This is a genomic window from Sulfolobales archaeon (genome assembly GCA_038881635.1).
In the GTDB taxonomy this organism is placed as follows: Archaea; Thermoproteota; Thermoprotei_A; order Sulfolobales; family AG1; genus WYEN01.
Genome location: JAVZPJ010000004.1, coordinates 31,824 through 89,494, shown reverse-complemented (window position 1 = coordinate 89,494; position 57,671 = coordinate 31,824). Strand labels below are relative to the sequence as shown.

The 57,671-nt window shown below is 39.3% G+C and carries 64 protein-coding genes and 1 tRNA gene (1 of these 65 only partly in view); 28 read left to right on the top strand and 37 right to left on the bottom strand.

Going from position 1 to position 57,671, the window contains the following annotated elements:
* Nucleotides 1-111 carry the 5' portion of an ABC transporter ATP-binding protein gene (locus QXS89_04075; GenBank protein MEM3831351.1) on the bottom strand. The gene continues 615 nt to the left of window position 1, outside the view, so only the first 111 of its 726 coding nucleotides appear in the window; its start codon is at nt 109-111; the stop codon falls past the left edge of the window.
* A 178-nt stretch (nt 112-289) separates the two neighbouring features.
* Here QXS89_04075 and QXS89_04070 point away from each other — a divergent pair, with 178 nt between their 5' ends.
* From QXS89_04070 to QXS89_04060, 3 genes are read left to right on the top strand one after another with little or no spacing between them, the layout of a single operon-like run.
* Nucleotides 290-421, top strand: a complete 132-nt coding sequence (locus QXS89_04070) for a helix-turn-helix domain-containing protein (protein ID MEM3831350.1) — start codon at nt 290-292, stop codon at nt 419-421.
* A 25-nt stretch (nt 422-446) separates the two neighbouring features.
* Nucleotides 447-758: a recombinase family protein gene (locus QXS89_04065; protein MEM3831349.1), complete on the top strand. Its 312-nt coding sequence runs from the start codon at nt 447-449 to the stop codon at nt 756-758.
* Complete coding sequence (locus QXS89_04060) at nt 668-889, top strand: hypothetical protein (protein MEM3831348.1); 222 nt, start codon at nt 668-670, stop codon at nt 887-889. The genes QXS89_04065 and QXS89_04060 overlap by 91 nt, the downstream gene beginning before the upstream one ends.
* Nucleotides 890-1,086: 197 nt before the next feature.
* Here the strand turns inward: QXS89_04060 and ribH are convergent, their stop codons facing one another.
* The 5 genes from ribH to rpl7ae form a co-directional block, all read right to left on the bottom strand.
* Nucleotides 1,087-1,521, bottom strand: coding sequence for a 6,7-dimethyl-8-ribityllumazine synthase (ribH, locus tag QXS89_04055; GenBank protein ID MEM3831347.1), 435 nt, complete (start codon nt 1,519-1,521; stop codon nt 1,087-1,089).
* Between the two features lie 84 nt (nt 1,522-1,605).
* Nucleotides 1,606-2,658: a radical SAM protein gene (locus tag QXS89_04050; GenBank protein ID MEM3831346.1), complete on the bottom strand. Its 1,053-nt coding sequence runs from the start codon at nt 2,656-2,658 to the stop codon at nt 1,606-1,608.
* Between the two features lie 105 nt (nt 2,659-2,763).
* Nucleotides 2,764-3,561 (bottom strand): serine protein kinase RIO, encoded by a 798-nt coding sequence (locus tag QXS89_04045; GenBank protein ID MEM3831345.1) that lies wholly within the window; start codon nt 3,559-3,561, stop codon nt 2,764-2,766.
* A 5-nt stretch (nt 3,562-3,566) separates the two neighbouring features.
* On the bottom strand, nt 3,567-4,328 hold the full coding sequence (locus QXS89_04040; GenBank protein ID MEM3831344.1) for a DUF2208 family protein: 762 nt from the start codon (nt 4,326-4,328) through the stop codon (nt 3,567-3,569).
* Nucleotides 4,329-4,380: 52 nt separating this feature from the next.
* Nucleotides 4,381-4,761 (bottom strand): 50S ribosomal protein L7Ae, encoded by a 381-nt coding sequence (rpl7ae, locus tag QXS89_04035; GenBank protein MEM3831343.1) that lies wholly within the window; start codon nt 4,759-4,761, stop codon nt 4,381-4,383.
* 362 nt (nt 4,762-5,123) lie between these two features.
* On the opposite strand from rpl7ae, the gene QXS89_04030 reads away from it, so the two are divergent.
* Together QXS89_04030 and QXS89_04025 are read left to right on the top strand one after the other, a co-directional pair.
* Entirely contained in the window at nt 5,124-6,584 is a 1,461-nt protein-coding gene (locus QXS89_04030; GenBank protein MEM3831342.1) for an FAD-binding oxidoreductase, read from the top strand.
* The gene (locus tag QXS89_04025) at nt 6,574-6,870 is read left to right on the top strand and encodes a (Fe-S)-binding protein (protein MEM3831341.1); all 297 of its coding nucleotides are present in this window, start codon (nt 6,574-6,576) and stop codon (nt 6,868-6,870) included. Before QXS89_04030 ends, QXS89_04025 begins: the two co-directional genes overlap by 11 nt.
* Nucleotides 6,871-6,878: 8 nt before the next feature.
* Here QXS89_04025 and QXS89_04020 read toward each other — a convergent pair whose 3' ends face one another.
* The 5 genes from QXS89_04020 to QXS89_04000 all read right to left on the bottom strand — a co-directional run bounded on the left by QXS89_04020 (nt 6,879) and on the right by QXS89_04000 (nt 12,696).
* Nucleotides 6,879-8,090, bottom strand: a complete 1,212-nt coding sequence (locus QXS89_04020) for a lactate utilization protein B (GenBank protein ID MEM3831340.1) — start codon at nt 8,088-8,090, stop codon at nt 6,879-6,881.
* A 6-nt stretch (nt 8,091-8,096) separates the two neighbouring features.
* A complete protein-coding gene (locus QXS89_04015) occupies nt 8,097-9,065 on the bottom strand; it encodes a (Fe-S)-binding protein (protein MEM3831339.1) in 969 nt (322 codons plus the stop codon).
* 154 nt (nt 9,066-9,219) lie between these two features.
* A complete protein-coding gene (locus QXS89_04010) occupies nt 9,220-10,062 on the bottom strand; it encodes a hypothetical protein (GenBank protein ID MEM3831338.1) in 843 nt (280 codons plus the stop codon).
* Nucleotides 10,059-11,009, bottom strand: coding sequence for a hypothetical protein (locus QXS89_04005; protein ID MEM3831337.1), 951 nt, complete (start codon nt 11,007-11,009; stop codon nt 10,059-10,061). Before QXS89_04005 ends, QXS89_04010 begins: the two co-directional genes overlap by 4 nt.
* A gap of 67 nt (nt 11,010-11,076) precedes the next feature.
* On the bottom strand, nt 11,077-12,696 hold the full coding sequence (locus QXS89_04000) for an APC family permease (protein ID MEM3831336.1): 1,620 nt from the start codon (nt 12,694-12,696) through the stop codon (nt 11,077-11,079).
* 283 nt (nt 12,697-12,979) lie between these two features.
* On the opposite strand from QXS89_04000, the gene QXS89_03995 reads away from it, so the two are divergent.
* The 3 genes from QXS89_03995 (at nt 12,980) to QXS89_03985 (ending at nt 15,215) form a co-directional block, all read left to right on the top strand.
* Nucleotides 12,980-13,606: a LysE family translocator gene (locus QXS89_03995; GenBank protein ID MEM3831335.1), complete on the top strand. Its 627-nt coding sequence runs from the start codon at nt 12,980-12,982 to the stop codon at nt 13,604-13,606.
* An 88-nt stretch (nt 13,607-13,694) separates the two neighbouring features.
* On the top strand, nt 13,695-14,597 hold the full coding sequence (locus QXS89_03990; protein ID MEM3831334.1) for a hypothetical protein: 903 nt from the start codon (nt 13,695-13,697) through the stop codon (nt 14,595-14,597).
* A gap of 165 nt (nt 14,598-14,762) precedes the next feature.
* On the top strand, nt 14,763-15,215 hold the full coding sequence (locus QXS89_03985; GenBank protein ID MEM3831333.1) for a hypothetical protein: 453 nt from the start codon (nt 14,763-14,765) through the stop codon (nt 15,213-15,215).
* Between the two features lie 41 nt (nt 15,216-15,256).
* On the opposite strand, the gene QXS89_03980 is transcribed toward QXS89_03985, so the two are convergent.
* The 3 genes from QXS89_03980 to QXS89_03970 form a co-directional block, all read right to left on the bottom strand.
* Nucleotides 15,257-16,231, bottom strand: coding sequence for a hypothetical protein (locus QXS89_03980; protein ID MEM3831332.1), 975 nt, complete (start codon nt 16,229-16,231; stop codon nt 15,257-15,259).
* 4 nt (nt 16,232-16,235) lie between these two features.
* On the bottom strand, nt 16,236-17,249 hold the full coding sequence (locus QXS89_03975) for a methionine synthase (GenBank protein MEM3831331.1): 1,014 nt from the start codon (nt 17,247-17,249) through the stop codon (nt 16,236-16,238).
* Between the two features lie 238 nt (nt 17,250-17,487).
* A complete protein-coding gene (locus QXS89_03970; protein ID MEM3831330.1) occupies nt 17,488-19,482 on the bottom strand; it encodes a 3-hydroxyacyl-CoA dehydrogenase/enoyl-CoA hydratase family protein in 1,995 nt (664 codons plus the stop codon).
* Between the two features lie 93 nt (nt 19,483-19,575).
* Here QXS89_03970 and QXS89_03965 point away from each other — a divergent pair, with 93 nt between their 5' ends.
* Together QXS89_03965 and QXS89_03960 are read left to right on the top strand one after the other, a co-directional pair.
* Nucleotides 19,576-20,379, top strand: coding sequence for an electron transfer flavoprotein subunit beta/FixA family protein (locus QXS89_03965; protein MEM3831329.1), 804 nt, complete (start codon nt 19,576-19,578; stop codon nt 20,377-20,379).
* Complete coding sequence (locus QXS89_03960) at nt 20,376-21,335, top strand: electron transfer flavoprotein subunit alpha/FixB family protein (protein MEM3831328.1); 960 nt, start codon at nt 20,376-20,378, stop codon at nt 21,333-21,335. Before QXS89_03965 ends, QXS89_03960 begins: the two co-directional genes overlap by 4 nt.
* Here the strand turns inward: QXS89_03960 and QXS89_03955 are convergent.
* The 4 genes from QXS89_03955 to QXS89_03940 all read right to left on the bottom strand — a co-directional run bounded on the left by QXS89_03955 (nt 21,321) and on the right by QXS89_03940 (nt 23,360).
* Nucleotides 21,321-22,295: a GDP-mannose 4,6-dehydratase gene (locus tag QXS89_03955; GenBank protein MEM3831327.1), complete on the bottom strand. Its 975-nt coding sequence runs from the start codon at nt 22,293-22,295 to the stop codon at nt 21,321-21,323. The two genes, QXS89_03960 and QXS89_03955, sit on opposite strands and share 15 nt — an antisense overlap.
* Nucleotides 22,296-22,506: 211 nt before the next feature.
* Complete coding sequence (locus QXS89_03950; protein MEM3831326.1) at nt 22,507-22,776, bottom strand: PqqD family protein; 270 nt, start codon at nt 22,774-22,776, stop codon at nt 22,507-22,509.
* Complete coding sequence (locus QXS89_03945) at nt 22,773-23,171, bottom strand: OB-fold nucleic acid binding domain-containing protein (protein MEM3831325.1); 399 nt, start codon at nt 23,169-23,171, stop codon at nt 22,773-22,775. The genes QXS89_03950 and QXS89_03945 overlap by 4 nt, the downstream gene beginning before the upstream one ends.
* Nucleotides 23,172-23,286: 115 nt before the next feature.
* A tRNA-Ile gene (locus tag QXS89_03940) sits at nt 23,287-23,360 on the bottom strand.
* Nucleotides 23,361-23,473: 113 nt separating this feature from the next.
* On the opposite strand from QXS89_03940, the gene psmA reads away from it, so the two are divergent.
* From psmA to metG, 6 genes are all read left to right on the top strand, one after another.
* Nucleotides 23,474-24,205 (top strand): archaeal proteasome endopeptidase complex subunit alpha, encoded by a 732-nt coding sequence (gene psmA, locus QXS89_03935; protein ID MEM3831324.1) that lies wholly within the window; start codon nt 23,474-23,476, stop codon nt 24,203-24,205.
* Nucleotides 24,202-24,900 carry a ribosome assembly factor SBDS gene (locus QXS89_03930; GenBank protein ID MEM3831323.1) on the top strand — a complete coding sequence of 233 codons (699 nt, stop codon included), beginning with the start codon at nt 24,202-24,204 and terminating at the stop codon, nt 24,898-24,900. Before psmA ends, QXS89_03930 begins: the two co-directional genes overlap by 4 nt.
* Before the next feature lies 1 nt (nt 24,901).
* A complete protein-coding gene (rrp4, locus tag QXS89_03925; GenBank protein MEM3831322.1) occupies nt 24,902-25,678 on the top strand; it encodes an exosome complex RNA-binding protein Rrp4 in 777 nt (258 codons plus the stop codon).
* Nucleotides 25,641-26,378: an exosome complex exonuclease Rrp41 gene (gene rrp41 / locus QXS89_03920; GenBank protein MEM3831321.1), complete on the top strand. Its 738-nt coding sequence runs from the start codon at nt 25,641-25,643 to the stop codon at nt 26,376-26,378. Before rrp4 ends, rrp41 begins: the two co-directional genes overlap by 38 nt.
* Nucleotides 26,379-26,381: 3 nt before the next feature.
* The gene (gene rrp42, locus QXS89_03915) at nt 26,382-27,269 is read left to right on the top strand and encodes an exosome complex protein Rrp42 (GenBank protein MEM3831320.1); all 888 of its coding nucleotides are present in this window, start codon (nt 26,382-26,384) and stop codon (nt 27,267-27,269) included.
* A gap of 143 nt (nt 27,270-27,412) precedes the next feature.
* Nucleotides 27,413-27,760, top strand: a complete 348-nt coding sequence (gene metG, locus QXS89_03910; GenBank protein MEM3831319.1) for a methionine--tRNA ligase subunit beta — start codon at nt 27,413-27,415, stop codon at nt 27,758-27,760.
* Here metG and QXS89_03905 read toward each other — a convergent pair.
* From QXS89_03905 to thiM, 3 genes are read right to left on the bottom strand one after another with little or no spacing between them, the layout of a single operon-like run.
* On the bottom strand, nt 27,735-29,069 hold the full coding sequence (locus QXS89_03905; GenBank protein MEM3831318.1) for a hypothetical protein: 1,335 nt from the start codon (nt 29,067-29,069) through the stop codon (nt 27,735-27,737). The two genes, metG and QXS89_03905, sit on opposite strands and share 26 nt — an antisense overlap.
* 29 nt (nt 29,070-29,098) lie before the next feature.
* Nucleotides 29,099-30,418: a M20/M25/M40 family metallo-hydrolase gene (locus QXS89_03900; protein ID MEM3831317.1), complete on the bottom strand. Its 1,320-nt coding sequence runs from the start codon at nt 30,416-30,418 to the stop codon at nt 29,099-29,101.
* 43 nt (nt 30,419-30,461) lie between these two features.
* Nucleotides 30,462-31,271 carry a hydroxyethylthiazole kinase gene (thiM, locus tag QXS89_03895; protein MEM3831316.1) on the bottom strand — a complete coding sequence of 270 codons (810 nt, stop codon included), beginning with the start codon at nt 31,269-31,271 and terminating at the stop codon, nt 30,462-30,464.
* Nucleotides 31,272-31,464: 193 nt separating this feature from the next.
* On the opposite strand from thiM, the gene QXS89_03890 reads away from it, so the two are divergent.
* Nucleotides 31,465-32,022, top strand: coding sequence for a CoA pyrophosphatase (locus QXS89_03890; protein ID MEM3831315.1), 558 nt, complete (start codon nt 31,465-31,467; stop codon nt 32,020-32,022).
* 52 nt (nt 32,023-32,074) lie between these two features.
* Here the strand turns inward: QXS89_03890 and moaC are convergent, their stop codons facing one another.
* From moaC to QXS89_03860, 6 genes are all read right to left on the bottom strand, one after another.
* Nucleotides 32,075-32,518 (bottom strand): cyclic pyranopterin monophosphate synthase MoaC, encoded by a 444-nt coding sequence (gene moaC, locus QXS89_03885; GenBank protein ID MEM3831314.1) that lies wholly within the window; start codon nt 32,516-32,518, stop codon nt 32,075-32,077.
* The gene (locus QXS89_03880) at nt 32,515-32,796 is read right to left on the bottom strand and encodes a winged helix-turn-helix domain-containing protein (protein ID MEM3831313.1); all 282 of its coding nucleotides are present in this window, start codon (nt 32,794-32,796) and stop codon (nt 32,515-32,517) included. Before QXS89_03880 ends, moaC begins: the two co-directional genes overlap by 4 nt.
* A gap of 7 nt (nt 32,797-32,803) precedes the next feature.
* Nucleotides 32,804-34,066, bottom strand: coding sequence for an ORC1-type DNA replication protein (locus QXS89_03875; protein MEM3831312.1), 1,263 nt, complete (start codon nt 34,064-34,066; stop codon nt 32,804-32,806).
* Nucleotides 34,067-34,136: 70 nt separating this feature from the next.
* The gene (locus QXS89_03870; GenBank protein ID MEM3831311.1) at nt 34,137-34,697 is read right to left on the bottom strand and encodes a THUMP domain-containing protein; all 561 of its coding nucleotides are present in this window, start codon (nt 34,695-34,697) and stop codon (nt 34,137-34,139) included.
* Nucleotides 34,682-36,097 (bottom strand): replication factor C large subunit, encoded by a 1,416-nt coding sequence (locus QXS89_03865; GenBank protein MEM3831310.1) that lies wholly within the window; start codon nt 36,095-36,097, stop codon nt 34,682-34,684. The genes QXS89_03870 and QXS89_03865 overlap by 16 nt, the downstream gene beginning before the upstream one ends.
* The gene (locus tag QXS89_03860; protein ID MEM3831309.1) at nt 36,069-37,055 is read right to left on the bottom strand and encodes a replication factor C small subunit; all 987 of its coding nucleotides are present in this window, start codon (nt 37,053-37,055) and stop codon (nt 36,069-36,071) included. Before QXS89_03860 ends, QXS89_03865 begins: the two co-directional genes overlap by 29 nt.
* Nucleotides 37,056-37,533: 478 nt before the next feature.
* On the opposite strand from QXS89_03860, the gene yciH reads away from it, so the two are divergent.
* On the top strand, nt 37,534-37,851 hold the full coding sequence (yciH, locus tag QXS89_03855) for a stress response translation initiation inhibitor YciH (protein MEM3831308.1): 318 nt from the start codon (nt 37,534-37,536) through the stop codon (nt 37,849-37,851).
* A 6-nt stretch (nt 37,852-37,857) separates the two neighbouring features.
* Here yciH and glyS read toward each other — a convergent pair whose 3' ends face one another.
* A complete protein-coding gene (glyS, locus tag QXS89_03850; protein MEM3831307.1) occupies nt 37,858-39,588 on the bottom strand; it encodes a glycine--tRNA ligase in 1,731 nt (576 codons plus the stop codon).
* A gap of 125 nt (nt 39,589-39,713) precedes the next feature.
* On the opposite strand from glyS, the gene QXS89_03845 reads away from it, so the two are divergent.
* The 3 genes from QXS89_03845 (at nt 39,714) to QXS89_03835 (ending at nt 43,026) form a co-directional block, all read left to right on the top strand.
* Entirely contained in the window at nt 39,714-40,730 is a 1,017-nt protein-coding gene (locus QXS89_03845; GenBank protein MEM3831306.1) for a hypothetical protein, read from the top strand.
* A 7-nt stretch (nt 40,731-40,737) separates the two neighbouring features.
* Entirely contained in the window at nt 40,738-41,835 is a 1,098-nt protein-coding gene (locus QXS89_03840) for an inositol-3-phosphate synthase (protein ID MEM3831305.1), read from the top strand.
* A gap of 195 nt (nt 41,836-42,030) precedes the next feature.
* Nucleotides 42,031-43,026, top strand: a complete 996-nt coding sequence (locus tag QXS89_03835) for a PhoU domain-containing protein (protein MEM3831304.1) — start codon at nt 42,031-42,033, stop codon at nt 43,024-43,026.
* 183 nt (nt 43,027-43,209) lie between these two features.
* Here the strand turns inward: QXS89_03835 and QXS89_03830 are convergent, their stop codons facing one another.
* Nucleotides 43,210-43,590: a Rid family detoxifying hydrolase gene (locus tag QXS89_03830; GenBank protein MEM3831303.1), complete on the bottom strand. Its 381-nt coding sequence runs from the start codon at nt 43,588-43,590 to the stop codon at nt 43,210-43,212.
* Nucleotides 43,591-43,645: 55 nt separating this feature from the next.
* Here QXS89_03830 and QXS89_03825 point away from each other — a divergent pair, with 55 nt between their 5' ends.
* The 4 genes from QXS89_03825 (at nt 43,646) to QXS89_03810 (ending at nt 48,621) form a co-directional block, all read left to right on the top strand.
* Nucleotides 43,646-43,891: a FeoA family protein gene (locus QXS89_03825; protein ID MEM3831302.1), complete on the top strand. Its 246-nt coding sequence runs from the start codon at nt 43,646-43,648 to the stop codon at nt 43,889-43,891.
* 109 nt (nt 43,892-44,000) lie between these two features.
* Nucleotides 44,001-46,166, top strand: a complete 2,166-nt coding sequence (gene feoB, locus QXS89_03820) for a ferrous iron transport protein B (protein MEM3831301.1) — start codon at nt 44,001-44,003, stop codon at nt 46,164-46,166.
* A complete protein-coding gene (locus QXS89_03815; protein ID MEM3831300.1) occupies nt 46,163-46,498 on the top strand; it encodes a hypothetical protein in 336 nt (111 codons plus the stop codon). Before feoB ends, QXS89_03815 begins: the two co-directional genes overlap by 4 nt.
* A gap of 110 nt (nt 46,499-46,608) precedes the next feature.
* Nucleotides 46,609-48,621, top strand: coding sequence for a (Fe-S)-binding protein (locus QXS89_03810; protein ID MEM3831299.1), 2,013 nt, complete (start codon nt 46,609-46,611; stop codon nt 48,619-48,621).
* A gap of 42 nt (nt 48,622-48,663) precedes the next feature.
* Here QXS89_03810 and QXS89_03805 read toward each other — a convergent pair whose 3' ends face one another.
* Entirely contained in the window at nt 48,664-49,704 is a 1,041-nt protein-coding gene (locus QXS89_03805) for an SIS domain-containing protein (protein ID MEM3831298.1), read from the bottom strand.
* Between the two features lie 98 nt (nt 49,705-49,802).
* Here QXS89_03805 and QXS89_03800 point away from each other — a divergent pair, with 98 nt between their 5' ends.
* On the top strand, nt 49,803-50,732 hold the full coding sequence (locus QXS89_03800) for a fumarylacetoacetate hydrolase family protein (protein MEM3831297.1): 930 nt from the start codon (nt 49,803-49,805) through the stop codon (nt 50,730-50,732).
* 4 nt (nt 50,733-50,736) lie between these two features.
* The gene (locus QXS89_03795; protein MEM3831296.1) at nt 50,737-50,982 is read left to right on the top strand and encodes a hypothetical protein; all 246 of its coding nucleotides are present in this window, start codon (nt 50,737-50,739) and stop codon (nt 50,980-50,982) included.
* Here the strand turns inward: QXS89_03795 and QXS89_03790 are convergent.
* Nucleotides 50,971-52,044 carry a hypothetical protein gene (locus QXS89_03790; protein ID MEM3831295.1) on the bottom strand — a complete coding sequence of 358 codons (1,074 nt, stop codon included), beginning with the start codon at nt 52,042-52,044 and terminating at the stop codon, nt 50,971-50,973. The genes QXS89_03795 and QXS89_03790 overlap by 12 nt on opposite strands.
* A gap of 95 nt (nt 52,045-52,139) precedes the next feature.
* Nucleotides 52,140-52,301 carry a hypothetical protein gene (locus QXS89_03785; GenBank protein MEM3831294.1) on the bottom strand — a complete coding sequence of 54 codons (162 nt, stop codon included), beginning with the start codon at nt 52,299-52,301 and terminating at the stop codon, nt 52,140-52,142.
* A gap of 66 nt (nt 52,302-52,367) precedes the next feature.
* On the opposite strand from QXS89_03785, the gene QXS89_03780 reads away from it, so the two are divergent.
* On the top strand, nt 52,368-53,960 hold the full coding sequence (locus tag QXS89_03780; protein MEM3831293.1) for a cytosine permease: 1,593 nt from the start codon (nt 52,368-52,370) through the stop codon (nt 53,958-53,960).
* Between the two features lie 67 nt (nt 53,961-54,027).
* Here the strand turns inward: QXS89_03780 and QXS89_03775 are convergent, their stop codons facing one another.
* The 5 genes from QXS89_03775 to QXS89_03755 are packed head-to-tail and all read right to left on the bottom strand — an operon-like array spanning nt 54,028 to nt 57,618.
* Nucleotides 54,028-54,639: a hypothetical protein gene (locus tag QXS89_03775; GenBank protein ID MEM3831292.1), complete on the bottom strand. Its 612-nt coding sequence runs from the start codon at nt 54,637-54,639 to the stop codon at nt 54,028-54,030.
* 23 nt (nt 54,640-54,662) lie between these two features.
* Nucleotides 54,663-55,487 (bottom strand): mechanosensitive ion channel family protein, encoded by an 825-nt coding sequence (locus QXS89_03770; GenBank protein MEM3831291.1) that lies wholly within the window; start codon nt 55,485-55,487, stop codon nt 54,663-54,665.
* A gap of 1 nt (nt 55,488) precedes the next feature.
* Nucleotides 55,489-56,181, bottom strand: coding sequence for a hypothetical protein (locus QXS89_03765; protein ID MEM3831290.1), 693 nt, complete (start codon nt 56,179-56,181; stop codon nt 55,489-55,491).
* On the bottom strand, nt 56,162-56,887 hold the full coding sequence (locus QXS89_03760; GenBank protein MEM3831289.1) for an NAD-binding protein: 726 nt from the start codon (nt 56,885-56,887) through the stop codon (nt 56,162-56,164). The genes QXS89_03765 and QXS89_03760 overlap by 20 nt, the downstream gene beginning before the upstream one ends.
* Nucleotides 56,884-57,618: a glycosyltransferase gene (locus QXS89_03755; protein ID MEM3831288.1), complete on the bottom strand. Its 735-nt coding sequence runs from the start codon at nt 57,616-57,618 to the stop codon at nt 56,884-56,886. Before QXS89_03755 ends, QXS89_03760 begins: the two co-directional genes overlap by 4 nt.
* Nucleotides 57,619-57,671: the final 53 nt, after the last annotated feature.

Here is a 57,671-nt window from a genome sequence, read left to right as displayed (position 1 = left end):
ATCTTTCTGAAGAATCTTTAGATTCACATTATCAAGTGCTCTTACAAGAACAGATCCCATCTGATAGTATTTAGATACATTGCGTAGCTCTATTACTGTTTTCTCGCTCATCTATATCCATATAACACTATCCAGCTCTAAGTATTAATCTTAACACAAGGTCCAACCCTTATACAGATTTACATCACTCCAGAAGCTTTCAGAAGCATCTATAGACTGTGTCTATCGTAGAAGTTTTCAAGCTGTTTTAGCTGTCATAGGTGTTTGGAATCATGAGAGATGCTAGGCGGTGCCCGAGAAGCTCTATAGAACTGGTGAGGCTGCTGAGCTGCTGAATATTAGTGTTTCTACTGTTAAAAACTGGATGAAGCAGGGAAAGCTCTGCACTCTCAGGATCGGGAAGCTGTGGATGGTTCCTTAGAGCGAGTTCATGAGGATTCTGAGCGGTGGTGAGAAGAGAGATTAGAGCCGTTATATATGCTAGAGTTTCATCGCATAAACAGAAAACAGATAGCAACTTAGAACGACAAGTTGAAAGACTGAGAAGCTGCTGCTCAGCTAAGGGGTATAGAGTTGTTGATGTGGTAACAGATGTCTCGAGAGGTCTGAATGAGAGGTGTGAAGGCTTTCAGAAGCTTCTCAACATGGCAGTTAAGTTAAGCATGAGATGGATGTGGTGGTGGAGTTCCGCGACAGGCTGGCTAGATTCGGATTCGAATACCTCACCCGCTTCTTCGAGTCGCACGGCGTTAGAGTAGAGTTTGTAGAAGAGAGTGAGAAGGGATATACAGATGAGCTGGTGGAGGACTTCGTCTCTATAGTAACATCTTTCGCCGCCAGGATATACTGTGAACGATCCCAGAAGTTCAGGAAGATGAAAACATCATAGAAGGGGTGGTGGGGAGCGGAGGCCGAGATCATTAGGAAGACTTTGAAGATTAAGCTTGTGCCCCGTCAATGTAGCCTCCGAAGATCCTGCGAATGGTGAGCATGTGCTGAGGAGGAAGCCCACAGCTACGATACCCAAGATAATCAAAAACATCTTAACAAACCCGTATAAACAGCAGGGGCAACCACATGCTTTTCTCATCTACACTCGAGTTCTCTGATTCTTCTCACAAGCTTTACAGCGGCTTCAACAGCTCTTCTAGAATACTCTTCAGCTCTTTCTAGTGCTTGAAGTCTTGTAGCTCCAGGACCTATGATACCTAGAGTGACAGGCTTGCCAAATTCAACAGATAGATCTAGTATCTTTCTAGCAGCTTGATGTGCTACAACTTCATCGTGTTCTGTCTCACCTTCTATAACGGCTCCTAGTGTTACTACCGCATCAACTTCTTCTCTCTCTATCACTTTTCTAACCAGAAGAGGTATATCAAATGTTCCAGGACTTCTGAGCACGTGAGAGATCTTAGCTCCTAGGAATTGAGCGTGATCCTGAGCTTTCTCAAGCATTATCCTGGTTATATCAAAATTAAATTCAGAGACTATTATAGCCAGTCTCACTTCTTCTCTGCACATAGATTTTTCTGTTGTTCTGCTCATTCTATATATTCACCAAGTTCAATACACACGTGAGTATTAAAAATCTTCTTCAATCCTTCTCTAATCTAATCTTGCAATATATATGTTATCTTTATCATGAATCACTCTTCCTATGATCTCTATATCTCTTATATTCTCAAGTTTCTCTTCCGATACTAGTGTTACAACTCTCTCCCTCGCATAAGCTATGTACTCTCCTCTCAACCATCCTACCGAGTAAAGCTTCATCCTAATACTCTCACCAGTTCTCATAGTCTTCGGAACAGGCATGTCAGGTTTTATGTTGAAATCTTCAGGTCTTAGAATCAATCTAACACCTGTTTTCTTCTCAAGTTTCTCTAGGAATTCATAGAAGTAATTCCATCCAACTTCTCTCACTCCAGGTATCTTTCTCCCTCTCTTATGGGCTATATACTTCTGAATAGCTATAGAAGGAGATCTTTTGTTTCTAATATTCTTCTTAACCCACTCTATTAAAGAAATCAGATCTTCATCATTAACCCCTGGTATCCATAGAGGTGTAAGCGTTATATCAAGTCCTATAGAATTGGCTTCAGTGATTACTTCCAAAACCTGGTCTAGAGAGTACCAATTTGTATTAGTAAGTCTAGAGGCTTTCTGAGGATCTAGAGTATCTATAGAGATGTTAATTCTATTCAAACCCGCCTCCCATAGTCTTCTATAAAGTCTTGGGTTTCTTATAGAACCTCTAGTCTCGATCGCTATCTCATCGATTCTCTCTATCTCTCTAAGTCTTGCTACAAGATCCACGATCCTGGGATAGAGTATGGGTTCTCCAACTCCATCGATTAGAATATGAATCTTCTTAGAGATCTTGTGTCTGAGAGCATACATAACCCATTCGATCAGGTGATCCAGATCTACGATGAATTCAGCAATTCTACTCCTACTCAGAGGACCTGCATCAACCGAGCAGAAAACACATGAGAAAGGACATGCGGAGAAAGGTCTGACCTGGAGAATATTACTACCTCTGTCAATAATCCCAAAAGCTATATGACCTATAAGCGGTAGAGGATCTGATATTCTCACTAGAATTCTCCTCTCGCTACTCTCGAGATAAGAATTTTCATACTTATTCTTCATTCTCATAGAATATCTATCAATATCTATTATTAAAACTAAAAATTAGGAGAGATTCAAAGAATAGTATAGAGATACTCCAGAACTTAATATGAATAATTTCAATTTCTCGGATTATGCAATATCAAGTTCATCAAGAAGTTTTCTCATAATATGCTCAGGATCTTCTGTCTCAACTCCAGCTCTTCTAAAGAAATTCACTATAGTATATATATCATGTCTTAGAAATTCGAGAGCATTTGCACTTTTTACGGATACTGCCTGAGAGACGTCTATTATATAAGGCTTCCCCTCATATATCATAATATTATACTCACTTAGATCAGCATGAACTATCCCGGCATCTACAACCATCTTATGAATCTGCTCTATTAAGTCCTCATATATTCTCCTGAGATCCTCTTCAGAGAGAAGTTTCTCTTCATAGGCTTCTTTAAGTAGTGGAGCTCTAACACCCTCCTTACCTATGAACTCTAAAACTATGACATTATTCTTCTTGCACAAGGGCTTAGGCACTCTCACACCAGCTTTACTCAGTCTAATTAGATTAGAATACTCCTTGGAAGCCCAGAGATATATAAGTCTCCTCCAATTCATACCTTTATAATCCTCGAACCTTGGATCTCCTGCAAGATACTTCCATATAGATCTTCTGAATTCTGAGGTTGTCACATAATAGATCTTAAGAGCTATGTCTCTACCTTCAAAACTCTCGCCCCAGTACACTCGAGCCTCCTTACCAGCTGATATAACTCCTTTAATTCTTTTCAGACATTTGGATCTAATGAGATTTAATATGGTAGCTATAGTGGCACTGTCGAAGACTTCTTCAACTGTCTCTAGAAGATCTGAGTCGAAGTATCTCTTCTCTTCTTTCCTTCCTTTGAAAAGTTCATGATCTCTGTCACTCATGCTAGTCACTCACATCTCACAGAAAAACCTCCGAATTTTTCCAAGCACTCTATAGCTTTCAAAAGATCGCTTTCACTCATATAGAGTCTGTAGATAGGAACTATTCTAGCTCCTGTAAGAGATTGGGTTTGAGGAGGTACTTCTATATCTATGAATCTTCTCTTTTTATTACAATAAACCTTATACCCGGAAGAATCTGCGGGAAACTTCAGTAGCAGACCAGTAGCTTGAATTCCTCTGGAGGTTATTATGTAATCTCTCAGAGGTTGGATCATTCTTATATCTCCTTTCATTATAAAAAATCTGTTTATGATCCATGGTGTCATGAATAACAATTCGAATAATATTAGATAACCTATGAAGGAGTATATAATACCATCAAAAGATCTGAAGTAAGGCATCACAAACTCTATATATGGATAGTATATGATGAATACTATCGGAAGAGCTATGAGTGAGGAAGCCATAAATCTCATCTGAGGTCTCATATCATGGATCAGTTTATCATCTTTATTTATCAACTCTATAACCTTACTAGGCTGGGCTTTAACAAATACTCTACCACTTCTCACATACTCAGCATCACTACTTCTAGTACTAGATCTCATTCTTCTAAAAGATACTAAAAATGAGTAGGAAAGAAATGTTATGAACACAAGGATTATAATATACTGGTAGTATTGTGGGAAGAAGGTGAGTACGAGAGAGTATGCTAGTATCATTACCTGTGAAAAGGCAAGTCCTTTAAGTATCTGAGCTAAGCTCAACTCTAAGCCCTCTAAAAAGTTATTCGAGCAAGAATTTATAAGGAAAAAATCATCAGCCTTTTACTCTAAGCTCGTTATAAGCTTTAACAAGCTCGTTTAAAAGATCCTTAGCATCTCCAGGATCTATGATAGCCACCGATGAAGCCGCAACTTGTATTCCAGCTGCCTGACCAAGTCTAGCCTTGCTAGGAACATAGATGTATGGAACCTTCTTCTCCTCGCAGAGATATGGTAGATGAAGAACAACTTCTGGAGGATTAACATCCTCAGCTATTACAACAAGCTTAGCCTCGCCTCTTTCAACAGCCTTGGTGGTTTCATTAACACCTTTCTTGATCTTCCCACCACTAGTTCTAGCCTTAGAAACTAGCTCATATGCTTTCTCAGCGATCTCAGGAGGTGTTTTAAATCTTATATGAGATGCCTTGCTCATCCTCATCCACCACTCGTCATATAGAGAATTATTATGAGAACTTAAAAGAATTCAACTCTATAGAAAGCTTCGATCTTTTCCGATCTTCTTATACTAGATCTACTTGATCCCTATTAAGTGATCATTAAGTGATTTGAATTATGCAGAAGAGTTAGAAGGTTTGTGAGAATGATCTTGCGATGAGAGGAGTTTTTTGATGGTGATTTAATCCTCAGATTCATGTTTTCGAAGAATAATGCGAAGATCTAATCTAGATTCTGGGAATTCTAGTCTTAGGAGAACAATATAAATATCCCGAAGATCTCCTTTTAATAACTAATTTTAACTACTTCTCCACTATATTAGTTAGAAGGCCTACTCCTATGAAGATTGAAGAGATATATGGTAAAATTAAGAAGCTTGTAGGCTCCGATAAGGTTTCTCAGGATCCTGTTGTGCTAGGTCTTCACAGTGTTGATGCAGTTTCTTTTCCTCTCTTACCTAAGGATCTCTCTAGAAGATTTATTATAGTGTCTCCGGAGAGTTCGAGAGAGATTAGCGAGATTGTTAAACTATGTTATAAGGAGAAGATTCCTGTGATACCTCAAGGAGCTGCAACAAGTCTAGCCCTAGGATCTTCTGTTATAAGTATTACATCTCTGAATCAATTTACACAGCTTGAGTATGGTGTAATAATATACACTGGGCGTATGAGAAGAGTTATAGAGTTCTCTAGAACTGATAGATATATAATCGCAGAAGCTGGTATAAGAATTGAAGAATTAAACGAATATCTAGAGATGAATAGATCAGGACTTTTCTTCCCCGTAGATCCAGCTTCCTCTAAAGCTGCTACACTTGGCGGCGCCATAGCCTCAGGAGCCGGAGGTCTTAGAGGAGCTAGATATGGTACTATGAGAGATTGGGTTTTAGGACTCGAGTTCGTAGATGGTCTAGGAAGGATTCATAGGATTGGCTGTAGAACTGTAAAATGCAGGCAAGGATATGACATGGTAAGGCTTCTAGTAGGATCTGAAGGCACGCTAGGGATTATATCAAGTGCAATTCTAAAGCTATGGCCTAAGCCGAGGAGTATTGCGAGGTTGTTGTATTACTCGGATTCTTTTGAGAAGGCATTTAGAGCATTTCTAGATCTCAGAGAAGAGTTTGGAGTTCCTCTGATCTCAGAGTATATGTCGGATAAGATTGTAGAAAAAGTTAAAGAGGTTACAGGAATATACTTCGGAGAAGGACATGCTATTATAACAGATTTCGAGTTAGAAAGATCCTCACAAGCTGACGAGATCTTCAGAAGAGCCGTAGAGATACTCTCCAGACATGGTATAAAAAGTTATTACATGGCTACAGATAGAGATCCTGATTTTGATAAGATATATCAGTTAAGAAGATCTATGTATCCTGCAACTGTTAGAGCTAGAAAGATGAAATATATAATTATAGAAGATGTGGTAGTCCCGATATCAAGGATCCAAGATTATCTGAACACTCTAGAGAGTATAAGCACTAGATATGCTAGAGAGATCTATGTAGGAGGTCATATAGGAGACGGGAATCTACATCCCAAGTTCGAAGGAGATCTTGAGGATCCTAAGGACAGAGATCTAGTCTTGAAAATGGGGAGAGAAATAGCCTTAGAAGCAGTCAGATTAGGAGGAAGTGTCAGCGCTGAACATGGTATAGGTACTATGAAGATAGAGCTTCTCAGAGAAGAGTTCAGATACAGAGAATCAGAGCATACCTTGAACCTAATGAGAGAAATTAAAAAGACATTCGATCCGGGAGGGATTCTAAATCCAGGTAGAGTGATACCTATTGAGAAGTGAAGAAAAAGATATAGAGTTTATAAGGAGAGAAGTGTCAAAGTGTGTTTTCTGCGGATTCTGCGAGTTTGAATGCCCCACCATAGATATCAATGGCTTGAGAGGCTACGGTCCTAGGGGGAGAATTAGAGTATCTCTACTCTACCTCGAAGGGATATATTCTAAGGCTACATACGAGTACATATACACATGCCTTCTCTGCGCAGCATGTGTGCCTGCATGTCCTGCCAGAATAGATATACCCGGCGTGGTTGTGGCTATGAGAAGGTTGCTTAACTCTAGAAAATAATCTGAATTCTATGAGGCCTTATCCTGAGATTCTGAGAGGATTTTCCTAACATGCATAGATTTTATTCTTGTAATAAGTTTAGGCAGATCTATTTTCATAGGACATACCTCGCGACAAATCCCAGCGTGGGCGCATAACATGCTCAGATATCCTGCTGCCTCGAATTCTCCTAGTACATAAAGCCATACAACACCCATAGGACCATTAAAACCTTTAAACCCGAATCCAGGTCCTATAGACTGGTAGATCGGGCATTCGAACACGCATCTACCACATCTAATACATTTAAGAATCTCGTGGAAAATAGGATCTCTAGAGATTCTAAGCCTTCCGTTATCGAGAAGCACTATGTGAAGTTCTCTAGGTCCTTGAGCTCCTATAACTCTCTTATGCTCTATATCGGCTGTAGAGCTAGGACCTGTTATAATACTAAGATACGTAGGTGGATAGAGCCCGTCATAAGCGGCTTGAACCAGAGCAGCTTTTATAGCATCCTCAAGTGATGGCATGATCTTATCTACAGGGATTAGTGCTATGTGTTTTTCTGGTATTGATGTGACAAGTCTTATATTACTCTCATTCTCTACAAGCACTATAGCTCCTGTATCTGCAGCAAGAGAATTCGCGCCCGAGATCCCTACACTAGCTGAGAATATCTTCTTCCTTAGATAATCTCTCACAGCAGACGCTATCTCCTCTGGAGAGGCTGTGTCAGGTATTCTAATACGGATCTTCTTAAGTCCTTTTATGATTCTATCTCTGGTTATGTGGATTGCAGGAGCTACAGGATGAGAAGGTTCTTCTCCAAGTATCTGTACGAGGAACATGCCTAGATCTGTTTCCACTACTTCCACACCTAAATCCTCTAAAAATTTGTTTAACTCGATCTCCTCAGTAGCCATGCTCTTAGCTTTAATAACGATCTTGCTAGATCCTATTATATCTCTTATAATCCTCCTCGCCTCCTCACCATCTCTGGCGAGGTATGCTCTGCCACCCATCTTCTCAATACTTCTCATAGCTTTCTCAATATAATTTTCGAGATCTCTTAACACCATCTCCTTAATCTTTCTAACCTCCTCAGCCCATGCAACTATGTGAGGATACTCTTCTAGTAGTCTCCATATCTTATCAGAAGACTCTGTAGTAATCCTTGTAATCTGATCTCTCATCTCCTTATCATCAAGAGTTTTTCTCAGTTTTTCATAAACTTCTCTCAAGCAGGCTCACCCTAGGAATTCAGCGAGATCGTGTATCATGGCATTATAATCTTTAGAATACCTGCTAAGACTAACATAGCATATAGGACACATAACAATGATCTTGTTAGAGTATTTCGTAAGCTCTTCAAGTCTCACACGTGCTACAGAACCTGAAACTCTAGGAGCTATAGATTCTATAGGACCTCCACAACATCTTGTTCTCACGCGACTTCTCAGAGGTTCTTGAAATCTCACGTTAAGCTTGTTCAGAACAATTCTCTGAGGATCTATTATATTTGAATATCTAACCAGAAGACATGGATCGTGAATAACGTAAGAATTCTCTTCCGAAGAACCTTCTCTCTTGAGATCAAGATTTTCTCGAGAGAGAACCTCAAGATAGTGTACAACCTCTAGATCGAGCTTCTCCACATATGAGGGATACACATGCTTCAGAACATGATGTGTATGAGGATCTATAGTGTAAACTCTTTCAACCTTATATCTTCTGAAAATTTCTAGAACCTTCTTAATATGCTCTTCAAAAGCTTCTTCAAGACCTAGCTCATATAGAAGAGCACCGCTGTATGGTTCGTCTTCATAAAGATATCCAAGATCTCTATCTACTCTTCTAAGAGCGGATACTATGTTTCTTATTATATTTGAGGATCTCTTGATCTCATCTTCAGGAATCCTCAGAATCGCTGAGAGATCTATGAATCTTCCCAAGATACTTCCAAGCCTGAGCACCACGCTAGAACCTTTTAAACCTTCTAATCTCTCGATTTGATCCACAAAACGCTTAATGTAAGGAGCCATCTGATACATACATGAGGTATATATAACACTCCTACCACCTCTCGGAAGATCAAGCCCTCGAGACCATTCAACACATATATCAGAACCAACTCCTATAGGATTTCCAGATCTCTTCATATTCTCGAGAATAAGCTTGAACACGGTATCTAGTGGAAGTGATATAGAGCTCACCATGTAAAAATAATATGTTCAATCTTTATAATATCACGAAAGTAAAGACGCTAAGGCAGGTAAAAAAGTCTTTGAAGAGGATATTTAGGAGAAGAGAAGTATATAAAATATAGATTATGTCTTAAGATGTCACTAAAACCATTATACCAGACTTGGTTTATCTCTCTAGCTCTTCTACCGTTCTATACCAGGGTTTTGATGTCCCTATCTTAGATCTTTTGATCCAATCTCTAGACTTAGGCTTCTGATCTATTGAGCTAAGAAGAAGATCCACTCTCTGAAGTACAATCCTAGAAGATTCAGGATCTATGCTTGAGAACTCTGATGACACAATATACGCAAGTTTTCTCAGATTAGTAGTTGCATCATACCAGAACCCCCAGTCTCTGGATAGTATATCTGCTATATAATCATCATCTATACAATCTCTATCAATAACACCCCTCTCTCTACAGAGTTGATGTCCGTGAAATAATACTATGAGATCCACAAGATCTTTTCTGTTTATCTCATGGATCTGAAGTTTCTCGAGAACTATATCTGCCAGTGATATCGTAGGATAATCCAGCTCAAGTCTCCCCCTTCCAGGAGTGCTACCGAATTCTACATCATGGCTGAACTCTAGTTTGTCGAAGAATATATCAACATGATATAAATCCTGAGGATGATAGTATACAAGTCTTTTAGCTCCAAATAAAGCTTTAACGTAAGGATCTGTTTTAAACCTGAGATCTTTTTCGAAGAATTCGATTACATTCTTCCTCTGCTTACTATATCCTATTAGATCTAGGTCTGTGAAAACAGCTTCTTCTCCCTCGAATCTTCTCATAACATTATAGATTTTAAGAGTATCTGGTTTATCTAGAGAGTGTATATATATCGCTACTGCTCCTAATACTCTTAGAATAACACCTCTATCCCTAGCACGATCTATTATATTAATAGCTTCTCTAACGAACTCATCTGCTGGAAGAGAAACTTTTCTACCTAGACTCATCAACCCTCAACCTTCCAATAATTTATAAGTTTTCCTCCATCGATTTCTACTATGAACCCTTTTAAAACACCCTCACTATACTCACTGCCTGGGTTGACAACAATTGTTTTCTTAATTCTATCCATACCACCAGATTCATGTATATGACCATGCAATCCTATTAAAGGCTGGTATTTCTCTATGATCTTTCTCACAGCTTTACTTCCTACATGCTCATATTGAACTACTCCAGCTATTGTTACAGGCTTCAGATCCTTACCAAGCATAGGAGCTAGATCTAGATGCGTGTTATATGGTGGAGGATGTATATTGAAAACCGCTTCTGAAGGCTTCCTAAGCTTTGAGATCTGCCTTTCAAGATACTTCTCCAAATCTCCTTCTTTCATCTCTCGAGGAGTGTTCCACGGGGTAGGATTCACATATGGACATGAGATCATCTCAGCATCACCTAGCTCTACAACTCTATCAACAGGATATATAACACCTCTATCACTATACTCTTTAATCACATCATCGATTACATACTCATCATCGTTTCCAGGCATTACAATAGTCGTGACCTTCCTAGTATCAATCTTCTCAACAAGCATGTCAAGCCATTTTCTAAGTCTTTCAATCATCTTCTCAATGATCAGTTTATTCACTTTCTCCGGTGAGGCTTTTAGATCTTCAAGTTCTTTCTCATCAACTCTCACATAATATGCTCCAGCACCTTCAAGCCTTTCTTCGAATGCTCTGATCTCTTCCTCATTCTTAAGCTCCCACACTCTTCCAAAGTACCTTGCAGTGTGAATTCCACTAGATCTCCTGATTATAGGTACCAAAACCTTTCCGGTAAGATCTCCTGATAAGATTAGAGTGTTCACCTTATAGAGTTCGAAGGCTTTAAGCCATTTTCTCCATACAAGAGTTGATCCGTGGACGTCTACCGAGAAGAATATTCTAATCATCTGATCACCATCTTCTGAATATTAATTATACGAGGATACTTAAAAAAGTCTTTACATTTTTAAAACCTTATGCTGGAGGTATTTGAGCATAGATCTTAGAAGGATCTATTCCTCTAGCTCTGTTTCTAGCAGCCATGTAGGTGAAGATTAGCAAGCCTATAACTCCTACGAGAATGTTTATGAGAACAATCATAGGTTCTGTATATGATGTCAGTATCATGAAGAACCAGCCTAAGCCAAATATAATGGTTCCAACAGCTGTAGCTAGAATTTTTGATGGAAACACCATTCTCTCGAAAAGCTCAGGTCTCCACCATGGGACTAGCATGAGAGCAAGACCTACAGGCCATACGAATAGAAAGACGCTGAAGTCTAGGAAAGAGATCAAAGCTGTTGCAAGCCCGTAGCCCATGTTCTCTAGAAGCGTCATGAATGCTCCGAAGAGAGCTAGCAGAGCTGTGACATGATTAGCCCACGTAGGTGCAGCCCATCTCGGAGACACCTCAGCTATTTTCTCGGGCAGAGCTCTGTCGAAAGCCATTGCAAAAAATCCTCTCACACCACCAACCCATATGGGTATTACCGTGTTGAAATACCATAAGAAGTATGCCAGACCTATTACTATTGCAATAATAGGATTTGGAAAAGCTATGGCGGCATAGAATGGTACTGAAGCATCTGGAGCTGGCTTGCCTTGGAGAATGCTTTTTAGAACATCCTCGTGCTCATACTTAAGGTAGGAGTATGCAGCAAGGAAATTATAATTGAAAACCCATGGAAGGATCGCTGCATTAGCAAGATATAGAATCATAACCATTATAAATCCTACGGCATATCCTCTTAAATAACTTCTCGAAGGATCTTTAACCTCGCTGCCTACGAAAGTCACGATCTCAAGACCTGTCCACGCCCATAAGGTCCATAGTAGCATTCCGTATGTTCCTGTAAGCACATCATTTGGTGTGAGTATTGATATGCCGTAGGATTTAGCAATAGTTTCATTATATGCTGCCTGCATGATCTTATCAGAAACTCCAGCTCCGAATATATAATCAAATCTGGAGACACCTCCTCCAGGACCTAGTGTTAATAATGCTATCAGCACTACTACTGTGACTGTTAGAGGTAGTAGTGTCATTATTCTCATAACCCACTTGATGATCTTCATCCCCATGTAATTTATAGCCCAGATCACTGCAACAAGGATCATTGCTATAATCATTTGATTAATAGGATTCGTGAAAGCTTCTCCCAGACTTATAAGATCCTCTCTACCACTAGACAAACCCGCTACCACGAGAGGACCGCTCAGAGCTTTCACCCCTATGAATAGCAGGAAGCCTGACGCAATAGCAGAACCTCCACCCACAATAAAGTACCAGAATGGTAGAAAGCCTAGAACCGGGTGTATTGTTCTCGATACAAATACATAGAGACTTCCGGATCTAGGGTATGAAGCAACTATGAGAGCAAAACCTATCACCAGGGGTAGAAACATTAATCCAGCTATGAAGAATGCAAGAGCTATATTACCTCCATAAGCACTGGGGTCTCCAAGAATCTTAACAGTATAGTATGTCATGCCAGAAGCTGCAGGTGTTGCAAGAGCCCATATAGCTATGTCAAACCAGCCGAGTTCTCTGATAAGTCCTGAAGCTCTCCTAACAAAAACAATTTCTTCACCCATATAACCGCACCTCTATATTTAAAATTTTCAATGCTTAAAAACCTATACCCCTTTTTAAAGGGTTTAGAATATGCGAGAAAAGTTCAATAAAAATATTTTGAGTAGAGGTATTTCTTATCAATAAAATATTAGAAATTAAAAGATAATCTCGTGGGTAAAGATCATATTATTTTAAATAAGTTTTAGGTATTAATCGAGATCAAAAAGTTGGTTGTCTTCCTAGATTTAGATGACTAGGTATTTAATTTCTTGTAGAGATATCAAGAAATTAAAGATGTGAGAGGTGTCAATCTTCTCAGAGATCGTAAAAAGTTTTATCTATGGATTCTTTTACGGACTCTCACTAGCTGTTCCTCCAGGTCCTATGAACGCTCTCATAGCTGCAAGATCTATCAGATCTTTCTCTTTAGGTTTTTCAACAGGTGCTGGAGCTCTTACAGCAGATCTTCTTTTTATGATTCTTACATATAAAACCTACGAGCTGGTGAGAAGCCTTCCTATCGAGATCTTCTATATCTCAGGAGGTTTATACATGCTGATTCTAGCTATAACTATTCTGAGAAGTAGTGAGGAGAGTCAGAGAGGAAACTCTAACCCTGATAACAGCTCTAGGATTCTGATGGCATATGTCACGTCTCTGGTTCTCGGAGTTACAAATCCATACCAGATCCTCTGGTGGCTTACAGCAGGTCTCTCTTTCATTTCTATATTTGGATTCTCAGCAGTTTTAGGATTGTTTATAGCCATACTACTCTGGATCATATTATTTCCTCTAGCTGTAAGAAAAGGCTACTACAAGAGTAGTAGAGCTACGATTCTCATAGTAAAAATCTTCTCGTTCACAACACTTCTAGTTTTCTCAGCAATAATACTCTATAATGGGATCATAAGAATTATTTTCTCTAGATAGTATAATAAGATCTTCTTGCATAGAGCTCTTAACAAGTTAAACTAATTTTAAAATTCTGAAGCCCTCGTTAATATCTGAGGAGAGGTCCTTGAAAAGCATTAGGATCCTTATCTCAGGGCTTCTACCACATGATTCTGGGAAGACTACAGTAGCTAAAGAGATTGCAAGATTTTTACGCGAGAAAGGGTTTGATATAGGTGTTTCAAAGCCTATAGCCGGTCATAGTCTTTGGTATCAGGCTGATACCTTCTACTACTCTATAGATGAAGGAATTCTACTGGGGCATGATGTTGTGGAGCTTAGGAGAAATGCTGGTTCTGATGATCCCTATGAAATTATAAATCCTCTGGACATAGCTACAATGCCATACGATGTAGCTCGTGATGGTAGGATAGATCAAATGTTGCTCTATAAAATGCTTTTCTCATCCTCTATCGAGTCATCTATTATGATAAGAATCAGCTTCTGCGATAATTCCTCGCAGAGATATCCTTCAAAACATTATATTGTTAAGGATAACTATAGACTTCTTAGCGGAGCATTAAAAAAAGAAGTAGATCTTCTGATCGAAAGACTTAATTCCAGACCTGAAGAGATTTCAGCAGCAGATCTGGAGGAAATACTCTGGGAAGGTGTTATACATAGTGATAGATGTCTGGAAGAGATCTTCAGGAGACATGATATTGTAGTTGTCGAAAGCTTTAATGATTCATCAGCACCTAATCTGCACTCTCTAGAATCAGATGTAATTCTCATAACTACCCCAGGCAGAGTACTTATGTATAGAGGAGACGAATATAGAAAGGTCTTCAACATCCACTACCCCTCAGAGATGTATAGTAAGAATAAAATGATTTCATGGCCTACCACAAGAGACCTGATCAGATTTCTAAAACCTCTGTACTCCATTGAGCTTCCTCATAAGATGTTTGAAGAAGAATTTGAAGCAGCTGTAAAGGATCTGACTGACATGATTCTCGAGATAAAATAGAGCAAAATAATTAATAGAATATTATTAAAAGATTTCAGTGAGAAATATATGTAGAAGGTAGAAGATGATGAGTTAGAACAACCTGAACATGATGAAGGGCCAAAGCTCTGATAAGTGAAAGCCTCAAATTAATTAGCCTTGCTAAGGATATTATCGAGGATTAAGATGAGTTTTGAAGCTGAGATATTAGGATTTGAAGTTTCCGGTGAATGTGAATGGATAGATCTTGAGCTAGCTGATGGCAGCAATATTTCTGTGAAACCTTATATAGCACAGATAGCTAGGATAGGGAGTGATCCTAATACAGGAGCTCCTGTATACGCTGTAGGAGCTAGCTTTCAGATCAGATATCTATCTGTATCACCACATAAGAAACCTCAGACCCAGCCTGAGTTCATAGGATTCAAATCTAGAGGAGAATGCCAGTGGCTTGAGGTGAAAATAGAAGATGGAAGCATTCTCAAGGTTAAACCCAGCATAGTTTATGTAATGAGAGTAGGTTTCGATCCTATGGGTGTACCTCAGTACATGGTACAGATCCAAACAGCTATTCAAATTCTCAAGATCCCAAAAGAATTGATCAGAAGATCTTCATTAAAAACCTCTATGCACACATGATCTCTTCTTAATCCAAGAGATTTTAGCTAATCAGATGATTCTCAGACTACTCTACCTAGCAACCTTATCTTTCTCATTGCAATCCTCTCAGGTAGGAACTCTAGATTAGTATTATGAGTTACATAAATCCTCTCGGTATCTCTTAGATTCTTCTCAATATTTGATATAAGATCTCTCAGATTCTCTAATTTCTCTATCTTTGTATTCCTACTATCTATTATACCTACTCCCACCTCTCTACTTTTTCTCGCATCTTCTGCAAAGGTTTCTACTGAAACAGAACTTGATATAAGGTCTATTACCGGTATCATATTTTTCTCTGAAGATATTTCAGCAAGTCTTCTCACATTGCCAGGATTATATCCGAAGTATACTATGATCCAAATATGTCCTGGCATATGGTCGGTGATTCTCCTATATAGATTCACGTATTCTTCTGAGAGATCTTCAAAACCGAGCTCAGGCTCGTGAAGGTCTAGATTCCTCACACCCTCTCTAAGAGCTGTCTCAAGTTCTCTAAGAACAACTTTCTCAACATAGTCTCTTGCAAGGTCTAAGTGTGAGGAGTATACTGATTTTTCTATGATAGAGTTGCGAGCCAGTGTCAGAGGTCCTGGGAGAGATATTGAAAGCCTTTGGATTCTGTGTTCCTGTTTTAGTATTTTAAGATCCTCGATGAGAGTTGTTGAAATATGAGCCTTGTCATACTCGATTTTCTTCCTGAAGACTGGTTGTCTGTAGAAGAAGTTATTATCATAAAACCTTCTCAGACCATTCACTTCAGCTCCTAGATATGATGCTAGAGGATTAAATAGATCATCCCACCTGTACATCCCATCGCTAACTCTAGCAAAATCATATGAGAAGGCAAGATCTAGAAATCTTTTTAGAGAAGATCTATAGCTCTCATCAAGAATCTCCTTAGGCACTTTCCCAGACTCATATCTTGAGATAGCTCTTGCAATACTCCTGGTTCTAGGCATTGAGCCGAAGAGGATCTTACCTATAGAAGGCATTAGATCACCTCAGTACAATACTTGTTAATCCTCTTTTCTCGAGTTCTCTCCTGAGAATTCTAACTCCTTCAACCATCACCTCGAGCTTAGCTTTCGCAATCTCTCGGGGGAGTAGCTTGAGACCGCAATCAGGATTCACATAGATCTTATCAGGCGAAACTATATCCATAACCTTTCTAAGAGCTTTCACAACCTCATCCACACTCTCAACTCTCCTAGAATGCACATCCACAACTCCGAACCCTATCTCCTTATCACCTAGTCTTCTAAGAATCTCGAGATCTCTAAAACCTCTATTGGCGAATTCCAATGCAAACTGACTTACATTAAGTCTATCAAAGTATCTTGAAAGAAGCTCATAATTACTATAACATACATGAAGCCCTAATTTTATACTCACACCCCTGGTAGCCTCGTTAACAACCTCTACAGCCCACTCCATTTCCTCTGGATGAGTTGTAAGAGCTGGTTCATCGATCTGAACAAATCTTGCTCCAGCTCTCTCAAGCTCTAATATCTCTCTATTAATGATCTTTGCAAGCTCGTGTGCTAGCTCCTCCTTTGAAGAGTAGTACTCGTTATAACTCCAGTCAGCTATCGTGTAAGGACCTGTTATAGTCATCTTAACAATCTCTCTAGAACTTACTCTGCGTAAGAATTCGTATTCTTTAACAGTGATAGCTTCTTCATAGGATAGCTTCGAGACTACGGCAGGCTTATTGAAGAAGTTGTTACCCCAAACTCTTACAGGTCCATAGAACTTAAAACCTTTAATTCTCTTGGCAAAATACTCAACCATCTCATCCCGCCTCATCTCGCCATCGCTCGGTATATCAACCCCCGCCGCCTCCTGATCTCTCACAACCGCTACTACAGCATCGTTAAAAGCTTCTTCAAGAACCTTCTCATCGATTCTGCCAGCATTATATGATCTTATAATTCTCCTAAGCCATCTAGGCCTAGGATAGCTACCAATAACACTCGTAGGAAGTATTGGAAGAACGATCTCACTTTTCATCAGAGCATACCTCTATAGAGACATAATGTTTAAAAGATTATATTTTGAGAACTGCTTAAAATCCGTAGCCTGGAAGATCTTAACACAACTGCTTCAGATCTAATAATAGGGGTTCAGCTCTGGTATAGGTTTATATTGCTTTATGTTATTCTTCTTCTATAGGTATCATTAATATTGCTACATGAAGTATCACTTGAAAGTCTGTGGATAGGGTAAATAAAAGCTTGAGAAAAAAGATCTATCTGCCTTTAAACTCGGGCTTTCTCTTCTGTAGAAATGCTGAAACACCTTCTATAAGATCCTCGGTGCTGAATAGAATCCCGAATTCTGCGGATTCGAGGGTTAAACCTGCTTCTAGAGGAGCTTCAACACCGTATCTGGCGGCATGTTTTGCAGCCATTAGAGCTATAGGTGCTTTCTCCGAGATTTTCACAGCAATACTTCTCACTTCTCTTTCAAAATTCTCCGAAGGAACTACTCTATTTACAAGGCCTATTCTCTCAGCCTCTCTAGCAGGGATCATGTCTCCTGTAAATATTATCTCGAGTGCTCTGCCTAAACCTATTAATCTACTAAGCCTCTGAGTTCCTCCGGCACCGGGTATGAGACCTAGATTTATCTCAGGCTGTCCCAACATGGCGCCTTCAGATGCTATCCTTATATCGCATGCAAGAGCTATCTCAAGACCTCCTCCTAGAGCGTATCCGTTGATAGCGGCGATTACAGGCTTGGCTAGTTTCTCTATCTTGCTTAGAACTTCCTGGAATCTTCTTGAGAATATATATGCTTTAACAGGGTTAACTCCTGCAAATCCTGTCACATCAGCTCCTGCAGAGAAAGCTCTGCCACTTCCTGTGATCACTATAACCCTCACACTGTCATCAGCTTCAAGCTCGTCTAGAACCCTGGAGAGTTCTTGAAGCATCTCTATATTGATCGCGTTAAGCCTCTCAGGTCTGTTCAATACTATCCATGCAACTCTATTCTCCTTTCTAACGAGTAGTGTTGAGAGCTTCTTCTCTTCAACAACACCATATACATAGAATCCCGCACCACTTTTTCTTCCAAGCTTATTCTCAGAGATCATCTTCATCAGTAGAGGACTTGGCTCGTAGTCCTCGATCCCATATCTAGACTTGAGATCTCTTAAGGTGCTCACTACAACATCTAAACCCCATTCATCTGCCATCTCAAGCAATCCTCTAGGATATCCTAGTCCTAGTCTGACGGCCTTGTCTATAACCTCAGCTGAGTCTACAATACCTCCATATATAAGATTAGCTGCCTCATTAACCGCTGGCGCGAATATTCTAACAACATCGATCTTCTCACCAGCTTCTCTAGGTATGCTAGGTCTGCTATACTTACCAGGCTCTGGATAGACGTAGAATCCTCTGCCTGTCTTCATACCATACTCGCCTGCTCTAAACTTGTCTTCTATAGCTCTACATGGTTTCAGCTTGTAGCCTCTTCTACTCATCTCATTCATTATGAATACAAACACATCAATACCTGAGAAATCTAGGAGTTCGAATACTCCCATGGGGAGTCCTAGCTTGTATCTAACAGCACTATCAATAGATATAAAATCTGCCTCACCAGAATCAACCATATAACATGCTTGAGATATTATTCTTCCTAGAATTCTATTAACTATGAACCCCGGCACATCTTTCTTAACTATGACAACCTCCTTGCCGAGACTTTTAGCATACTCAACAGATAGATCAATAGTTTCTCTAGCTGTCTTCTCTCCTGCTATAACCTCTACAAGAGGCATTAGAACAGGTGGATTGAAGAAATGTATTCCTACAACCTTCTCAGGTCTTCTTGTTGCCTCAGAGATCTCTGTTATGGGTAGAGAAGAGGTGTTAGTAGCTAGAATAGCATGAGGCGGAGCATTTAGATCCATTTCCATGAAAACCTTCTTCTTAAGATCAAGATTCTCAGGCACAGCTTCTATAACAAGATCAGATTCCTTCACTGCTTCAGCTATTGAGAGACTTGTTTTGATCCTACTCATCACAGTTTCTATATCTTCTCTCAGAGTACCTCGTTCCTTGAGTTTTCCAAGACTCCATCTGATACTATTAAGAGCTTTCTGGAGAATCTCATTAGATACATCTACCATAACAACCTCATAGCCTGCTATAGCTGAGAGCTCTGCAATACCATGTCCCATGGTTCCCGCGCCTATAACAGCTACTTTTTTAATTTTTTGAGAAGAACTCATTATACTCACTCGATAAAGTATTATGTATAAAACCTAATAAAATAAGTATAATCAATCTTATATTCTATGAAAGAAATGTTAGAAGGGGTTTAGATGAATATAGCTGTTCTCGTTAAGCTGGCAATAGATACAGGACAGCTTAGATTTGATCCCTCAACATATAGACCTCTTTTAGATGATATACCTCTTAAGATAAGTGATATAGATAGAAACGCTCTCGAAGAAGCTCAAAGACTTAAAAGCTTTGGATTTTCAAAGATATATTCTGTCACAGTACTGACATGGGGTCCTATTACTAAGAGGGTTCAAGAGGCTCAGAGTATTCTCAGAGAAATTCTAGCTCTTGGAGCTGACGAATCTATTCTCATAGCTGATGAAACCACTGTCGGAGCTGACAGCACTTATGTAGCGAGACTCATATCAACTGCTATTAAAAAGATTGGAGATGTAAGTCTTGTTCTAGCTGGAGAAGCTTCCATTGATAGATTCACTTCTCAGATACCCGCGAGAGTATCAGCTGAACTAGGTTACTCATATGCAGGCTTTGTGAGAAAGATTGATTTTAAAGGCGACAGACTTATCGTGGAGCGTGATTTAGAGAATTTTGTAGAGGTTGCCGAGGTTAGAATGCCAGCTGTTATTGCAGTAACTAGGGAGATTAATACTCCTAGACTTCCTACGCTTCTTCAGATCAGAAGTGCTATGAAGAAACCTATAACAATATACAAGTCGTCAGATCTAGGTGTTACAAGCCCTGTGAAAACACCTGCAGTCTCTTATGAAGGTGTTAGAGTTACGAGGAAGAATATCATTATAGAGGGTAAGGATATGAAGGAGAAAGTCTCGAAACTAGTTGAATATCTTATTTCTGAAGGTGTTATAACTCCTAAGAGGTGAGGGGTATAGGAGAGATCCTTGTTATAGGATCTTTGGGAGATATAAGAGATCTAACAGGTGTCGCAGGATTCATATCATCCAACTTGGGAGATGTAGGCGTAGATGCTCTCCTGATCTCTTACACAGATCTCAGATTTGTAAGCGAGCTCGAAAGCTTCGGCCTAGAGAATGTATACTATATTGAAGAGAGATCTTTAGAAACACCAGAGGAGATCTCTAGCGCACTGATTCAGATGATCAAGTCACATGATTATAGATATATAATAGGAGTATCTTCGAAGATTTTGAAAGAAGCTTTTGCAATAGCTTCTCAGAAACTTGAGAGAGTTCTAATGGTAGATATAGCATCCATAGAAAGAGATGAAAAAGGTCTAGTTGCTGTGAGAAGTGTGATGGCTGGCAGAGTTAGATCTAGAGAAAGAGTTCCTGAGAAAGCTTTTATAATAGTTGGAGTGGGCAGGTCCAAGCCTGCTAAGATATCTGATAGAAAGACTATGATAAAGCCTCTTAAGATAGATCTTGAAAGAAAGCTGAATATACTAGAGAGAAAACCTAAAGCGGCCGCAACTGTAAGATTAGAAGAAGCAGAAATCATCGTATCCGTGGGAAGAGGCTTCAGAAGTAAAGAAGATCTTAAGATAGCATTCGAACTAGCAGAAGCTTTAGGAGGTCAAGTAGGATGCTCAAGACCTATAGCAGCAGATCTCAAATGGCTACCCGAGGAACATTGGGTAGGACTTTCCGGTAAGAAGGTTAAGCCCAAGCTCTACATAGCTCTAGGGATCTCTGGACAGCCTCAGCACATAGCAGGAATACTTGATTCGAGGATCATAGTTGCCGTGAACAAGGATCCTAATGCTCCCATATTTAAGAACTCTGACTATGGAATCGTAGGAGATCTATATGAGTTCATACCATTATTCAAAGATATGATCAAAAGTTTAAAGGCTGGCTAGCTCTCTGATCAGAGATCTAGCTGTAAGTCTTACCGCATCATAACTCGATAGCCTAGGACTCCATCCCAGACTTTTTATGCGTGATATATCTAGAAGCATTAGCTTAACATCTCCAGGCCATCCTCTTCCGTCGCTTGTTGCAGGTTTATAGTTAATCTTCACATTTTCTAATCCCATCTCATTGATCACTATATCAGCTATGTCTCTCACACTAATCCAATCTTCATTACCTACATTCAACACGTAGACAGAATTCTTCGCCGGATCTCTTCTCTCTAATATCTCTGCTGATAGCTTCAAAGCCTTAATAGTATCATCTATATAGAGATAGCTCTTTCTCTGACTTCCATCTCCTAAAATCTCTAGCTCTCTAGGATTTCTCATGAGTTTTCTTATGAAATCATACACAACCCCGTGAGTTGATCTAGGGCCTATAATATTTGCAAGTCTTAGAATAACTGAGCTGAAGTTGTATAACCTAGAGTAGGTCTGGATCATAATCTCTCCACTAGCTTTACAAGCCCCATAAATACTCACAGGTTTTATAGGATGATCCTCTGGAGTTGGTATCTTCTCAGCATCTCCATACACAGTGCTACTACTAGTAAAAATGATCTTACTCACATCTCTCTTCCGCATGAACTCAAGCACTCTAAATGTTGCAACTAGATTCTCATTGAAATTACTCTCAGGATTCATAGATGAAGCTCTTACATCTGGATTTGCCGCCAGATGATATATAAGATCAAATCTGAGATCTATGTTATCCAAACACCCGGGATCCTTTATATCACATATTTTATATCTACACATACTAGGATTCTCAATACATTTCCTAAGATACTCCATTCTTCCTGAGGAGAGATTATCAATGACAAACACTTTATAACCATCATTAATAAGACTATCCACTAAGTGACTTCCTATAAAACCTGCACCACCTGTGACCAGGATATTCATAGCTGACACACTCTACAAAGCTCTTCATCTTCCATCTTCTCTCTTACTTTCCAAATATTAAAATGCCTACCAGAAAAATTCTAGGTTCAAAATCTCTTCAATGCTTTAGAAGTTCGCATGTTCTAGAGCTTTAAAGAGATAACCCCGCCAGAGAATGCGGGGTTTGGTTCTATAAAAAAGAGTTCTGTACGAATTTAATCTATACGAGATCCTAGGCTTCTGCTAGAAGATTTGCCTTCAGAAGTACCTCAAGTATGTTAATTATAGGTTCTCTGATTTCTTCCTTGTTAAGGCTCAGATCTTCTGAGGCTTTCTGTATTATATCGCCAACAGTTCTAGAGCCATCGCAGAGACTCCATATGTAGTAGGCTGCAGGATCTAGAGAGTATACCTCTTCATCTGATAAGGCTACTACAAAGTTGTTTCCATCGCTACCTACGAGATCTCCTTTCTTGATAAGTTTTTTAGCTTCATCTATCACTCTTCCTCACCTCTTCCTCTTCTAAAGCCTCCTCTGAAGCTTCTTCTCTCAAAGCTTCTACTGCTAGTAGATCTAGGGGTACTCTCGGGAACCTGATCTGATTCTGGAAAGCCTTCTATATCTACAACCTCTATATTAGATCTAGATCCTGCGTTAAGCTGAACCTCACCTTTATAAGATGTAGTCCAAGCATTATCGATTCTAATCACATCATTCTCTCTAACACTCCCAGCGCGAGGCCCCCACAGTGTTAACTTGATTCTTCCAGTATCATCTCCTATAATTGCTTCGCTAATAGTTCTAGAACCCTTCTTAGTCTGTATGACTCTAGGTTTTGTAGTTGAGAGAACCCTTGCGATAACGGATATATTACTTTCATTATCTTTTAACTCCATTATCTTTAGACTTCTTCGAGACCCAGACGATTCTTCTTTTATTTCCATTCTTCACATCTCATATACGTGGTTGATTAATAATCTCTTCCAAAGCTAATAAATATCTTACAAAGAATGGGCCCGCGGGGATTTGAACCCCGGACCCCCCGGTTATCAGCCGGGTGCTCTACCAGGCTGAGCCACGGGCCCTTGCTCCACTATTAAATACTGTTCAGGGTTTTAAACATGATAGATTGAGAGGTCTTCGGATGTCTTCTATATAAAAATCTCTTTTGATAATTATTTTTGAGGATGAGAGCATAATGGCGTTCGGTCCTGCAAGTGCGGGGTATGATAGAGGTATAACTATATTCTCACCTGATGGAAAGCTTTATCAGGTTGAGTATGCCGCGGTAGCTGTTAGACAGGGATGGACTATAATAGGTATTCAAGGCAGGGATTCTGCTGTGATCATCTCTGAAAAGAGAAAACATGCACCACTAATAGATCTATCGGATCTAGAGAAGATATTCATTATAGATACTCATGTAGGCGCTACATTTGCAGGTTTAGGAGCTGATGGAAGAGTTCTAATAGATTATGCTAGGATAACCGCTATAAGGCATAGATTTATCTATGATGAGCCTATGGATATTGAAAGTCTTGTGAGGAGTATAGGAGATCTGAAGCAGATCTTCACCCAGCAAGCTGGTGTAAGACCTTTCGGAGTATCTCTAATATTCGCAGGAGTTGATTCAAGAGGAGTTCACGTGTATAAGACAGAACCTAACGGTCTATACTTCAGATATTTTGCCACAGCTGCTGGATCTGGAGAACAGAGCGTTATTGAGTATCTCGAGAAGAATTATAAGGAGAATATGAGTCTTGAAGAAGTTGTCGTGCTAGGTTTGAAAGCTCTTAGATCATCTGTTGAAACACCGCTCTCACCTGAGAGAGTTGAGATAGGCTATGCCTCTCTGAAAGATAGAATCTTTAGAAAAATGAATATTGATGAAGTTAAGAAATTCATTTCAGAGGCCGGGGTAGATAAATGAGTTCTAAAGAATATGTAATAGCAAAATATGAGAGCCATGGAAAGAAGTTTGAGATACTAGTAGACCCTGAGAAAGCACTCGAGTTCAGAGAAGGTAAGAACATACCCTTGGAAGAAGTAGTTCAAGGAGAGTTTATATACAGAGATGCTAGAAAGGGTTTGAAAGCCTCTCCCGAAGAAATTAGATCTGTTTTTAATACTGATGAGTGGAAGAAGATCGCGGAGGAGATACTTAGAAAAGGCGAGCTTCAGCTCACTACAGAGCAGAGAAGAAGATTAATAGAGTCAAAGAAGAGAATGATTATAAATTATATAGCTAGAAGTGCTATAGATCCTCAGACTCAGAAGCCTATACCACCATCGAGGATCGAGGCTGCAATGGAGCAGGCTAAGGTGTCAATAGATCTCTATAAGAGAGTTGAAGAACAAGCCCTGGACGTGGTGAAGGCAATATCAAGAATAATACCTATTAAAATAGCGAGAGCTATTATAAGAGTTAAGATTCCTCGTGAGTATGCGAGCTCTAGTATAGGTGTAATAAGTAGGTTGGGGGAGGTTAAGAAGAGGCAGTTCTTTCAAGATGGTTCTGCAGAGATAGAGATCGAGATACCGGCAGGGATGCAGGGAGAGATCATAGATAAGATCGCGAAGGCTACTAAAGGTAATGCCTCAGTAACTATAACAGAGGTACGATAGCATGAGTAGTAGGAATAAATCTCAGGGAATTATAAGAGTTTCTCACAGAGAGATCGTAGGACCTGGAGATGTTATAGGTGAGGGAGGAATAAGCTTTGAGAAGTATCCTTATGCATATAGATTTAGAAATAAGATTATATCAACAGTATTAGGAGTTGCAGAAGTAAGATCTGATAATACTCTCAAGATAACTCCTCTAGAAGGTGTTTACATACCTTCTGAAGGTGATATAGTGATCGGAGTAGTGGAAGAGGTGAACCCTACTTATGCCTATCTAGATATAAGAGCACCTTATAAAGGTATCCTACCTGCAACAGAAATTCTTGGAAGACCTCTTAATCCTTCTAAAGATGTTCTCACCGATTATGTATCTATCGGAGACGTGTTTCTAGCACGTGTAGAGAGATTTGACCTGCTTAGAGATCCTCTTCTCTCTATAAGAAAAGAGAAAGGTCTTGGAAGAATCGTGGAGGGATCTCTGATCGAGATCATACCTACAAGAGTTCCAAGGGTTATCGGGAGGAGGAGCTCCATGTTAGAGATACTTACTAAAGAGACAGGATGTGATGTTGTAATCGCTAATAATGGGAGGATTCTCATAAGAAGATGCGCTACCCAAGAGCATGAAGAAATACTTATAAAAGCTCTGAAGATAATAGAGATGCAACCCTATGTAAAAGGTTTAACAAATAAGATTAGAGAGTATATTGTAGTAGAGAAGGTTAGGAGGGGTCTCATAGGTGGGTACTCTCAAGGCGGATCTCAAACTGATAAGTGAAGAAGGAATCAGAACAGATGGAAGAAAACCCAACCAGCTTAGACCAATTAGAATGGAGGTTGGAGTTCTTAAGAATGCTGATGGCTCCGCATATGTTGAGTATGGCAATACCAAGATTATTGCAGCAGTATACGGCCCTAGAGATCCTGGTACAAAGCATATACTTCTCCCTAATAGAGCTGCTATAAGATGCAGATATCATATGGCTCCATTCTCAACTCATGATAGGAAAAGTCCTGCTCCTACTAGAAGAGAGATCGAGCTTTCTAAAGTTATAAGAGAAGCTTTAGAACCTGCTGTAATAGTTGAGAGTTTTCCGAGAACAGTGATCGATATCTTTATAGAGGTTATAAATGCTGATGGGGGGACGAGGACTGCAGGAGTGACTGCTGCAGCATTAGCACTAGCTGATGCGGGGATTCCTATGAGAGATCTCGTGGCTGGTGTTGCTGTGGGGAAGGTTCAGGGAGTTCTTGTTCTAGATGAGAATGAATTAGAAGATATGTATGGAGAAGCTGATATGCCTGTTGCTATGATGCCTACACTCAGAGAGATTACACTACTCCAGCTTAACGGTGTGCTTACCGAGGAGGAGTTTTATAAGGCTCTGGAAATGGCTATAGAAGGTATTAATCAGATCTATAGAATGCAGAAAGAAGCTTTGAAGAAGAAGTATCTAGAAAGCGTGGAGGTGGAGTAGATAATGTCTATGACTCCTACTAATCTGCCTATAATTCCTAAGATTAGGAAGAACGCTATACTCACGCTACTTAGTAAGGGTACCAGAATAGATGAGAGAGGTTTTGAAGATCATAGGAACATAAGTTTTAGAACAGGTTTAATACCCAACGCTAACGGATCAGCTTATCTAGAGCTTGGAGAAACCAAGGTGCTTGTAGGAGTGAAAATAGAGATAGGCTCACCTTTTCCAGACACGCCTGAGGAGGGTAATCTTATAGTAAACGCGGAGTTTCTACCTCTAGCATCACCAGTATTTGAGCCAGGACCTCCTGATGAGAGAGCTGTAGAGCTAGCAAGGGTCATAGATAGATCTCTTAGAGATGGGAGGGCTATTGATCTGAGTAAACTGGTTATCATTCCTGGAAGAAAGGTTTGGAATCTCTTCATAGACATCTACATCGTAGACTACGACGGAAATGTAGTAGACGCATCATCTCTAGCAACACTACTAGCTCTGATGACAGCAGGTGTGCCTAAGGTGAGTGTAGACCAGTCAACCGGAGAGATCTCATATTCTAAGAAGGAGTTCGAACCTCTCCCAATACAGAGAAGAGTTGTGACATCTACAATAGCTAAGATAACAGATGAGAATACAGGTGCGAGATACTATCTCTCAGATCCCTCCCTTGAAGAGGAGATGATCTCAGACACTCTAGTGACCATAGCTTATTCTGAAGACGGAAGAATTGTAGGAATGCAGAAAAACGGTATTCAGTCTATTCATCAGGATGACATAGGAAGAATCATAACTCAGGCTAGAAGACTTTCGGAGAGGTACTTCACAAGATTAAAAGAATTGCTAGAGGTAGCAGGAAAAGAGGAGAGAGGATCTATCTCAACATCTCAATAGGTAGAGTTTTCATTATAGAATCCATAGGTTTAGTTTACATCAATTGGCTTCACAACCTCATCCTTTCTCCTGCATTTGTCTCGGGCTACTAGATGATAGAATAGTTAAATTGTTTAGGCATTATATCTCTTGTGGTGTGTATAATGTCTGGAGAGTCTGAGATCGATATAGAATTCTTCAGGAAATTAGATCTTAGGATAGGCGTTGTTAAGCAAGCTGAGAGGATCCAGGGAACAGGACTTCTTAGATTGATAGTAGATCTAGGAGATCTAGGAGAGAGACAAATTATAGCAGGAATAGCTGAGATCTATCAGCCTGAGAAACTTATAGGTAGAAAAGTTGTTGTCGTGGCAAATCTAAAACCTAAAAAGATCAGGGGATTCATGAGTCAGGGTATGATCCTTGCTGCAGGATGTGAAGAAGGGGCTAAACCATCTCTTCTATCTCCAGATCCTCTTGTAGAGGTTAAACCTGGTTCGAAAGTTTGCTAAGCCTTCTAAAAGTTATTTTTCCTCCGGCTTCTCTCTCAATTCTTAAAATAGCTATCGAGTGTGGAGGCATAGAGATCCTCAACATATTATGATGAGAGATGATTTCATCCCATAGATTTCTTCTGAAAGAAATATAAGCACGAGTAACATATCCACTACTTCTCACAATAGTTCCGAAACCTCTATCCAGATGATTTACTAGCAGCATATTCAGCCTGCCGAATTCATCGAACCACAGATCATGAACGAGAATATGTGAGGGATTTACAGCAATATTATAGGAGCTCACCTTAGATCCGAAGGAGGTCTTTAGAGGATTGAGAACTCCTAGAGATAAGAGCCATGGCGTTGTATCATTGAGAGAGCTACCGAAGTCTAAAGCTAGATCTATTTTCTTCTTCTCGGACCTCGCTCTTATAAAGCCTCTCCTCGAAACCTCTACATCTATATGTGGGTGAGATGCCATGCTTATCATGTGGTAGATCCCGGATGCGGAAATCCACCAGCTCCTAAGCCTGAGATCATGTTCTAAGAATGCTTCTGCATATCCTGCTGGATGAGACCAGAATACTCTGCTCAGCTCTATATTCATTCTAATAGAAAGTTCTTTCACCTCCAGATCTCTTATAAAGATCCTATCTCTAGGATCTATATATATCACGCCTCCACCTCCAAGACATAGTATGCGATCCTCTAGATCAGAGCATCGCATATCTTTATTTAAATCTTCTAGAAGAATCCTTAGATCCCGAATTTTAAAACCTATAGTATTATCTCCAGCTTTCCAAATCTTATCTCTTACTCTACCTAATCTCAATGCTTTCGAAAGATCCTTTCTCATTCTATCAATAGAATCCTCAGGTATGAATGTATGAGGAGGTGTTATAAGAATCTCTTCATTCTCAATGTATAACGTTTCTATAGGATAAGGATTTAGAACCCCGCTCCCACCATCATCTAACACGCCAAAGAATTCTAATAGTTTCATAGCCTTATCATGTGTTATAGGTTCTACCGAGGGATGGCATTCTCTCCTCACTATATCCATATGATCTTCTATCACGCATTCGTTTGTCTCTAGATCTTCCACATGTATGTCTTGAACTGTTATACAGCCACCTGCATCATCATAGATCTTAATACATCTACTATCAAATCCACGAGCCCTAAGATCTGCTTTCAAAGCCTTAATCCCTAGAAACTCTGCTATTGAAGGTGCTGTAGCAAGTTCTAGACATGAATCATCTGCCTGCTCTATTTCTAGAATACTCTTTCCAGAAAACCTCTCACAGAGATCTGAACATTTCATAGAGGTAGCTCCTATCTACTCTTAAGATTTTAAGAGCTTAGAAGCTCTTTTAAAAGCTCTTCATAGAATCTTTCAAGAGGTTCTAAACTCCACACCTCCACATACTCATCAGGGCCATGAACGTTTCCTCCTACGGGACCGAAGTCAATCGCCTCTACTCCTAATGGAGAGAAATATCTTGAATCACTAGCTCCAGCTCTTTCAACGATAGAAGGTTTGATCCCTAATCTCCTCAGGATCTTAATAGATTTCTCTATGATTCTAGAACTCATAGGAGTATAGAGATAACCTCCTCCTCCATAGATCTCGTATGAAGCTTCTGGCAGGTATTCTCTAAGGATCTCTGATAGATATCTGCTTATCTTCTCTCTCCCAGCATCCTTCAGAGGTGCCCTCAGATCTATTTCAATCACGTGATACTCTCCATCAAATCTATAGATATTGGGAGTCACTGTAACTCCATAGAGACTTGGGAAATCAGGCTCCACCAAGCCTCTGGTCAGTGGTATTAGCGAGAGTAGAAGTTTTGTAAGATTAATATCCACTTCGATTTCTTCAGATCCCTCCTCCGATACCGCTTCTATCTCAACGTACTCTGGAAGTATATTACTTTTTACGAAGGAGCCTCTAAGACTTGAAATATAGAAACCTCTTGAATCTATATCTCTAGCTAGAGCTATTAGAGGATGAACGTCAGCTCCTGGTAAGAAGTATGCTGAATGTCTATACATACTTCTCAGCTCATATCTTGCCAGGAACTTCCTACCTCTAATCTTTGTTCTCAAAGATCTGACTCTAATAATAATTCTGAAGCTACTTCTTCTTTTATTGATCACGGCCAGCCCTCCTCCATCGCCGTTTATAAGGTAATCTGGTTTAAGTCCTTCTCTAATCAGCTTATCTCTCACAACAAGAGCTCCATTAGATCCTCCTATTTCCTCATCTCCTGTCAAACATATTATAACGCTACCACTACTCCCATCAATTAGATCATCAATCCTACCACCGATTCTTATCATAGCAGCTACATTAGACAGATCATCTATAGAACCTCTTCCATAAAGTCTTCCACTTTCCTCAACCGGTTCAAAAGGATCTCTGCTCCACGAAGGACCTGGAGGTACCACATCGTAGTGAGCCATAAGCATTATCACAGGATTTCCTCTTCTTCTCACAAGCAGGAAGCTGTGAAATCCGTTAGAAACTATCTCTTCATAGTCAAAATTGTTCTCATGAAGGATCTCTCTAAAACCTTCTACACATTCTTTAGAAGGTTTTAAACCAGTCTCAGGATCGTTTATACATTTAAGTTTTATAAGATCCTTTAGAATATCCTTTATACCTCTCACAAGATATACCTCTAACTAGATGAGTAACCAGGGTTTAAAATATCTATCTAATTCTATTGATCATTCTTCTCATAATTTCTTCCGAGATAAAATTCTGTATGCTATACAGAGAGTTTATAAGCTCCACCTTGAAAGACGCTGGATTCCTCCCGCTTCTCATCTCAGCAATCTCTCCAGCTCTTTTAAATGCTACCAAGCCTTCTAATGATGCTAAGAGATGGTCTTTCTCGACAGCGGAGAAAGATGATATGACAGAACCAACCATACATCCAGAACCTGATATATGTCTGAACATCTCAGAACCTCCTCTGACCTCTAAAATATTTTTCCCATTAGAAACATAGTCTATCCTGCCTGTTGCAACAGCTGTAACACCATATCTCGATGATAGTATCTCTACAGCTTCTAAACCGCTTTCTGCAATAGATTCAACGCCTTTAACCATGCCTCCTAAACCTGCTAGAGAGAGCATTTCACCTGCATTACCCTTGAGTATAGATACATAGCCTGTTTGAAGTATTTTTAAAGCTGTCTCTGTCCTAAGCCTCGTAGCACCAGCACCCACAGGATCTAGTAGCAGAGGCTTGTTATACTTTCCTGCAAGTCTTGCAAGATGAATCATGGATTCGATCCATATAGAATCGAGAGTTCCTATATTGATATATATAGAATCAGCTACAGACACCAGATCTTCCAATTCCTCTATTGCATGAGCCATTATAGGTGCAGCTCCTATGGCTAAGGTCACGTTTGCTGCATCATTCATTATCACGAAATTCATTATATGATGAATCATAGGCTTTCTCTCTCTTATTTTCTCAAGATCTTTTAGAAAAAGATCAAGATCAATCATAATAGATCTCCTAAGGATATACTGATAATTAACTTATAAATATTATATAGGTAGCCTATGGTCTCATAGAATTTAGAGAAAAGAAGACAAGCGATCAGAGCCTAGAATAACTATATCCTGAGAAGAATATATAAGACCTGAGAATTTAGAATTTTTTCTTTTCTGTATTTAGAGTAACTGGAGATAGAGTTTCATGATAATAGATCCTAGGATTCTCTTAGAAATCTACGAGCTTTTAGACGAAAACTCTTGTGGCGATAGAGATTACGATGCTGCTGTAGCCCTAATATATAATCCAACTAGTAAGAAGATCCTTCTTATAGAGAGAAGGGAAATAGAAGGAGATCCTTGGTCAGGACATATAGCTTTTCCCGGAGGAAGAAGAGAATCTCATGATAGAAGTAGCTTTCTAACAAGTCTTCGAGAATTAGAAGAAGAGATTAAGATCGATAGAAGCAAGCTTATACATTTAGGAAGTATGAAAATACACGTTACACGAGGTTCTGTAAGAGTAGCTCCTCACATATACATATACACATCTAACGATGAGAATATTGAGTGGAGTTCGAACGAGGTTAAAACGGCGAGATGGGTTCCTATAGAGGATATAAGAGAGATAGAATGCCCTTCTGGTTATAAGCCGAGATGTTTTAGAACATCTTATTTCGGAAAAATAGTCTGGGGTCTGACAGGAAGAATATTAGGAGAGTTTCTAGGAAAAATAAAGACAGCAGAGGATCTCGCTCGCTAAATACTTTTGCAGAGGAAGATCATAGAGATAATACTTTAATTCACATGCTAATTCACATATCTATATCTCTCTTAATCTTTTCTTCGACTCTGAGAAGCTCTATATAAGTCTCAGGATAATTTCCAGTAGAATCTTTCTCATACTTCTTAACCATATCCCATATAGTTATAAGTGCTGTCGCTACCGCGACTAGAGCTTCTATCTCAACACCTGTCTTGTAGAGGGCTGTCACTCTACTTCTAACTTCTATATAATCCTCGCCTATGGTGAAGTCAAGCGAGACTGATGTAAGCGGTATTGGATGGGTGAGGGGTATTATATCTGGTGTTTTCTTCGCGGCTAGAACCCCTGCAACTCTAGCTATCTCGATCACATCTCCTTTCTCGATTGATCTCTCAAGGATCTTTTTAATAGTTTCTCTTCTAAGCCTGATCCTGCCAGACGCTATAGCTTCTCTATAGGTGTAATCCTTGAAAGTTACATCGATCATGCTCATGACATGTCTCCTCTTTCTGTGTCTATAAGTTCTTTTATAAGTCTCACCCTCACATCACTCCATACAGGCATAAAATATCTAGACCTTCCCAGCCTCACCTCCTCCACGACTCCTATTTCTTTCATTTCCTCAAGATATCTTCTGACCAGTGTATGAGGCATGTTGAGCTCTCTAGAGATTCTAGTGATATTACTTCCACCCTTTATTAGAAGATAACGTAGCACTCTATATCTTCCAGGAGATCTGAATATGTGATCCAATGAGTCTTTAGATTTCATTCTATCATCAGCTCACTTGATTAGAACTTCCTCTAGCTTCTGATGCGAGAAGCTTGTCAAGAAGCTCATCTACCTTATCCGAGAGAGGTTTTAGAGGAGCTGTTCCAATACCTATCATTGTAGTTCTACCTCTTCTACCTCTCCCACTAGGTTTTGTATCGATAACTCCCATTCTCTTTAGATTGAGAATATACTCATATACCTGAGTATGCTTCCGAGGCTCCTGAGAGTATAGGATTGATATTCTTCTATATTCATCTTCTACTCTGCTTATAGGAACATAGGGAGAACTCTCTCTATTTAAAACCTCGATCACAGCTTTTAGAATAAGTAATTCGTGAAGATTGAGATATTGAAGAGCTTCAGAAACCATCACTATATCATGGCTGACATAGCTTCTAGCTTTTCTCACATGATCTATGTTAACAGTGGATGAATTCTCCTGATCAGCAGCTTCACCAGCTAGTAGTAGAGTTTCTATAGCAGCTCTAGCATTACCACTTCCACCGGTATCAAAACCTTCAAGCTCAGCTATGTATCTTATAATATCATCACTAACCGTACCTCTATGAAAAGCTTCATCTCTTCTATTAGCAAGTATATCTCTAAGCTCTAAAGCCTTATAAGGTGTGAATTTTACTATGTTCTTTATCACATATCCATAGGTGGCGGAATCTAGCTTGTATAAAACTGAGTAGTCTCTAGATATAAGTATATAGCTGAGTCTTTTAGACCACTGAGGAAATTCATCGTAGATTCTCATGAGAAAATATACAGCATCAGATCCTGATGTCTCAACAAAGTAATTAAACTCATCTAGCGCGATCAGAACGTATAGGCCGAATCTCTCTAGATATTCATGAAGATACTTAAGAAGTTCTCTAGAAGAGAATCCTCTAGTAGGTATTGGAGCATTCAGTTCTTTAATAATTTCTGTGAGTATCTCGTATAGAGTTCTGCTTCTATGACAATTGATATGCACATATCTGAGATCAATACCTTTTCTAGAAGCTAGTTCTCTAAACTCTTTCCCGAAAACCCTTGTTGTCACAGTCTTTCCAGTTCCAACACCTCCTATTACCAGAACTTTAATACTCGAAACACCAGGACTTGATAACATTTCGCGAAAATACTCTGCTAATTGTTTTATCTGCTTCTCTCTATGAGGAAGCATTCGAGGGATGTACTCGGGATAGAGAACTTCTTTTCTCAAGAACACACTAGGTCTTGACAGGATCTCCTCAATAATCCTCTTAGGATCTTCTGACACGAATACTTCCCATAAAATATCTACCCAGAAATTTAAAATAGAACCAGAGTTCTTGTCACAAAGATCTCCTTTATAATAAAAATAGAATCATGTTTCTTCTCAAACGATCCTCGTAAGGCTTCATCAATGCTATCATAACAATTCTTTCCACGACCTCGATCTTGATAACACACTCAGGATTCTTATAGTTTACAGAGCCAAGACCTCTCAAAGCTACCTCTCTACCTATACTAGACTCGATACTATGACAGCTTTCTACAAACCTTCCTCTTCTAATACAATCCACATAGAATCTAGAACCTCTACACTTCTGGCTAAATAGCTTGATACTTTCTTCAATAACTCTTATAATATCATCTTTACTTCTAAGATGAATACACAGATCTACTACTACCAGACGTGCTACGGAGGATGGTTTTCTTCTAAAGATCAGATCCTTCAGATCTTTTGAAGAGATCTTTGTATATATAAGAATAACATCTCTGAATCCTGATTTCTCAACCTTGACAGCAGGATCTAAAGGGAATAAAATATCCTTAAGCTCTCTAACTCCTCTATCTTCTTTTCCTACATAGGTTGTGGCAAGAGCCTGAGGACATTCTTTCAATTCTACTTCTACTTCTTCCACCATCTATCCAAACCTGAAGGTTGTGTTGTAGAAGGTTTTTTCTCAGCCTTCTCTTTCCTAGGTTCTTCAGTCTTCTCTACCTTCTTCTCTCCTTCTACGCTTTCAGAGATCTTCTTTTGAATCTCTTTAACTTTTCTCAGGATCTCACTACTCTTGTCGCCGGCTAGGAATTTAACCATTGAATCTGTTAAACCTAGACCTAGAACAAGTTTTGCTGCATGATCTGGGTTGTTACGAAAGATCACTCTCAGGTAGGGTATTATCTCAGTCTTAGCTCTTGCTCTCGATACATGTTCTCTTGATGCTATTAATGATGCTATTGAATTGAGAATCTCTCTACTTTCTTTAGTTCTACTCAGTTCTCTGATCCTTTCTGGGAAATCATATTTAACCCATCTCCATCTATCTTTCTCATTATTCTTTATAGAAAATGCTACTCCCGGTCCCATGAGATCTAAGGCATAGGAGAGGAGATCCCAATCCCCGCTTCTTATGATTCTAGAGAGATATACAGTAGCTTTTGAGAGACTCTCATAAGCTCTCCATAGATCCTCAGGATCTTGTATTTGATTAGGTAGATTTTCATTAAGCCATTCAATAAGCATATCTCTATCTAGATTAGTTTGCGTGATAGCACTTCTAGCTTGCCAAGCATACTTAGCTCTAAAAATACTTCTCAGTGTTTCAAATGGATCTAGCTCTCTATCTCTTCTTCTGAGAAGATTCTTTGCGAGATCCAGATCTACTTTCCCGAAACCTTCTGCTACAGACTGAAGATCATTTATAGCAGATCTAAGATCTCCTTGAGAGAGCTCGTATATGAAATCTAGAGCATCATCACTGCACTCTATCTTCTCGTTAGAACATATTCTCTTCATAAGATCTATTACAACTCTCTTGCCAAGTCTCTTCAATTCGATCATAAGCACGTTATCTCTCAAGCTTCTCAGCTGAGGAGCCCATGGATCGTTTGCAGTCATTATTACAGGGTATCTAGTGTTTTTAATAAGCTCGAGAATAGTTTCTATAGCCCCTGAATCAACTCTCTCATATATTCCATCAACCTCGTCCAAAAGAATCATCTTCCCCCTACCTACTAAGCTCAGCTTATCTGAAGCCTTCAAAGCGATTCTATCTATATCTCTACCTCTTCTAAAATCACTGGCATTCATCTCAATAAGTTCAAAACCCATATCTCTCGCCAGACACTCAACAAGCGTAGTCTTACCAACACCAGGAGGTCCGTAGAGTAGTACCGCTTTTTTCTTCTCATTTGCAAAATTCTTAATCCACTTAAGTAGGGCTTCCTTAGCTTCGTCTTGATCCAGGTAGTCTCTTAGAGTTCTAGGTCTGTATTTTATAACCCATGGAAGTTTACTGCTTACGTTGTGCCACCCCGCCAGCCTTACTTCCCAGAAGAGATAATCTTGCTAGTAGAGCATTGAGCTGGATTTCTTCATCAGCTCCTTCTGCAAGCCTGTAATTTACTTCTCCTATGTAATCTGCTATAGATACTCTCAAATCCTCTGGTATAGATATATCGCTTGAGAAGATCTCTCTATGAAGCTGTTTAACTACATCAATCCCTGAAAGACCATACTCTATCATAAGCTTCCTCAACCTATTTCTGGCATCTATAAATCTACCTGAGAGTGCTAGCTGGAGCATTTCTCTAATCTCTTTAGGATGTGCCAGTCCTACAACCTTGTACACTACTTCTACAGTGACTTTTCCTAGAGCAGCTGATGCTTGGAGAATATTTATAGCTTTCCTCATGTCACCCTCGGAGATCTCATATATGGTATCGAGAGCATTACTCTCGTAGGAAACCCCCTCTCTATCCGCAATATATTTAAGCCTCTCTACAACATCCTCTCTTCTAAGAGGCATGAATCTGAAGACAGCACATCTGCTCTGAATAGGCTCTATAATTTTAGAGGGGTAATTCGCTAGAAGAATGAACCTTGTTGTGTCAACATACATCTCCATAAGTCTTCGAAGAGCTTGCTGAGCATCTGCCGTCATGTTATCAGCCTCGTCCAGTATTACTATCTTAAAAGGTATTCCAGGAGCTACAGCTGTTCTAGCGAACTCCTTGATCTTTGTTCTAATAACCTCTATACCTCTCTCATCAGAAGCGTTAGTCTCAAGAACGTATCTTTGATAGTTATCACCATATATATCTCTTGCTAGAGCTAGAGCAACAGTAGTCTTACCAACACCTGGAGGACCTGCAAAAAGCAGATGAGGCATGTTTCTCTCCTCTACAAACTTCATAAGCCTAGACACAACCTCTCTCTGATTAACAACTTCCTTAAGAGACCTAGGCCTATACTTCTCGGTCCAAAGAAGCTGTGACAAAGTTTCTGAACTCACTATATCACACCATGAAAGAGTAATTATAGCATAATAATAAAGAAAAATCTCGGATCAGACGGGGTTCTAGCCTAATCATCTCTCATAGGATAGAGCGTTCATCATCAATATTAGAATTCTGGGAAAGATTATTTAAAGAAGCACTATTATGTGCTTGATCTTCTTACTTCCTAGGATTCGGTTCTGATAAAAATTTGTAAAAGAATGACTAGAAGCACATATGCTCTATGAAATATAAAGCACCTATATAAAGATATAAAGAAAGAATCTTAGTGGAGTAACAAGAGCATTATACACAAACCTATGTGAAGACTGAAACAAATGCTGTGAGACAGAGGCTGCACCTAGCTCTATGAGGCCCCTATCTCTTTTAAGAGGTTTTTCCTTGTTAAAGAGAAATTCTTATATATATCCCTCTTTAGAATACTAATATGGGTGTATTCACAAAGATATGAGTGAAGATATCGAGAGCCTCTGCGGAGGTCTTCCACCCGAGATCTGCAAGCAACTTATAGCTGAGCAACAGGTTATCAAGATAAGACTTGAGAGAAGGAGATATAATAAGGAGGTCACAATTATAGAGGGTTTAAGTGATTATGAGGATCTTAGAAAACTTGCTTCAATGCTTAAGTCAAAACTTGCTACGGGAGGAACTACTAAGGAGGGGAGAATAGAACTTCAAGGAGATCACAGGGCTAAGGTGAGGCAGATACTTATTAACGAGCTTGGAATACCTCCGGAGAATATTATAATGATTGTTGAAGAACCTCAGAAATCTTAGAATTCCTCATATAAAGAATTCTTTTTTAAGGATCTCTCCCAGATCTTCTATTTTAACTCTCACCTGTGCTCTAGTATCTCTATCTCTCAGTGTGACTGTTTTATCATCTAGGGTTGTGAAATCTACGGTCACAGAATAAGGAACTCCGATCTCATCTGCTCTAGCATATCTCCTCCCTATACTACCACTCTCATCATAGATCACGTAAAAACCTAGATCCACTAGCATATCCCTGATACTTCTAGCAATGTTTATAAGCCTCTCATCCTCCACGAGAGGATATACGGCGACCTGTACTGGAGATATTTTCTTAGGTATTCTAAGAACAATTCTATCGCTCTCTTCAGAATACGCGTGATCTAGCACGACATATAGAAGTCTTTCAGATCCAAAGGAAGGTTCTACAACATGTGGTATAAATCTCTTCCCATAGATCTTCTCTTCGGTTTCTTCGATTTTGAATATCTCTCTTCTATACCTCTTCTCATTAATCACGTAGTAATCTCCATCTAAGATAGCGCTCTCTAAAAGCTTAGCAAGATCTTTACCTTCTAATTCTCTGAATACTTCTCTAGCCTTAGATCCGTAGATTTCTAGAACAGCTTTCTTGTCTAACGAGACTCTTCTCTTCTTAATCGTCACAGGCTCGTTAAATCTTCTGAAAACCGTCAGATCTACTCCACTGAACATTTGATGTCTAGATAGATCATAGTCAGTTCTATATGCATGCCCTGAAACCTCGATCCATCCCCATCTAGATACTCTCACAAGCTGGTCGAAAACCTGCTCAGCATAATGAGCTCTCTCATGGGGTAGCTTCTCTTCGAAGTATGTATCATCACTGCCTACTCCAAGTTCTCCAACAAATTCAGTTGATATAGCCATCCAGTAAGCCTGCCAGGGTTGTTTTATAATCTTCTCTCTAACAGCTTCTTCAACTTTATATGCTGTAGGCTTCTCCTCACCTTTCAATCTATCATCAGCTCTGAGTATTCTAATTCTTTTATCAGCAACTCTAGGTAGTAGAGGGCATTCAGGTTCATCGGGGTTGAAGAAGAATTCTATCTCCATTATAGTGAACTCCCTAAGTCTTATCATACCCTGCCTAGGTGAGATCTCGTTTCTACCTACTCTACCTATCTGGGCAATTCCTATGGGAAACCTATTTCTCATAGCCTCGAGAACTCTCTTAAAAGATGTGAACATGCCTTGAGCTGCTTCAGGTCTTATGAATCCTATGCTATCAGAGTAAGGACCTATGGTTGTTCTGAAGAGAAGATTGAATTTTCTAACCTCGCTAAGTTCTCCCCCGCATGAAGGACATCTTAAATTCTTATCGCGGATGATCCTGGTGAGCTCTTCTATGGGTATTCCTTCAACATTTATATCCAGAAGATCTCTTATGAGATAATCAGCTCTATACTTTCTACCACATTTAAGACATTCAACAATAGGATCTGTGAAATGTTCTACGTGTCCTGAAGCTTCTAAAACCTTATAAGGGGTTATAATAGGTGTCTCGATCTCAACTACATATTCTTGGTGTCTCTGTATAAAGTATCTTCTCCATAACTCTATAATTCTTCTCTTAAGATTCATACCTAAAGGTCCTAGATCATAGAATCCTGAGGAACCTCCATATATCTCATATGAAGGCCAGAAAAAGCCTCTTCTAAGAGCTAGATCCATTATCTTATCATATTTATCCTCATCAGTTCTTCTTATATCGCTTGCCATAGATATCCTACATAATGTGATGCTCCAAACATAATATTTTAATTATGAGGAGTCAGATACTTCTTCAGATACTTCTCTAGAAATCTGATTTATATTTCTTCCAGAATGCTTTAATAGGGTTTGATTTGAAGAAGATAAGAATCATCTCAATAGGTTTTGGAAATTCTATCTCTAACCTCGCTAGATTCCTAGATCTTCTCTCAAGAGATGCAGGTGCTGAGGAGTGGGTGTGGCATAGAATAGTAGGAGGCTTTAAAGCTGGAGATCTAGAGCTAGTAGGTTCTATAGATATTGACTGTAGAAAGATCAATAACATAGAGTTTAAGATCCCTGTCTTCAAAGGATTCCTTATCGACGAATCTAAAATTCTTAGAGAGGCTCTCCCCAGCCTCTGTCTAGGTTCAGAAGATGATGTGAGAAACAAGATTAAGGAGTTAAAACCTGACATAGGTTTGATAGCTGTAAATAGTGGTCAGCCTAATACCGTGAGAAGATATGCCGAGATAATGCTGGAACTAGGTATTCCAGTGATTAATATGACACCTGAGAGAATTGCCAGAGATGAGTATCTTCGTAGAGAGTTTCTAGGCAGAGGATTAATTGTTGTAGGAGATGATCTAATGAGCCAAGCTGGAGGAACTATACTTCATAAATATCTCGTAAGGTTCTTCACGGAGAGAGGTTTGAGAGTTTTAAGAAGCTACCAGCTTGATGTTGCCGGAACTCTCGAAACTCTTGTAACAACTGATGAGAGTGTTAGAATCGAGAAGAGAAATATTAAGAGTGAGGTTATAAGAATAGAAGGCGGTGAGAGAGTTTCAGCTGGTACTACTGATTACGTTCCATTTCTAGAGGATCAGAGGATAAGTCACATATATTTAGAAGCAATAGCACCTATGAATAAGATCTTCAGGCTTGAAGCTAAGTACTGGAGCTATGACGGAGTGAACGCTCTTAACACTCTCCTAGATGTGGTGAGAGCTGTGATGTATTCTGTGAGAGAGCATGGGAGCAGTAGAGAAGTGCTTGAGGAAGATGCGCTCATAATATCGGCATACGGGTTTAAAGCACCTCCAAAGCTCGTGGTGTTTGAGGAAGCTTTAAATCTTTTTGAGAAGAGATTTATCAATGCTGAGAGTTGAGGGTAGGATGATCAGGACTGCTTTAATAGGAGTAGGAAACATAGCGTCTGCCCTCATACAATTTGTTCATAAGGCTAGGAGAGAGGGTAGGATTAATGGTCTGATGAGCGAGTATATCGGAAGATACACTATTACAGATATAGATTTTGTAGCTGCATTCGATGTGTCTGAGAACAAGATAGGTAAAGATCTTTCCGAAGCTATATTAGAACCTCCTAATATTTTCCCAAAGATCGTAGAGTTAGACAGATTAGGTGTTAAGGTTTCTCCAGGTCCTGTTCTAGACGGTGTAGCACCGCATATGAGAGATGTTTTCAAACCTCATGGAAAACATGTAGAGATGGAAGATGTGGTGAAAGTTCTAAGGGATAGCGGTGCTGAGATTGCCGTGAATCTCCTGCCTGTAGGTGCTGAGAAAGCTTCGAGATTTTATGCAGAGGCCTGTCTTAAAGCCGGTGTTGCTTTTGTTAATGCTATCCCAGTTTTCATTGCCAGCGATCCAGAAGGTAGATGGCAGAAGATGTTTAAAGAAGCTATGCTACCTCTTTTAGGAGACGATGTTAAAGGTCAGATCGGAGCTACCATACTTCATAGAACACTTGTGAGATTATTTCATATGAGAGGAGTTAGAATTGATGAGAGTTATCAAGTTAATGTAGGAGGTAACACGGATTTCCTCAATATGATGGTTGAGGAAAGACTGTACTCTAAGAGAATAAGTAAGACTGAAGCTGTTACATCTATACTGCCATACGGAAGAGATCTTGAGGAGAGCAAGAAGATCAGGATCGGCCCTAGTGATTATATAGAGTTTCTCGGGAATACGAAGATAGCATACATATATATCAAAGGAAGATCCTTTGGAGATCTGCCTGTATATCTAGAGGCGAAGCTCACAGTAGACGATAAATCAATGGCTTCAGCAGTTCTAGTAGATGCTATAAGAATCGCTAAGCTAGCTCTAGATAGAGGACATGGAGGAGTTATAGCAGGACCGAGCTCATTTCTATTTAAACATCCTCCACGCCAGGCTCCTGATGATGAGACAGCATATCTCTGGTTTATTAGATACATAATGACAGGAGAAGATATTCTAGTAGATTAACATATTTTCATCTCATTATAAACGTCGACGGTATTCTCAGAACACTTGTTGTAAGATTGAATCTAGAGAGTGCGAGAATCTTGGATCAGATACTTATAGAACCTGATTACACCTGTGTTAACACGTTTATTGATTTAATCAGATCTCATTATATTTTTAAACCTATGAATACCTAATATTAATCAGGGTGACTTGATGAGCGAAGGTAGTGTTATTATGAGAAGAATTATCAGAATTGGAGAGAAGAGTACAGGAATTACGATTCCTAGAGAGTGGTTAAATTCTATAGGAGCAGATCTCGGCTCTCTTGTTAGAGTTAGCATATCCGGAAGAAGTATAATTGTCTCTCCCATGGAGGAGAAAGAAACTTCGGTAAGCGAAATCCCTCTAGACACCAGAGAGTTTTCAAGTCCTGAAGCTTTCTCAAGAATATTGATAGCCTCATATCTCGAAGGACTTGACAGGATCGTAGTGTCGGGAGATAGAATAGCTATTAGAAAAGCTTTCAATGATGTCTTCACAAAACTACCAGGGATAGTATTATTTGAAAGCGGTGAGAGATCTGAGTTCAGGATCACGGTTGATGAGAATGTTATGAGTCTCATGGCTATAATAAAAACTCTGTCGAGTAGCTCTCTAATGATGTTCGATCTTCTTGATAAGTATCTCAGCACAGGAGATCTATCACACCTAGACCAGCTTTTTGCTTTAGATGATGATCTGGATAGACTTCATTTCATGGGTATAAGACTTATCAAGAAATCTCCCGGCATGTCTATCGCTGAAGCAGGAGATCTTATAGTACTGATAAAATCTCTAGAACATGTTGGAGATTCGCTAGATAGAACAGCCAGGTTTATGCAGAGAATCAAATTAGACGAGAGATGTGTTAAAACAGCTTCCGAGATCTTTAGAATCGCTAGAGAATACTACGAGAAAAGCCTGGAGGCTTATATCTCGAAAGATATAACCACAGCATTAAATCTCCTAAGCAATAGAGCTAGAACCATGGATAATCTTATAGAGAGTGTTATAAGAACAACATGCTCCAACGAGCTTTCAGGAGTTCTTCATGAAGCTCTTAACATAATAGCTATATCAGCAGAAATAGGAGAGCTTACGGCAAGTTCCTATGCGAGAGAGAAGATCTCTATGCTTTCTAAAGGAGATTCACAGAAACTTTCCTCATAATTTTCATACTCCAAAGATCCTAGTCTTCAAAGTATCTTTCTATGAGATCTCAGAGATTTTCTTGGTTTAAAGACTTTCATCTTATCTGCTAATCCTGATCTTTACAATAGAATCTCTTGTGCTAGGAACTCTCTAGGTTTAGAAGATTTTAAAGAGAGAATTATGAGAAGATCTAGACTAGCATTATCCTAGAAATGCTATAGCTTCAATCTCTATAGGAGAGTCTCTCGGCAGATTTCTAACCTCAACTACTGTTCGTGAGGGATAAGGCTCTCTGAAGAACTTCTTATAGATCTCATTAAATTCGTTAAACTTACTTAGATCTCTTAGATAGACTACTACTCTCACAATATTATCATAGGAAGCTCCGGCAGCTTTAAGTATCTCGCCTATGTTCACCATCACTATCTCTACAGCTCTTGAGAAAGGTTCTCGAATTATCTCTCCACTTTCAGGATCTAGAGGTATCTGACCTGATATAAATAGAAAACCGCCCGCGGCAATAGCCTGTGAATAAGGTCCTACAGGTTTTGGAGCTTTAAGACTTTTAATCTCTCTTCTCATAGATGACACCACAGCCTATTATATTTCAAAGCATAAAATATCCAATTGGATTAGATTGAATGAGAGAATACTATCTCTAGATGAGATAGGATCTGGAGTTACTTGTAGGATTCGTAGTATTATTGCGGGTAGAGGTCTTAGGGATAGATTACTAGAGATAGGTCTTCTACCAGGTACAGAGGTTAGGATTTTGAGAAGCTCTAGAGGTCATGTCATAGTTCTTGTAAGAGGTGTCACGGTAGCTCTGAGTAGAGGTATTGCAAGAAAGATATATGTGGAATGCTCTATGAGAAAAAACTAGAGTTCTTTTGATACATAATATCACTATAATATGCTAAATAGAATGTATTTTAGGCATTCCTAAAACATATAAGCAGGAGAGCCTTATATTATTGATTGGCAGAGACTATATGAATCGATATAAAGCTTCTAATACCATCACTAGCACTTCTACAGAGCCTTATATCGAGGTGGGGGTTGTAGGATCTGCAAATGTTGGGAAGTCAACACTATTTAACATACTTACGGGAGGTTCTTCAAAGGTTTCTAACTGGCCTGGTACAACTGTCGAGATGAAGCGTGGCGATGTGTCTTATGATGGTGCTCATTATATATTTGTGGATCTTCCGGGTATCTCAGGGTATAAGGCTTACTCTATTGAGGAGAAGATCTCTAGAAGATACCTTCTAAGAGGAGGATATAATGTAATTATCTCGGTAGGCGATCTTACTTCTCTAGAAAGATCTCTATATGTATCTATAGTAATTGCTGAAATGACTTCTAGAACTATTATAGCTATTAACAAGATAGATCTGTTTCCGGAGGATCTTTCGAGAAGTTTTGTAGAATACCTGAGAGAGAAGATAGGAGTTCCTGTAGTAGGTATATCAGCGTTGAAGAAGATAGGAGTAGAAACACTTCTCAAAGAGATTAGCGAGATGGGTAAGATCTCATGTGAGAATTCAAAATCTTTCTACATAGATTATGGAGAGCTGAACAGATATATAGAGGATATAGAGAGAGTGTTAGAGGATTCTAAGGAATCAAGAGAGAGGAGAGATTGTAGAATTAATTTGAGAGGTCTAGCCATAGGTTTTCTCGCAGAAGACCCGGAAGTAGAAGATTATATTAGAGAATTCTTCGGAGAAGAGATTTTAAAGAAGATTAGAGAGATTAGAGAGAGAGCTAGAAGAGAGGTAGATCAAGATCTAGATCTTAGGATTATAAACTCTAGATACAGCTTCATAGAGAGGATAGTTAGAGACTCTCCTCTGAAAGAATATATATCTCAAGAGATCTATAAAAGAAGCTTTATAGATCGTATGATAGAAAAACCTGGAGGAGGTCTTCTCCTACTAGTAGGATTCCTGCTAACCTTATTCCTAGTAGTATTCACTATAAACACAGGATTCCCTCTCACTATCATATTATCAGCATTGGGATTAGAAGAAGTAGCGTCGATAATAGAAAGCTATAGTATAACAGGTTTAATGTCTCTTCTATTCTCTTCGATATCAGAATCTATAAAAGAGAACCTCGCATTCCTTCCCAAGCCTCTCGTATCACTACTAGCAGATGGTGTGATACCTGGCGTCGGTGCTGTGCTAAGCTTTATACCAGTTATATTTCTAGTTAGCATTGGCTTTGCAATGCTTGAGGACAGTGGTGTAGCGACTAGAATAGCTCTAGGACTTCATAGAGGGTTTTCAAGACTAGGCTTCTCAGGAAGATTTGTGTATCCTCTGATAGTAAGTCTCGGATGCAATGTTCCTGGTGTCATGCTCTCTAGAACTGCTATGGATTCTAGAGAGAGGATTGTCCAAATACTTTCAATACCATTCATACCATGCCAGGCCAGACTTATAGTAGCCATAATATTCTCTCAAGCTATATTTCCTGGAAAGCCATTTGAACAGGCTCTACTCCTCCTACTACTATACGTGATAGGTGTAGGGCTTACACTACTCTCAGGATATATACTGAGCAGAACAATTGTAAGAGAATCATATTCACCCGAACTAGTTATAGAGCTACCACCACTTCACAGACCTTATCTGAGAGTTGTAGGATGGATCAGCTGGAGTTATACTAGAGAGTTTATTGTTAAAGCAGGGTTCATAATATTTCTACTAAGCATATTCATATGGTTTCTAAGCAGTTTCGGACCTCAAGGACTTGCTAGCGAGTTTTCTGAAAGCTATGCTTTCTCGATAGGATCTATTATACAGCCTCTTCTAAGCATCTACGGTATTAACTCTAGTGTAGGACCTATAATAGGTTTCACACTGATCCAAGGTTTCGTAGCTAAGGAAGGACTTGTAAGCAGTCTAGCAATACTCATGGGATATGAAGATCCTGTGGAGGCTGTTTCACATCTAGGTCTTACAACTCTACAAATGATCTCTATGCTGGTATTCATGATGCTCTATGTACCATGCATGGCTACACTATCAATGATATATCAAGAGACTAGAAGTATTAAATGGACTTTATTCTCTATAGCTTATATGATGATAATAGCTTTCATTGTATCCTTATCTGTATTTCTCTTGCTAGAGTTGGTGAGCTCTGCTTGAGAGAGGAATCTTATCTTCTACAGGAGGCTCTGGAGCTTCTTAGAAGGATCAGAGATAATCTGAGAGGAGATAGAACTCTTAACATTAATGAGATCTATAGGATCTCTGGAAGAGATCCTATTAGAACTAGAATACTTATATCTATTCTAATAGATAAAGGCTATATAGAAGAGATCTCACAACAAGATCTGAAAACCACATGTAGCGAGTGTATTCTAAGAAGGTTTTGTAGCATGGGCATGTTAAAGAGGGGAGGAGAGAGATCCTATTGCATTGGCGGGTTAACAGAGAGAATAAAATTATATAAGATTAGAGAGATCGCTAATATTTAAAATCTTTTTGATCCCTAGAAGTAGAGTAAGATGCAGGATTTAAGCTATTACTAGAAGAGATATAGAATCTATAAATATTCTGATTAGAAGTTATAGTAGGTGTTGTATTCGTGAGTTGCTCTTCTCAGACTTTTCCACACTATTTATTCACAGAAGATCTAAAGCCTTTAGTATATACAGAACTCTTTCTATCTCTAGTAATTCTCATAGCTGGATTTCTATATATATACAATAGCTATTTCAAGGGTTATCCTCTGAAGACTTTTATCAAAATAGATCTTGGCAGCATTTCTAGATTTCTCAGGTATGCTATTCTTCAGAGGAGAGTACTTAGAGAATCTCTTCCAGGGATCATGCATGGGGGGATATTCTATGGATTCCTAATACTCTTCATAGCTACCCTGGTTAGAGCTCTAGATTTCTACTACAGTGAGTATGTCGGAGAACATATTCTATTCGGGTACCCATACTATGTGGGGAAGCTCTTATTTGATCTAGGAGGTTTGATAGCTGTTGCCGGAGTAATTATAGCACTCTATAGACGTTTTACCGGTATTACAAGGAATCTTCCTAATACGTCTGAGGATATAGCCATACTCCTAGTACTGCTCGTGATACTTACCACAGGCTTTATACTAGATGGGATCGCATATAAAGTCTGCAGATCTTCTCTATCTCCTGTATTCAATCCCATGGGATTTGTATTCTCTCTAATATTCTCCGGATTAGACTCTTGGACTGTAGAACTTATATACAGGGGAGTCTGGATCTTTCATCTCACAATATCTCTAATAACAATATCAATTCTACCTTTTACAAAACTATCACACATAGTGTTTTCAGCACTGAACATATACTATTCGAGAGAGAAGCCAGCTCCGGAAGCCACCTTCAAACCTGTAGAGAATATCGACAAGATCATAGAAGAGAAAGGCTATGTAGGCATGAGGAAGCTAGAAGAAGCAAGCTGGCTTCAGAGACTTAACTACCTGGCGTGCACAGAATGCGCTAGATGTCATAACTCATGCCCGGCTGCGGAGAGTGGTAAGGTGCTCTCTCCTATGAGAATCATGATGAACATGAGAAAGGGTATGGAAGAGGGTAAGTGGGATAGTGAGGTGGTGCCTATGATGATAGATAGCGAAGCTATATGGTCTTGTGTGACATGTGGTGCTTGTATTACATCATGCCCTGTTCTCATAAACCAGGTTGAGACCATAGCAGATGTGAGGAGGGGATTGTTCTCAACAGGACAGGACACTCCAAATGAGCTTCTGAGCGTCTCATATAATGTGATGAGAAGCGGTAATCCATATGGATATAATCCTGTGGACAGAGAAGAGTGGATAAGCCAGTTAGCTTCTAAAGGGCTTGTAGAGATCGCTGAAGAAGGAGTTGAGTATGACATGCTCTACTGGATAGGTTGTAACACAAGCTATGATCAGGCTCTTAGAATGGTTGCAGAAAACCTCCTAGAAATACTCAGAAGTAGTGGACTGAGGATAGGTGTTCTAAAGGATGAGATATGTTGTGGAGAGCCTGTGAGAAGAATCGGAGATGAACTTACATTTAGAGAGATTGCCAAGAGTAATTATGAGAAGCTATCTAGATACAGATTTAAGAAGCTCCTTCTATCATGCCCGCACGGCTTCACAGTATTTAAGAGAGACTATCCTTCAATAGGATTCAAGATCAATGCGGAGGTTGTGCATCACAGCCAGGTTCTCGCGGAACTCATAGAAAAACAAGTAATAAAACCTGGAGCTCTTGAAGGTGTTAAAGTGACATACCACGATCCATGTTATCTAGGTAGATGGAATGAGGTCTACGACCAGCCTCGTAGTGTTATCAAGAGTATTAGAGGTCTGGAGCTTGTTGAAATGCCTAGAAGCAGAGAGAGAAGCTTCTGCTGTGGAGGTGGTGGAGGACATTTATTCTTCGAAGTTAAGAGAGGTGTTAGAATCAGTAGATTAAGAGCTGAGGAAGCTCATAAGACAGGTGCTAAGGTTCTTGTGACAGCATGCCCTATGTGCAATATGATGTTAAGAGCTGAATCTCAAGAATATGATCTCAAAGTAGTAGATCTGGTACTTCTCTTAAAGGATTCTATGAGAAAACAGTAGAGACCTCGAAAATATTTTACCTTATTAAGGTTTTCCCAGGATCTAGAATACAATCTTACCAAGTCTGCGTGGGTAGTCGGGATCTAGAAGTCTTGATACGGCTATGTAGTATGAGAATAACTGGAATACCACGATATTCATCAGAGCTCCTATGATCTCCGAATTTGTATCTACACGAGTTATATGAGAAATCCATCCGTCTCTAGGCAGAAGATCTAGATACCGCTCAGGTGATACAATTATTACGTGAGAGCCGCTGTCTCTTATCTCTTCAATTATTCTTCCGAGTATCTCTATATCATCTTTCAACCCTATCATCGCGCTGACTATATAGCTCTCGTTAATAGCAGATTTAGGACCATGCCTAACCTCTGCCATAGGAAGCGCTTCCGCGTGTACTCCACATGTTTCCTTGATCTTTAGAGCTGATTCTAATGCTGCAACATAGTTAAATCCTCTGCCAAGTATATACGCGTTCTCTCTCCTATAGATCAGATCTACTATCTCTCTCACTTGAATCTCAGCTTTGTTAATGTGCTCTCTGAGAAGTGATGGAAGTTTTCGAAGCTCTTCATCGAAGCTTTCATCATCTCTGCCCAGCTGATGTAGCAATATGCTATATACTCTCATGAGAGAAACCACCTGACCTGTAAAGCTTTTAGTAGCTGTCACAGCCTCCTCACGTCCCGCTTCAACGTATATCACATGATCCGATGATTTGGATAGAGGGCTTTCAATAGCATTAGTCACAGCAATAATCCTACCACCTTTCTCTTTGAATTTCTTCACAGCTTCAAGAGTATCTTTGGTGAAACCACTCTGACTTATAGCTATTATCACACTCTCTTCTCCTACATGCTCTATAATACTCTCATGCTCGCTACTAACCACCGGGTAGCTGTTCAGAGAAATTCTCTTGAGAGCCATGTCAAGGAATAATCCTGCATGATATGAGGAACCTGATCCTGTTATAATAATCTTGTCACTTTCAAGGATCATCTCCGACGCTCTCTTATAGATCCACTCATCAGAAGATATCACTCTATGAGCAACCGCAGGCTGCTCGTGGATCTCGCTGATCATAATATATGGAGAGCCTCTGCGCAGGAACTCCTTCACCAAATAATATAATAGCGTGCGAGAGTTATTAATAGAAGAGAGATTGAATAAGGTGTATAAGTATGAAGATAGCATACTTCTCGCCTACACCTCGTGAAAATCCTAGGCTGGGCTTGTACTACATGGGCAGAATAGTAGACCTTGTAGAGAGTTATAGAAAACTCTATAGAGCAGAACCACCCAACTGGTTCTATGATATAGGAGATTTTCTAGCTAACGAGAGGTATGGTTTCAGAATAGTTGAGGAGATGATCTCGACATACTCAGCATCAGCTCTTAAGAATGAAGGTATAGCTTATGATCCCACGGAAATAGTATACCATCCAATAACATCAAAAGAGCAGAGAGTTTTTTGTGTTGCTTTAAACTATAGATCTCATGCTGAAGAGACTGGAACACCTCCTCCTGAGAGACCTTATATATTTATGAAGTCTAGAACAGCTTTGATAGGTCATAGAAGCCCTATAATTATACCTAGAATCTCAACAGCCCCTGACCACGAGATAGAACTCGGAGTTGTGATTGGTAGAAGAGGTAAGTATATCAGCAGGGAGAATGCTTTAGAGTATGTAGCAGGGTATACTATATTCAATGACGTGAGTTTTAGAGACTGGCAGATGAGAATCCAACAAAGACTAGGAGTAGACTGGCTTCATGGAAAGAACATGGATTCATCAACTCCAGTAGGCCCCTATCTAGTGACGAGAGATGAAATTGAAAACCCCTACTCCCTCGAATTGATCCTAAGAGTTAATGGAGAGATCAGACAGAGAGGATATACATCCGATATGATCTTCACCATCGAGGAGATTATAGAAAACATATCTCAAGGAATAAGACTAAGCCCAGGAGATCTCATCGCTACAGGAACTCCAGCAGGAGTAGGCCATGCGAGACGTGTGTATCTGAAAGAAGGAGATCTTGTTGAAGCCGAGATCAAAGGTTTAGGTCTTCTAGTAAATCCTGTTATTAGAGAACCTTCTGAGGTGTGATCTTGTGAAAGAATTCCTGGCAATTCTAATACTATTCTTAGGATTCATACTCTTGATCTTAGGCCTTCTAATATTTCTAGGAGCTAGAGTCGAGGGATTTGGACTTATAATAATATTTCCTATACCGATAATCCTAAGAGGAGATCCTCTTCAGATACTACTTATATCTCTCATGCTATTCATGCTGATTCTTCTGCTAGCATATATAATTCTTAGAAGAGCATCTGCACAGTCTTATTCAAGAGTTTAGATCCTCAGATATGTGAATAGGGAATCTAAGAATTCCAATGATACCGCCTATAGATCTTATTTTACTCCCTAGAGAGGTTTCACTTGGTATGATAACTATTTCTCCTCTTCTAGAGAAGGTATTAGATATTATAGAAGAGATAATTCTCCTCGTCTCGTTATCAGATTTAAGAAGATGATCTATCAAAACAATCTTCTCTAGAGCTCCTAGCTCGGAAGCTTTATGAACTTTCTCAAGACCGCTCACGGTTCTATCAGGTTCTCTAGCTAGAAGAGCTAGATATTCTTCTAAGATCTCTTCTCCTCTAACCTCCGAGTATTCTCTTAATATATCTCGCGCAACTCCTCTTCGTATGAGTTCTTCAACTCCTTCACAACCTCCTATAGAAATATGATCTCTGTAAATCCTTTGTTTAAGAGATCTTCCTAGGATAGAGATTAATCTCTCAGCGAGATCTCCTGGAGAGCCTATTACAATAGATACAGGGTCTTGAGATTCTACATATGATCTAACCTCTTCAGCTATTCTCAAGAGAGAATTCTCAAAATCTTCATAGCCTTTCTCAGATCTCTTACTAGGACTTGGAAGAACTCCTTCTACGAGGATTCTAAGACCTTGACCTTGGAGAAGTGCTATGCAATACGAATCGTAATCTATTGCTAGAAGTAAAGCTCTTCTTCCTCTACTTATAGATTCTATGAGCTTATCGAAGAAACTTCTATCTATATACCCATCTTTCTTCATAAATTCAACTCTGGATCCTATATCCACCGAGAATGTATGATGAGATCCTTTCAAACCATATTCCTCAGGACCTTCCTCTATAACTCCTCTGATTCTAAGTCTACCGCTGAAAGGCTGAAACTCTAAACCTTTAACTCTGATAACAAGGTTCATCGGAATCCTTCTTTTACTAGATCCATCAATACTCACATCTCTAGTAGTTCTCATGCCAACTAGATCACCTTCTTCTATAAGCATGCTTAAAACCCATAGATCATCCTCAGATTCTATTACAACTCTTGCATAACCCTTCTCATAGATCACTTCCTCGATCTTCAATCTAAACCACTTCCATCATTCTACCAAGTAACAGAAATAGAGGAGAGCTAGATAAGAAGCAAATCCTAAGAAAAGCCGTTTTCCATCTCTTTCATCTAATATCTGCTTTGTTTGCCAGCACTCTTCCACTTAAGAACATAACTCCTAAAAATGCTGCCGGCTTTTGTCTCTGATAATGTAGGATACATAGAATGTCTGAAACCACTTGCTTCTCTTGCTTCTTTAAACCTCTTGCAAGATGGTAGTACAATCTTCATCGGTAAGAACCTGTATAAAAAGAGCTTGAGATTTATAAGCTTCGTAGAATAGTTTTGAGAGGCTTTGTGAAAAGGTATAGAGAGAACGGGTTCGTACGACTAGATCCTGAAAGAGGTCAGGTGGAACTTCTAAAGAACTTCGAAGACGAGAAACTTCTTTGGAATAAAGACATACATCCTACACCTATTGAGAAGAGAAGCTGGGGAGCCCTGACATATTTCTGGATATGGGTTTCAATGGTGTTTATAATACCCAGCTGGACTTTAGCGAGTATCGGTATCATGTATGGTCTGAACCCTATTGAATCAGTCATAATAGTATTCCTAGGAAATCTTATAGTTCTAGTGCCAATGCTCATACAATCTCATGGAGGAGCTAGATATGGAATTGCAGAACCTCAGCTTACTAGAACTAGATGGGGTGTGTATGGAGCTAACTTTCCTTCGATCTTGAGAGCGATTATTGGAGCCGGCTGGTGGGGTATTGAGACCTATATAATAACAGAAGCTGCTGTAGGGATCTATGCTATATACTCTGGGAATATAAATGCTTTGAGAGAATTAGTATCCAAGTACCCGAGCGAGTATCCTTTTATGTTTAGCAAGTTCTTCCCAGAAATATTCTGGGGTACGTTTGCTTTCGTGATAACTATTCAGATCCTAGTATTCTACCTCTCACCAATTATAAAGGCTCAGCCTCTACTAAAATGGCTTGCAAGAATCGGCGGACCTATTGTCATGGCGGGCTTCATATACACTACATTATACTTCCTATCTGAGACTGGTTGGAGTATTAGAATTCTAGATATCGGAACAGGTGGTAGAGACTGGCTTGCTATAGCAGCTTTTCTGAATGGCAACATAGCTTTCTGGGCTACAATGGCTATAACAATGCCTGACTACACTAGATTTGCTAAAAGCCAGTGGGCTCAGGCTATAGGTCAAATGCCCATGCCTCTGATGATGGCTGGAGTAGCATTCATGTCTGTTCTAACTACTTCTGCTTCTCTCACATTATATGGAGAGCCTATATGGGATCCCATAATACTCGTATCACTATACATGCAGCAGCCTCAGAGCATTATAATTCTAGCTATATTCGCTCTAGCAACATTCCTAGTTAATGTATTTGCAAATGCTGTAGGACCGGCATATGATATTGCCAATATATACCCTGGAAAGATAAGCTGGTTCAAAGGATCTCTTATAGTAGTGATGATCTCAATACTTCTAGGAGCTTGGACATATTATGGAAATGCATACAGTTATCTGACTAACTGGCTTCTAACTTATGGAGGTCTTCTGGGGAGTGTTGAAGGTATCATAATATTCGACTATGTCGTGATAAGAAGATTCAAGCTAGATCTGCCTGATATATACATGAGTAATGGAATTTACAGATACTGGAAGGGTGTTAACCCTGCGGCGGTAATAACATTTATAGTGATATCACTATTGATATACTTACCAGAACCCTGGAATCCTTGGCATGAGATCTTATTCAACAACTCATGGATCTTCTCGTTCATAGCATCAGGAATCCTATACACTCCTCTAATGATTCTATGGATCATACCAAAATACCAGAGTAGATTGAAAGGATCCATATTAAAAGGATATTCATCAGAAGAAGTAGATCTATTGTTCAAAGTTCATTGATTTTTTAGCTTAATACAATTATTTTAAAACAACAGATCAAAATGATCGTATCTGAGATTTTCATAGCTTAATCTTTTAAGATAGAAGGAACTTGAGCTATAAGTCTCATACTTCTACTATGAGAATCTTCTCTTTCAAGAAATTCTATCCTAAGAGATCTTCTATCATAATCTATTAGGATTCTCACGCTTTCACCATGTGAAATCCATATCTTTAGAAATCTATCAACCACTATTCCAGGACTCCCAGAAGTTCCATGATATATCAAGATTCTCTTCATAATATCTTCACAGGAGCTTGCGCCTAGGTTATCATCTATTCTGAGAGACCTCTCTATAAACACCAGCTCTCTCACTTCCCGACATGAATCTCTAATTATTCTCTCTAAATCACTTAGAGAGCTTGTGCATCTTATGATCATTCTACTGCTCTTAAGTTCTCTTCTGCATATTATTCCATTATATGCTTTTACAATAATTCTATACACAGAAGGATCGTCATATGATGAAGGAATTATAATAACTCTATCTTTATATATATCAAAGATTCTCGATATAAGATTCTGCTCTAACAATAGTGTTCTCGATAGAGGTCCTAGGAGTATTAGTAAGTCCCATTCTTCGAGGTCTTTTAAAATACTTCTAAGAGAAGTACTCCCTCTAACTACCGCGAAACGCATCTATAGATCATCCGGAGAACTGATTACATCCTCACCCTAGCTCTAGGCCATCTCTCCTCAACATCTCTAGCTATACGAGCATATATATCGCCTATCTTTCTCACATTAAGCAGCACTATAGAGATCTCGAAGACTGATTTATCATCATGAACACCCTTATAACTTATCCTAGGCTCGTCAGCAAGCTCAGGTCTCACGCGATTCATTATATCGGTTAGATACTGCAGAGCTGATACTTCATCAACATCTGAAGGAACTTCTATGTATAAGTTAAATATTGTTCCATAAGGTGTTGTTCTGTTGACAACGATCTCTCGAGCTATAACAGTATTAGGTATGTGGATCCTCTCTCTGCTAATACTCTCAATAACTACTCCTAGAGAGTCTATCTTAAGCACTCTTCCTTCACGTCCTCCTATCTCTATCCAGTCTCCTACTTTGAATGGTTTTGTTACTCTAATATAGAATTCAGAGCCCCAGTTCCTCAGTATATCGCTTAGAGCTATAACTACTCCTAAGCCTACTAGTATTAGAAGTGCTGAGAATGTGAAAGGTTCTGGAGAGAGTATTGCTATGGCTATGAGAATACCTATCGAGTATATTAAGAACCTTCCTATATCGATTATTCTTCTCCTAATATCCTCTTCAACTCTCACTAGAAATCTCTCTAACAGAACTCCCAGGTATCTTCCTATTAGAAATGCGAATAGTAGAACTACTGAAGCACCTATAACTCTGTAGAGATATCCTAGGATTACATCGCTTGGAAGTATTAGAGAGATACCTTGTACGGCGAGTAAAGCTCTTATGAGTATATGAAGAACTGCTAGGTATGAAAGCTCTTGCATCCTATAAAACCTCAGATATCTTATCTAGATGCTTGTTAAAATCTTCTATGAATAGATCTGCGTTTACTCTAACTATGGTTCTTGTAGATCTGGATCTAACGCCTATTGAGTAGTGAGATTCTAGAAACATGCATGCATCCGGTCTTGCATCACCGATCGATATAATCCTTCCATTACCATAAACTCTTACTAGAAATCTCTTACACACAGTGCATTCGATGCAGAAACTAGTTTTAATCCTCTGAGTAGGGTCTACTATAATTCTTCCCGTCACTCTATTATCTGGACCAACTTCTAGCTTAGGACCGTGAATCCTTATCATTGAAGAATCTATCTTATATAGAATTTCTATCTTTCTCATCACAGCCTCAGTGAATTGTGTGTATGTTAAAGAGATCACATGAACCTCATAACCCTTATCTAGAGCTATTTTAAGAAGTCTCTCCACACCATCTCTGATTTCAGTTTTTCTAAAAACTATGTCTTTTAGATAGTCTATGTCATATCCTCTAAGCATCATAGCTATCTTACTAGATTTAGCATATTCTGGAGCATTTGAATCCAGTATGAGTGTAACGATGTCTTCTATGCCAAGTTCTCTAGCTATAATATCTATAGCTCTCTCTCGCGTGATCGTGAGATCTAGATCTATGAAGAGAGTTTTAGCATGAGTACTAGAGCTTCGTACCTCCACTCTCAACACCTGTTCTAAGGATCTTCAGACGATCTATAGTTCTTTCAATACTTCTCACAGCCTCCTCACCTAATCCCATTGGAGCTACTACTAATACTATGTCGCCTTCTGAAAGCTCATAAGATGAATCTCTTATGATCTCTCCATCTCTGCTCATAACCACTACAAGCACATCATTTAATCTTCTAACAGCATCTCTTAATACTGAGATCGAGATCCCGTATACTGTGTTTTTAACAAATCTATTTATATATAGATCTATTCCGAAGAATTCTGAAGTCTGAGACTTAATCCACTTATCGCTACTTATAGATGCCTTGATCATTGTTTCTAATCCTGCGAGAGGATTTATAATGTGATCTGCTCCAGATTCTCTATACTTATCTATGTTAGCTGGATTGTTCACAACACCTATAACCTTTGGAATACCAAAGGATCTCTTCATAAGCTCTATAAGTCTAATATTCAGAGCATCAGAATCTGTTGCAGCTATAAAAACATCTGCTTTGCCAGCATCTATCTTCTCATATGTAGATGGATCTAGGAGATTTCCAGAGTGTGGCACTAGATTGAATTGAGATGCTAGAACTCTGGAGACTTCCTGAGATCTTTCAACAACATATATTACACCCACAGGATCTACTTCTCTCAGAGCTTTCAAAATGAAAAAGGTATTATGAGAGGATCCTACCACTACATATCTCAATCCACACCACCTAGATCTATATTCTGATATTTCTCCAGAAGTTTCTCAGCTTCTACAGCTGTGAGCTTCCCATCTCTAACAGCTCTTCTTATGATAGCTTCTGCAACTTCGTAAGCCATCTCAGTAAGCATTTCAGGAGTTTTTATCTTATGATCTTTGAATCCTAGGTTTTTCTCGAGTATCTTTAAACCAGCTTTATACACGTCTATAAGTATCCCTATATCAACACCCCATCCAGGATCCCATTCGACTACTTCAAAAGATTTTCTAAGTCCTGCAATCTCTCCACTTAGAGGGTGGGTGAATCTGATGAGCTCTGGATAGAGTATTCTCAGAAGAGGTTTTGCAACGAGTTCTGTGATTCTATCAGATTTCCTAGTGAAAGATCCTTTAACAAAGTCTGCTTCTGCATCTAGTATAGGCTGGTACAAGCTTTTTATAAAATCTTCAGATATATTCCTTATATCGGCATCAACATATACTACAATCTCCCCCGTCGAATAATAGAAACCATCTCTCATCGCAATACCCTTGCCAGGATACCTGTAAAGACTTTGAAATATAACTCTGGCACCGAGCTTCTCAGCTATCTGAGGCGTTCTATCACTGCTACCTCCATCAACTACTATGATCTCTCTGACCTCTCTCAGCTTTCTAGATATCTTAAGAACTCTCTCTATAGATCTAGCCTCATTCCTGGCGGGTATTATAAGCGATACTGAAAGACTCATAATCTCAATTATCTATTTCCGTGAAAGTTTAAAACATAGAAACTCTCGAGAGA

Coding starts and splice junctions, on each gene's coding strand:
- QXS89_04060 (MEM3831348.1), top strand. CDS start 668: ATGGATGTGGTGGTGGAGTTCCGCGACAGGCTGGCTAGATTCGGATTC.
- ribH (MEM3831347.1), bottom strand. CDS start 1,521: ATGTGCAGAGAAGAAGTGAGACTGGCTATAATAGTCTCTGAATTTAAT.
- QXS89_04050 (MEM3831346.1), bottom strand. CDS start 2,658: ATGAGAATGAAGAATAAGTATGAAAATTCTTATCTCGAGAGTAGCGAG.
- QXS89_04045 (MEM3831345.1), bottom strand. CDS start 3,561: ATGAGTGACAGAGATCATGAACTTTTCAAAGGAAGGAAAGAAGAGAAG.
- rpl7ae (MEM3831343.1), bottom strand. CDS start 4,761: ATGAGCAAGGCATCTCATATAAGATTTAAAACACCTCCTGAGATCGCT.
- QXS89_04030 (MEM3831342.1), top strand. CDS start 5,124: ATGAAGATTGAAGAGATATATGGTAAAATTAAGAAGCTTGTAGGCTCC.
- QXS89_04015 (MEM3831339.1), bottom strand. CDS start 9,065: ATGGTGAGCTCTATATCACTTCCACTAGATACCGTGTTCAAGCTTATT.
- QXS89_04005 (MEM3831337.1), bottom strand. CDS start 11,009: ATGATTAGAATATTCTTCTCGGTAGACGTCCACGGATCAACTCTTGTA.
- QXS89_04000 (MEM3831336.1), bottom strand. CDS start 12,696: ATGGGTGAAGAAATTGTTTTTGTTAGGAGAGCTTCAGGACTTATCAGA.
- QXS89_03985 (MEM3831333.1), top strand. CDS start 14,763: ATGAGTTTTGAAGCTGAGATATTAGGATTTGAAGTTTCCGGTGAATGT.
- QXS89_03980 (MEM3831332.1), bottom strand. CDS start 16,231: ATGCCTTCTATAGGTAAGATCCTCTTCGGCTCAATGCCTAGAACCAGG.
- QXS89_03975 (MEM3831331.1), bottom strand. CDS start 17,249: ATGAAAAGTGAGATCGTTCTTCCAATACTTCCTACGAGTGTTATTGGT.
- QXS89_03970 (MEM3831330.1), bottom strand. CDS start 19,482: ATGAGTTCTTCTCAAAAAATTAAAAAAGTAGCTGTTATAGGCGCGGGA.
- QXS89_03965 (MEM3831329.1), top strand. CDS start 19,576: ATGAATATAGCTGTTCTCGTTAAGCTGGCAATAGATACAGGACAGCTT.
- QXS89_03955 (MEM3831327.1), bottom strand. CDS start 22,295: ATGAATATCCTGGTCACAGGTGGTGCAGGTTTTATAGGAAGTCACTTA.
- QXS89_03945 (MEM3831325.1), bottom strand. CDS start 23,171: ATGGAGTTAAAAGATAATGAAAGTAATATATCCGTTATCGCAAGGGTT.
- psmA (MEM3831324.1), top strand. CDS start 23,474: ATGGCGTTCGGTCCTGCAAGTGCGGGGTATGATAGAGGTATAACTATA.
- QXS89_03930 (MEM3831323.1), top strand. CDS start 24,202: ATGAGTTCTAAAGAATATGTAATAGCAAAATATGAGAGCCATGGAAAG.
- rrp4 (MEM3831322.1), top strand. CDS start 24,902: ATGAGTAGTAGGAATAAATCTCAGGGAATTATAAGAGTTTCTCACAGA.
- rrp42 (MEM3831320.1), top strand. CDS start 26,382: ATGTCTATGACTCCTACTAATCTGCCTATAATTCCTAAGATTAGGAAG.
- metG (MEM3831319.1), top strand. CDS start 27,413: ATGTCTGGAGAGTCTGAGATCGATATAGAATTCTTCAGGAAATTAGAT.
- QXS89_03905 (MEM3831318.1), bottom strand. CDS start 29,069: ATGAAATGTTCAGATCTCTGTGAGAGGTTTTCTGGAAAGAGTATTCTA.
- thiM (MEM3831316.1), bottom strand. CDS start 31,271: ATGATTGATCTTGATCTTTTTCTAAAAGATCTTGAGAAAATAAGAGAG.
- QXS89_03890 (MEM3831315.1), top strand. CDS start 31,465: ATGATAATAGATCCTAGGATTCTCTTAGAAATCTACGAGCTTTTAGAC.
- moaC (MEM3831314.1), bottom strand. CDS start 32,518: ATGAGCATGATCGATGTAACTTTCAAGGATTACACCTATAGAGAAGCT.
- QXS89_03880 (MEM3831313.1), bottom strand. CDS start 32,796: ATGAAATCTAAAGACTCATTGGATCACATATTCAGATCTCCTGGAAGA.
- QXS89_03870 (MEM3831311.1), bottom strand. CDS start 34,697: ATGGTGGAAGAAGTAGAAGTAGAATTGAAAGAATGTCCTCAGGCTCTT.
- glyS (MEM3831307.1), bottom strand. CDS start 39,588: ATGGCAAGCGATATAAGAAGAACTGATGAGGATAAATATGATAAGATA.
- QXS89_03840 (MEM3831305.1), top strand. CDS start 40,738: ATGATCAGGACTGCTTTAATAGGAGTAGGAAACATAGCGTCTGCCCTC.
- QXS89_03835 (MEM3831304.1), top strand. CDS start 42,031: ATGAGCGAAGGTAGTGTTATTATGAGAAGAATTATCAGAATTGGAGAG.
- QXS89_03830 (MEM3831303.1), bottom strand. CDS start 43,590: ATGAGAAGAGAGATTAAAAGTCTTAAAGCTCCAAAACCTGTAGGACCT.
- feoB (MEM3831301.1), top strand. CDS start 44,001: ATGAATCGATATAAAGCTTCTAATACCATCACTAGCACTTCTACAGAG.
- QXS89_03805 (MEM3831298.1), bottom strand. CDS start 49,704: ATGATCAGCGAGATCCACGAGCAGCCTGCGGTTGCTCATAGAGTGATA.
- QXS89_03800 (MEM3831297.1), top strand. CDS start 49,803: ATGAAGATAGCATACTTCTCGCCTACACCTCGTGAAAATCCTAGGCTG.
- QXS89_03785 (MEM3831294.1), bottom strand. CDS start 52,301: ATGAAGATTGTACTACCATCTTGCAAGAGGTTTAAAGAAGCAAGAGAA.
- QXS89_03775 (MEM3831292.1), bottom strand. CDS start 54,639: ATGCGTTTCGCGGTAGTTAGAGGGAGTACTTCTCTTAGAAGTATTTTA.
- QXS89_03770 (MEM3831291.1), bottom strand. CDS start 55,487: ATGCAAGAGCTTTCATACCTAGCAGTTCTTCATATACTCATAAGAGCT.
- QXS89_03755 (MEM3831288.1), bottom strand. CDS start 57,618: ATGAGTCTTTCAGTATCGCTTATAATACCCGCCAGGAATGAGGCTAGA.